General features: G+C 59.3%; 49 protein-coding genes (2 of these 49 only partly in view). 21 read left to right on the forward strand and 28 right to left on the reverse strand.

The features are described 5' to 3' along the window. The 5 genes from IB245_RS02020 to IB245_RS02040 all read right to left on the reverse strand — a co-directional run. On the reverse strand, window positions 1-667 hold the beginning of the coding sequence (locus tag IB245_RS02020) for a heavy metal translocating P-type ATPase (protein ID WP_192226263.1). It extends 1,784 nt beyond the left edge of the window; the window shows 667 of its 2,451 coding nt (coding positions 1-667); its start codon is at window positions 665-667; the stop codon falls past the left edge of the window. Window positions 668-778: 111 nt separating this feature from the next. Continuing rightward, window positions 779-1,318, reverse strand: coding sequence for a FixH family protein (locus IB245_RS02025; protein WP_008028539.1), 540 nt, complete (start codon window positions 1,316-1,318; stop codon window positions 779-781). An 11-nt stretch (window positions 1,319-1,329) separates the two neighbouring features. Then, window positions 1,330-2,745: a cytochrome c oxidase accessory protein CcoG gene (gene ccoG, locus IB245_RS02030; RefSeq protein WP_008028537.1), complete on the reverse strand. Its 1,416-nt coding sequence runs from the start codon at window positions 2,743-2,745 to the stop codon at window positions 1,330-1,332. 207 nt (window positions 2,746-2,952) lie between these two features. Further along, window positions 2,953-3,363, reverse strand: coding sequence for a type II toxin-antitoxin system VapC family toxin (locus tag IB245_RS02035; protein WP_192226265.1), 411 nt, complete (start codon window positions 3,361-3,363; stop codon window positions 2,953-2,955). Continuing rightward, the gene (locus IB245_RS02040; protein WP_192226576.1) at window positions 3,363-3,617 is read right to left on the reverse strand and encodes a type II toxin-antitoxin system Phd/YefM family antitoxin; all 255 of its coding nucleotides are present in this window, start codon (window positions 3,615-3,617) and stop codon (window positions 3,363-3,365) included. Before IB245_RS02040 ends, IB245_RS02035 begins: the two co-directional genes overlap by 1 nt. Before the next feature lie 450 nt (window positions 3,618-4,067). Here IB245_RS02040 and IB245_RS02045 point away from each other — a divergent pair, with 450 nt between their 5' ends. After that, the gene (locus IB245_RS02045) at window positions 4,068-5,054 is read left to right on the forward strand and encodes a metallophosphoesterase family protein (protein WP_192226267.1); all 987 of its coding nucleotides are present in this window, start codon (window positions 4,068-4,070) and stop codon (window positions 5,052-5,054) included. Window positions 5,055-5,130: 76 nt separating this feature from the next. On the opposite strand, the gene ccoP (IB245_RS02050) is transcribed toward IB245_RS02045, so the two are convergent. The 8 genes from ccoP (IB245_RS02050) to ccoN (IB245_RS02085) all read right to left on the reverse strand — a co-directional run bounded on the left by ccoP (IB245_RS02050) (window position 5,131) and on the right by ccoN (IB245_RS02085) (window position 12,043). Further along, complete coding sequence (ccoP, locus tag IB245_RS02050; RefSeq protein ID WP_008037742.1) at window positions 5,131-6,114, reverse strand: cytochrome-c oxidase, cbb3-type subunit III; 984 nt, start codon at window positions 6,112-6,114, stop codon at window positions 5,131-5,133. Beyond that, a complete protein-coding gene (locus tag IB245_RS02055) occupies window positions 6,111-6,296 on the reverse strand; it encodes a CcoQ/FixQ family Cbb3-type cytochrome c oxidase assembly chaperone (protein ID WP_003175465.1) in 186 nt (61 codons plus the stop codon). Before IB245_RS02055 ends, ccoP (IB245_RS02050) begins: the two co-directional genes overlap by 4 nt. Window positions 6,297-6,301: 5 nt before the next feature. After that, window positions 6,302-6,910, reverse strand: a complete 609-nt coding sequence (ccoO, locus tag IB245_RS02060; protein ID WP_008028530.1) for a cytochrome-c oxidase, cbb3-type subunit II — start codon at window positions 6,908-6,910, stop codon at window positions 6,302-6,304. Then, on the reverse strand, window positions 6,910-8,352 hold the full coding sequence (ccoN, locus tag IB245_RS02065) for a cytochrome-c oxidase, cbb3-type subunit I (RefSeq protein WP_008028528.1): 1,443 nt from the start codon (window positions 8,350-8,352) through the stop codon (window positions 6,910-6,912). The genes ccoO (IB245_RS02060) and ccoN (IB245_RS02065) overlap by 1 nt, the downstream gene beginning before the upstream one ends. A gap of 484 nt (window positions 8,353-8,836) precedes the next feature. Next, window positions 8,837-9,790 (reverse strand): cytochrome-c oxidase, cbb3-type subunit III, encoded by a 954-nt coding sequence (ccoP, locus tag IB245_RS02070; protein ID WP_192226269.1) that lies wholly within the window; start codon window positions 9,788-9,790, stop codon window positions 8,837-8,839. After that, window positions 9,787-9,996, reverse strand: a complete 210-nt coding sequence (locus IB245_RS02075) for a cbb3-type cytochrome oxidase subunit 3 (protein ID WP_008028524.1) — start codon at window positions 9,994-9,996, stop codon at window positions 9,787-9,789. The genes ccoP (IB245_RS02070) and IB245_RS02075 overlap by 4 nt, the downstream gene beginning before the upstream one ends. 3 nt (window positions 9,997-9,999) lie before the next feature. Next, entirely contained in the window at window positions 10,000-10,608 is a 609-nt protein-coding gene (gene ccoO, locus IB245_RS02080) for a cytochrome-c oxidase, cbb3-type subunit II (protein WP_008028522.1), read from the reverse strand. 10 nt (window positions 10,609-10,618) lie between these two features. After that, window positions 10,619-12,043: a cytochrome-c oxidase, cbb3-type subunit I gene (ccoN, locus tag IB245_RS02085; RefSeq protein ID WP_008028521.1), complete on the reverse strand. Its 1,425-nt coding sequence runs from the start codon at window positions 12,041-12,043 to the stop codon at window positions 10,619-10,621. Between the two features lie 93 nt (window positions 12,044-12,136). On the opposite strand from ccoN (IB245_RS02085), the gene IB245_RS02090 reads away from it, so the two are divergent. Beyond that, window positions 12,137-12,844, forward strand: coding sequence for an alpha/beta family hydrolase (locus IB245_RS02090; RefSeq protein ID WP_192226271.1), 708 nt, complete (start codon window positions 12,137-12,139; stop codon window positions 12,842-12,844). 140 nt (window positions 12,845-12,984) lie between these two features. On the opposite strand, the gene IB245_RS02095 is transcribed toward IB245_RS02090, so the two are convergent. From IB245_RS02095 to acnA, 4 genes are all read right to left on the reverse strand, one after another. Next, a complete protein-coding gene (locus IB245_RS02095) occupies window positions 12,985-13,446 on the reverse strand; it encodes a hypothetical protein (protein ID WP_192226273.1) in 462 nt (153 codons plus the stop codon). A gap of 234 nt (window positions 13,447-13,680) precedes the next feature. Further along, the gene (locus IB245_RS02100) at window positions 13,681-15,246 is read right to left on the reverse strand and encodes a methyl-accepting chemotaxis protein (RefSeq protein WP_008028517.1); all 1,566 of its coding nucleotides are present in this window, start codon (window positions 15,244-15,246) and stop codon (window positions 13,681-13,683) included. 105 nt (window positions 15,247-15,351) lie between these two features. Beyond that, entirely contained in the window at window positions 15,352-16,143 is a 792-nt protein-coding gene (locus tag IB245_RS02105; protein ID WP_192226275.1) for a CPBP family intramembrane glutamic endopeptidase, read from the reverse strand. 229 nt (window positions 16,144-16,372) lie between these two features. Next, window positions 16,373-19,114 (reverse strand): aconitate hydratase AcnA, encoded by a 2,742-nt coding sequence (gene acnA, locus IB245_RS02110; RefSeq protein WP_192226277.1) that lies wholly within the window; start codon window positions 19,112-19,114, stop codon window positions 16,373-16,375. 222 nt (window positions 19,115-19,336) lie between these two features. Here acnA and rlmM point away from each other — a divergent pair, with 222 nt between their 5' ends. Then, on the forward strand, window positions 19,337-20,410 hold the full coding sequence (rlmM, locus tag IB245_RS02115) for a 23S rRNA (cytidine(2498)-2'-O)-methyltransferase RlmM (protein WP_192226279.1): 1,074 nt from the start codon (window positions 19,337-19,339) through the stop codon (window positions 20,408-20,410). A gap of 166 nt (window positions 20,411-20,576) precedes the next feature. After that, window positions 20,577-20,828, forward strand: coding sequence for a sulfurtransferase TusA (tusA, locus tag IB245_RS02120; RefSeq protein WP_008037724.1), 252 nt, complete (start codon window positions 20,577-20,579; stop codon window positions 20,826-20,828). Window positions 20,829-20,873: 45 nt separating this feature from the next. On the opposite strand, the gene IB245_RS02125 is transcribed toward tusA, so the two are convergent. Next, a complete protein-coding gene (locus IB245_RS02125; RefSeq protein WP_008037723.1) occupies window positions 20,874-22,283 on the reverse strand; it encodes an MATE family efflux transporter in 1,410 nt (469 codons plus the stop codon). 285 nt (window positions 22,284-22,568) lie between these two features. Between IB245_RS02125 and pdxB the strand changes: the two genes are divergently transcribed. Beyond that, complete coding sequence (gene pdxB, locus IB245_RS02130; protein WP_192226281.1) at window positions 22,569-23,711, forward strand: 4-phosphoerythronate dehydrogenase PdxB; 1,143 nt, start codon at window positions 22,569-22,571, stop codon at window positions 23,709-23,711. Window positions 23,712-23,886: 175 nt separating this feature from the next. Here pdxB and IB245_RS02135 read toward each other — a convergent pair whose 3' ends face one another. After that, window positions 23,887-24,066, reverse strand: coding sequence for a PA1571 family protein (locus IB245_RS02135; protein WP_008037721.1), 180 nt, complete (start codon window positions 24,064-24,066; stop codon window positions 23,887-23,889). A 246-nt stretch (window positions 24,067-24,312) separates the two neighbouring features. Between IB245_RS02135 and IB245_RS02140 the strand changes: the two genes are divergently transcribed. After that, window positions 24,313-26,088 (forward strand): ABC transporter transmembrane domain-containing protein, encoded by a 1,776-nt coding sequence (locus IB245_RS02140; RefSeq protein WP_412548034.1) that lies wholly within the window; start codon window positions 24,313-24,315, stop codon window positions 26,086-26,088. A 67-nt stretch (window positions 26,089-26,155) separates the two neighbouring features. Further along, complete coding sequence (locus tag IB245_RS02145; RefSeq protein ID WP_192226283.1) at window positions 26,156-27,190, forward strand: Fic family protein; 1,035 nt, start codon at window positions 26,156-26,158, stop codon at window positions 27,188-27,190. A 63-nt stretch (window positions 27,191-27,253) separates the two neighbouring features. On the opposite strand, the gene IB245_RS02150 is transcribed toward IB245_RS02145, so the two are convergent. Continuing rightward, the gene (locus IB245_RS02150; protein ID WP_192226285.1) at window positions 27,254-29,182 is read right to left on the reverse strand and encodes a transglycosylase SLT domain-containing protein; all 1,929 of its coding nucleotides are present in this window, start codon (window positions 29,180-29,182) and stop codon (window positions 27,254-27,256) included. A gap of 213 nt (window positions 29,183-29,395) precedes the next feature. Between IB245_RS02150 and IB245_RS02155 the strand changes: the two genes are divergently transcribed. Next, a complete protein-coding gene (locus tag IB245_RS02155; RefSeq protein ID WP_008028498.1) occupies window positions 29,396-31,315 on the forward strand; it encodes an ATP-binding cassette domain-containing protein in 1,920 nt (639 codons plus the stop codon). Between the two features lie 166 nt (window positions 31,316-31,481). Here the strand turns inward: IB245_RS02155 and IB245_RS02160 are convergent, their stop codons facing one another. Then, on the reverse strand, window positions 31,482-31,922 hold the full coding sequence (locus IB245_RS02160) for a universal stress protein (protein ID WP_008028495.1): 441 nt from the start codon (window positions 31,920-31,922) through the stop codon (window positions 31,482-31,484). Window positions 31,923-32,026: 104 nt separating this feature from the next. On the opposite strand from IB245_RS02160, the gene IB245_RS02165 reads away from it, so the two are divergent. From IB245_RS02165 to IB245_RS02195, 7 genes are all read left to right on the forward strand, one after another. Further along, window positions 32,027-32,464, forward strand: coding sequence for a hypothetical protein (locus tag IB245_RS02165; protein ID WP_008028493.1), 438 nt, complete (start codon window positions 32,027-32,029; stop codon window positions 32,462-32,464). Window positions 32,465-33,066: 602 nt separating this feature from the next. Next, window positions 33,067-35,214: a fatty acid oxidation complex subunit alpha FadB gene (gene fadB, locus IB245_RS02170; protein WP_008037714.1), complete on the forward strand. Its 2,148-nt coding sequence runs from the start codon at window positions 33,067-33,069 to the stop codon at window positions 35,212-35,214. Between the two features lie 32 nt (window positions 35,215-35,246). Next, on the forward strand, window positions 35,247-36,422 hold the full coding sequence (gene fadA / locus IB245_RS02175) for an acetyl-CoA C-acyltransferase FadA (protein ID WP_008028488.1): 1,176 nt from the start codon (window positions 35,247-35,249) through the stop codon (window positions 36,420-36,422). Between the two features lie 98 nt (window positions 36,423-36,520). Then, a complete protein-coding gene (locus tag IB245_RS02180) occupies window positions 36,521-36,757 on the forward strand; it encodes a DUF1653 domain-containing protein (protein ID WP_008028485.1) in 237 nt (78 codons plus the stop codon). A 114-nt stretch (window positions 36,758-36,871) separates the two neighbouring features. Then, window positions 36,872-39,499: a type I DNA topoisomerase gene (topA, locus tag IB245_RS02185; protein ID WP_008037710.1), complete on the forward strand. Its 2,628-nt coding sequence runs from the start codon at window positions 36,872-36,874 to the stop codon at window positions 39,497-39,499. A 141-nt stretch (window positions 39,500-39,640) separates the two neighbouring features. Continuing rightward, complete coding sequence (locus tag IB245_RS02190) at window positions 39,641-40,165, forward strand: DUF6586 family protein (RefSeq protein ID WP_008028481.1); 525 nt, start codon at window positions 39,641-39,643, stop codon at window positions 40,163-40,165. Window positions 40,166-40,319: 154 nt separating this feature from the next. Further along, window positions 40,320-40,553, forward strand: coding sequence for a hypothetical protein (locus IB245_RS02195; protein ID WP_008028479.1), 234 nt, complete (start codon window positions 40,320-40,322; stop codon window positions 40,551-40,553). Between the two features lie 86 nt (window positions 40,554-40,639). Here IB245_RS02195 and sulA read toward each other — a convergent pair whose 3' ends face one another. Beyond that, on the reverse strand, window positions 40,640-41,113 hold the full coding sequence (gene sulA / locus IB245_RS02200; RefSeq protein WP_192226287.1) for an SOS-induced cell division inhibitor SulA: 474 nt from the start codon (window positions 41,111-41,113) through the stop codon (window positions 40,640-40,642). Window positions 41,114-41,123: 10 nt separating this feature from the next. After that, window positions 41,124-41,732, reverse strand: coding sequence for a transcriptional repressor LexA (gene lexA / locus IB245_RS02205; protein ID WP_007944149.1), 609 nt, complete (start codon window positions 41,730-41,732; stop codon window positions 41,124-41,126). A 229-nt stretch (window positions 41,733-41,961) separates the two neighbouring features. Between lexA and IB245_RS02210 the strand changes: the two genes are divergently transcribed. The 3 genes from IB245_RS02210 to IB245_RS02220 all read left to right on the forward strand — a co-directional run bounded on the left by IB245_RS02210 (window position 41,962) and on the right by IB245_RS02220 (window position 44,588). Continuing rightward, on the forward strand, window positions 41,962-42,669 hold the full coding sequence (locus IB245_RS02210) for a TetR/AcrR family transcriptional regulator (RefSeq protein WP_192226289.1): 708 nt from the start codon (window positions 41,962-41,964) through the stop codon (window positions 42,667-42,669). Between the two features lie 158 nt (window positions 42,670-42,827). After that, the gene (gene nagZ / locus IB245_RS02215) at window positions 42,828-43,838 is read left to right on the forward strand and encodes a beta-N-acetylhexosaminidase (protein ID WP_008028471.1); all 1,011 of its coding nucleotides are present in this window, start codon (window positions 42,828-42,830) and stop codon (window positions 43,836-43,838) included. A 12-nt stretch (window positions 43,839-43,850) separates the two neighbouring features. Beyond that, window positions 43,851-44,588 carry an S-methyl-5'-thioinosine phosphorylase gene (locus IB245_RS02220; RefSeq protein ID WP_192226291.1) on the forward strand — a complete coding sequence of 246 codons (738 nt, stop codon included), beginning with the start codon at window positions 43,851-43,853 and terminating at the stop codon, window positions 44,586-44,588. Window positions 44,589-44,714: 126 nt separating this feature from the next. On the opposite strand, the gene IB245_RS02225 is transcribed toward IB245_RS02220, so the two are convergent. The 3 genes from IB245_RS02225 to mfd are packed head-to-tail and all read right to left on the reverse strand — an operon-like array spanning window position 44,715 to window position 51,443. Further along, window positions 44,715-47,405 carry a DEAD/DEAH box helicase gene (locus IB245_RS02225; RefSeq protein WP_192226293.1) on the reverse strand — a complete coding sequence of 897 codons (2,691 nt, stop codon included), beginning with the start codon at window positions 47,403-47,405 and terminating at the stop codon, window positions 44,715-44,717. Between the two features lie 11 nt (window positions 47,406-47,416). Then, window positions 47,417-47,983, reverse strand: coding sequence for a CsiV family protein (locus tag IB245_RS02230; protein ID WP_008028464.1), 567 nt, complete (start codon window positions 47,981-47,983; stop codon window positions 47,417-47,419). A gap of 10 nt (window positions 47,984-47,993) precedes the next feature. After that, window positions 47,994-51,443: a transcription-repair coupling factor gene (gene mfd / locus IB245_RS02235; RefSeq protein ID WP_192226295.1), complete on the reverse strand. Its 3,450-nt coding sequence runs from the start codon at window positions 51,441-51,443 to the stop codon at window positions 47,994-47,996. Window positions 51,444-51,806: 363 nt separating this feature from the next. Between mfd and IB245_RS02240 the strand changes: the two genes are divergently transcribed. After that, window positions 51,807-53,270, forward strand: coding sequence for a glyceraldehyde-3-phosphate dehydrogenase (locus IB245_RS02240; protein WP_008028461.1), 1,464 nt, complete (start codon window positions 51,807-51,809; stop codon window positions 53,268-53,270). Between the two features lie 173 nt (window positions 53,271-53,443). Here the strand turns inward: IB245_RS02240 and IB245_RS02245 are convergent, their stop codons facing one another. After that, a complete protein-coding gene (locus tag IB245_RS02245) occupies window positions 53,444-54,742 on the reverse strand; it encodes an MFS transporter (protein WP_192226297.1) in 1,299 nt (432 codons plus the stop codon). Window positions 54,743-54,797: 55 nt separating this feature from the next. Between IB245_RS02245 and IB245_RS02250 the strand changes: the two genes are divergently transcribed. Together IB245_RS02250 and sthA are read left to right on the forward strand one after the other, a co-directional pair. Next, window positions 54,798-55,847, forward strand: a complete 1,050-nt coding sequence (locus IB245_RS02250; RefSeq protein ID WP_192226579.1) for an FAD:protein FMN transferase — start codon at window positions 54,798-54,800, stop codon at window positions 55,845-55,847. 207 nt (window positions 55,848-56,054) lie between these two features. Continuing rightward, on the forward strand, window positions 56,055-57,449 hold the full coding sequence (gene sthA / locus IB245_RS02255; protein WP_008028455.1) for a Si-specific NAD(P)(+) transhydrogenase: 1,395 nt from the start codon (window positions 56,055-56,057) through the stop codon (window positions 57,447-57,449). Between the two features lie 42 nt (window positions 57,450-57,491). Here sthA and IB245_RS02260 read toward each other — a convergent pair whose 3' ends face one another. Next, window positions 57,492-57,671 carry the 3' end of a glycerophosphodiester phosphodiesterase gene (locus IB245_RS02260; protein ID WP_008028453.1) on the reverse strand. 543 nt of this gene lie beyond the right edge of the window, so only the last 180 of its 723 coding nucleotides appear in the window; its start codon lies off the right edge, out of view — the gene reads right to left on this strand; its stop codon occupies window positions 57,492-57,494.

Raw genomic sequence — 57,671 nt, forward strand, 5'->3', positions numbered from 1 at the left:
TGGTGAGGAACAGCGCGACCCAGCGCAGGATGGTGTGCAGCTCGGGGCTGAGGTCGATGTTGAATTCCGGCCAGGTGGCCATGGTCGCCATCATCGCCTGGAACCACAGCAGCCCGGCAACCCCGAGTTGGCGCAGGGCCAGGCGGTTTTCGCTGGCCAGTTGTTCGCTGGCGCGGTCGGCTTGATAGGGATGGGCGGCGTAACCGATGTGGCGTAACTCGCTGAGCACCTGGCTCAGCGGCAATTGCGCATCGGCCCAGCGTACGTGCAGGCGATGATTGGACAGGTTGAGGCGCGCTTCGGCCACCGCCGGCAAGCCGCGCAGGTGTTTCTCGATCAGCCAGCCACAGGCCGCGCAACTGATGCCTTCCATCAGCAGCGTGGTCTCGGCGAGTTCGCCTTCGTGGCGTACGAAGGGTTTTTGCACGTCGGCGCGATCGTACAGCGCCAGTTCATCCACCAACTGCACCGGCAACGCTTCGGGGTTGGCCGAGGCTTCGCTGCGGTGCTGGTAATAGCTTTCCAGCCCACCGGCGACAATCGCTTCGGCCACCGCCTGACAACCCGGGCAGCAGAACTCGCGGGTTTCACCGAGGACGGCCGCGGTGAAGCGGCTGCCGGCCGGGACGGGCAGGGCGCAGTGGTAGCAGGGGGTTGGGGTGGTCATGATTTTGGATCTATGTCGTCTGGAAGGGCCTCATCGCTGGCAAGCCAGCTCCTACAGGGGTTCGCACGATCCTGTAGGAGCCGGCTTGCCGGCGATGCGCGAAGCGCGACTTTACTTTTTCAGGTCTTCGGCGCCCTGCAGCGGTTCGTCACCCAGCAGCAGATCCTTGTCATGGCTGACCAGCTCTTCTTCGAACATACGCCAGATGTGGTCGTCCTGAGTACCCAGCAATTCGACAAAACGACGACCTTCCACCTTGTCGCTCAACTGGCCGATGTAGCGGCCCTGTTCGGTTTCGCTTTGGGCGAGGGTGATCTTGCGATCCTTCTCCGGCTGGGTCGGCGAGATCAGGTTCAGTTCGAGGGTTTTCGGTTGGCTGTTGCCGCTCAGGCGCAGGTCGACTTCGCCGGTCACGTCATCCAGGTGCACGCTGGCGCGCAGGAGCAGGGTTTGCGCCAGCAACTCACGGTCGAGGGAGCGGTTGATGCCTTTGCCGGCCTCGTAGTAGTTGTCGTTGACCAGGTTGTCCGGGTTGTTCACCGCGATGGTCACCATGGACAAGGTCAAAGTCACCGAACAGGCGAGGATGGCAATGATGATCCACGGCCAAAGATGCTTGTACCAGGGACTTGCGGCGTTTGCTGCGGGCATGATCACTTCTCTTAACGAATTTGTGGGCCGATGAACCGGCTCTTGGCTTCAACGTGGATGCTCTCGTCATCGGCATCCTTGAGGATGAATTTCACCTCGTTGGTGCTCGATGGCAGTTTTTCCGGCGCGATGGACAGTTCCACCGGCTGGCTGAAAATTTCGCCGGCGGCGACCTTGATCTCGCGTTTGCCTTGCAGCTTGAGATCCGGCAGGCCGGCGGCTTCCAGCACGTAGGTGTGGTCGCGCTGATCCTTGTTCATGATCTTCAGGCTGTAGACGTTTTCAATCCGGCCTTCGGCGTTCTCGCGGTACAGCACGCGGTCTTTACTGACGTCGAAACCGACCAGCGAACGCATGAAGAACGCGGTCGCCAGCAACGCCATCATCGCCAGCAATACAGCGGCGTAGCCGATCAGGCGCGGGCGCAGTTTATGGGTTTTTTGCCCGGACAGGTTGTGCTCGGTGGTGTAGCTGATCAGGCCGCGCGGGTAATCCATCTTGTCCATGATGCTGTCGCAGGCATCGATGCACGCAGCGCAACCGATGCATTCGATTTGCAGGCCGTCGCGGATGTCGATGCCGGTCGGGCAGACCTGGACGCACATGGTGCAGTCGATGCAATCGCCCAGGCCCTGAGCCTTGTAGTCGATGCCTTTCTTGCGCGGGCCGCGGCTTTCACCGCGACGTGGATCGTAGGAAACGATCAGCGTGTCCTTGTCGAACATCACGCTCTGGAAGCGTGCATACGGACACATGTAAATGCACACCTGCTCGCGCAACCAGCCGGCGTTGCCGTAAGTGGCGAGGGTGAAGAACCCGACCCAGAAATACGACCAGCCATCCGCTTCGCCAGTGAAGAATTCTATGGTTAGTTCGCGGATCGGCGAGAAGTAACCGACGAAGGTCATGCCGGTTGCGAAGCCGATCAGCAGCCACATCGAGTGCTTGCTGAATTTACGCAGGAACTTGTTGGCGCTCATCGGCGCCTTGTCGAGCTTGATGCGCTGGTTGCGGTCGCCTTCGGTGACCTTCTCGCACCACATGAAAATCCACGTCCAGACGCTCTGCGGGCAGGTATAACCGCACCAGACACGACCGGCGTACACGGTAATGAAGAACAGGCCGAACGCACTGACAATCAGAATACCCGAGAGCAGGATGAAATCCTGCGGCCAGAACGTTGCGCCAAAAATAAAGAACTTACGCTCCGGCAGGTTCCACCAGACGGCTTGATGACCGGCCCAGTTCAGCCAGACCGTGCCGAAATACAACAGAAACAAAAACGCGCCGCCCATCATCCGCAGGTTACGGAACAGGCCAGTGAAGGCGCGGGTGTAGATCTTTTCTCGAGAGGCGTAGAGGTCGACGCTGTTGTTCGCGTTCTTGGCAGGCGGGGTAACGTCGTGTACCGGAATCTGGTTGCTCATCAGTTGCATCCCACGGCAGTGGAAAAATGCCTCGGTCAGTACATGCCGACCGCGGTCAAAAAGGGGTGTTGCAGTGGCGCAATGATACGCCTGTAGCTCTAGATCAAGGGTGCGACCTTTGGTCACGTTGGTGGAAACCAACTGACGGTGTAATGACTTGAATCAATTGACTGGTGAAATTATGGACGGTTTTACGGGTGTCGACGTTCAATCGGCCCATGGATTGATCAGTGCCACGCCGCTGGATTGAAAGTCGCCGATATTGCGAGTGACCACCGTCAGACCATGCACCAGGGCAGTCGCTGCAATCAGCGCGTCGCTTTCGTTGGTGCTGTCTGGAACATGCAAGCCGGCACAGCGTAGGGCCACGGCGGCGTCGACGGGCAAGATTCTGGCATCAAAGGCTGGCATGACATGTCGCTTAAGCCAGGTACGCAATACCTTCCCCTGCGCGGGGTCACGACGCTCCATTCGCAGAACCCCGGTCTCCAGCTCCTTTAGGGTAATGGCCGAAATAAACATTCGTGGGGCGATGACGCTTTTGGCCCAGGCGACGACGTTTGCATCCGCCCGGGGTTTGCGCAATTCAGAAATCACATTGGTGTCGAGCAGAAACATCAGGACAGGTCCACGGGTCGATGAATGATCACGGCGCGCTCGGTTTCGAACTCGATGTCTGCCGCTTCCGGCATCACCAATAGATCGACAATGCTGGCGTTGCTGCCGGTGAGATTTTGGTAGTCCTCAATGCTTAGCAGTACATGGGCCGGCTTGCCACGGTCGGTGATGATAACCGGTCCCTGGCGCGTGGCTTTTTTGGCACTACTTGTGTCCTGATTGAATTCGCGGCTCGAGATAGTGGTGATGGCCATCATGGTTGGCCTCCTGAAATCGGTAATGTAGAAACGTTACTACTTGACCCTCTGCTTCGGCAACCTGAATCCATGAAGAAGGTTGTACCGTTCGTCGTTGCAGTGACGAAGGTCGGCTGCCAGCGCCGAGGTCACTCAGTTTGTTCTCAATGTGGCTGGTATTGCGTAGATGTTCAAAGAGATTAATTTTTATTGAAGGTAGTGGTTGTATTGAAAGTTTGATGGGGTTTAGGGTGAGTGATCTGTTGTGTGAGTTAGTTGGTTGAATTGGTTGAATTGGTTGAATTGGTTGAATTGGTTGAATTGGTTGTGTGGTTGATATTTCACAATTCTAAATGTGTTGTTTGTTGAGGTCTGAGTAAGTGTTGTTGTAGTTTTATTTTTGCAGGTGAGTTTTAAATGGATTTTGTGTGAGTGCACTCACTATTAAATATTAGGGAAAAGGACAAGATGGAATTAAGCAAAGGATGGCAGTTGTTGGTGTTACTGGTAGGTGTGTGGGTAGTTCCTGTTGTGTCGTCGGCGCAAACGCCACGGCATATCGTGTTCGCTTCGGACCCGCAGTTTCCCTGGACCGATAACACTGACGCCCGGTTGCCGGAGTCCGATTCGCAGCGGCTGGAGCGTTCCCGGTGGCTGATCGAAACGCAATACGACAGCATTGCCGACTTCAGGCGGCAACAGGGTGGGAGCGCGGCGGTTCCCGTGATGATCAATGGCGATATGACCGCCTTCGGTCATGCGAGTGAACGTTCCTATATCCAGCAGACGCTGGATGCGAAACTTCAAGGGGATTATGACTACGGGCTGGGTAATCATGACTATCAAAATAACGTGAATGATTGTTTTCTGAATAATTGCGCCGCTGGAAGCATTGAGGATCTGAAGGAACGCTATTGGGGAAAGGTCGGTAATATGGATCTGGCGGCGCGGGCTTCAGGGTCGAGCACCATTTATTACGGCAGCCTCGCGTACTCCAGGGATTATGGCGATGTGCACCTGGTGCAGTTACATAATGAGCCGACTTACTCGGTGACCTTCTCTTCAGGCACTATTTTCAGTTCGAAGGATTTTGAAATTACCCCGGCACTCGATTGGCTTGAGCGTGATCTTCAGCAGGCACGCGCACAGGGGAAAATCATTCTGCTGAACATGCATAAACCCAATGATTTTATGGGTGACTGGAGTCAGGAAAAACGGTTCAGGGACATGATCGATAAGTATGAAGTGACTGCAATATTCGCCGGTCATCTCCATGGGAGTAGCGGCTCCATGTGGTACACGAGCAGTGTGCCCGGCTTCATCAGCGGCAGTGCATCCCAGCAGACCTATCTGATCGCCAGTTTTTCCGAGGATCGCAAAAGCCTGCACGTCTATGCGGTCGACAACAACCGGTGGCAAAAACGTGAGCTGATAGCGACAGTGCCGGTGATATGAATTCAGGCTCGTCGCCCATAAAAAAGGCCCCGCCAGATCACTGGCGGGGCCGTTTTTTTTGCATCAGGCGTTTGCCTTACTGGGCATCCGCCGCCGGAGCTTTCTCACCGTGAGACAAGCTGTAGACGTAAGCGGCCAGCAGGTGAACCTTGTCGTTGCCTTGCAGCTGTTCTTGCGCAGGCATCTGGCCCTGACGGCCGTAACGGATGGTCTGCTGCAGTTGAGCGAAGCTCGAACCGTAGATGAACGCGCCCGGGTGGGTCAGGTCAGGTGCGCCCATCGCTGGCGTCCCTTTGCCGGCCGGACCGTGGCACGCCACGCAGTTGGCGGCGAACAGTTTCTGCCCGGCAGCCGGGTCAGCCTTGGTGCCTTCCGGCAGCTTGCGGCCATCGAGGCTGGTCAGGACGAACGCAGCAACGTCCGCAACACCTTGCTCGCCGATCACTTCAGCCCACGCCGGCATGACCGCGTGGCGGCCGCCCATGATGGTTGCCTTGATGGTTTGCGCTTCACCGCCCCAGCGCCAGTCGGCGTCGGTCAGGTTCGGGAAGCCATAAGCGCCTTTGGCGTCGGAGCCGTGGCAAACCGAGCAGTTGGAGGCGAACAAACGGCCACCCATCTTCAGGGCTTGCGGGTCCTTGGCGACTTCTTCGATTGGCATGGAAGCGAATTTGGCGAAGATCGGGCCGAACTTGGCGTCCGACTTGGCCATTTCCTTTTCCCACTCGTGAACGCCGGTCCAGCCGCTCTGGCCGTTGGCGAACGCGGTCTGCTTCTCGTTATCCAGGTAGTTGTAACCCGGCAGCAGGCCTTTCCAGTTGCCCAGGCCCGGGTACAGCACCAGGTAACCCAGGGCGAAAATGATGGTGCCCACGAACAGCATGAACCACCATTTTGGCAGCGGGTTGTCGTACTCCTCGATCCCGTCGAAGGAGTGGCCAACCGTTTCTTCGGTGGCTTCGCTGCGCTGGCCCTTGCGGGTGGACAGCAACAGCCAGGTCAGGGCGAAGATGGTGCCGAGACTGAGGACTGTGACGTACAGACTCCAGAACGTAGTCATTCTTTGTTACTCCTAGAAGCTTGCTCGACGTGCTTGATGGCTTCGGGATCATCCGCGAAAGGCAGCAAGGTCGCGTCTTCAAACTCCGACTTGCGCTTGGGGCTGAACACCCACAGCGCCAGACCGATGAAGGCCACCATCACAACAACGGTGCCCAGGCCACGAATCATCCCGATATCCATCTAAATCACCGTTTGCTTTTGATGATGGTGCCCAGGCCTTGCAGATAGGCCACCAGCGCGTCCATTTCGGTTTTGCCCTTCACAGCATCCTTGGCGCCGGCGATGTCTTCGTCGGTGTAAGGGACGCCGAGCGTGCGCAAGACTTCCATTTTCTTGGCGGTGTCTTTGCCGTCGAGCTTGTTTTCCACGAGGAACGGGTAGGCCGGCATTTTCGACTCGGGCACTACGTTGCGCGGGTTGTACAAATGCGCACGTTGCCAGTCATCGGAGTAACGACCGCCGACACGGGCCAGGTCTGGACCGGTACGCTTGGAACCCCACAGGAACGGGTGGTCCCAGACGCTTTCACCGGCAACCGAGTAGTGGCCGTAGCGTTCGGTTTCAGCACGGAACGGGCGGATCATCTGCGAGTGGCAGCTGACACAACCGTTGGCGATGTAGATGTCGCGGCCTTCCAGTTCAAGGGCGGTACGAGGCTTCATGCCTTCGACCGGCTTGTTGGTGACGTCCTGGAAAAACAGCGGAACGATCTGGGTCAGGCCGCCGATGCTGACGGCGATGACCATGAAGAAGGCCAGCAGGCCAATATTCTTCTCGACTGCTTCATGCTTCATCAGTGAGCTCCAACTACAGCAATCTGTTCGGCGGCTTCAGCTTCTGCCGGGTTCGAGGCACGTACGGTACGCCATACGTTGTAGGCCATGAGCAGCATGCCGGTGGCGAAGAATGCGCCGCCCAATGCGCGAACGATGAAGCCCGGGTGGCTGGCTTGCAGCGCTTCGACGAACGAGTAGGTGAGGGTGCCGTCGTCGTTGATTGCACGCCACATCAGACCCTGGGTGATGCCGTTGACCCACATCGAAGCGATGTACAGCACGGTACCGATGGTCGCGAGCCAGAAGTGTGCGTTGATCAGGCCGATGCTGTGCATCTGCGCGCGACCGAACAGTTTCGGGATCATGTGGTAGATCGCGCCGATCGAGATCATTGCTACCCAGCCAAGAGCGCCGGCGTGTACGTGGCCGATGGTCCAGTCGGTGTAGTGCGACAGCGAGTTGACGGTCTTGATCGCCATCATCGGACCTTCGAAGGTCGACATGCCGTAGAACGCCAGGGAGACCACGAGGAAGCGCAGGATCGGGTCGGTGCGCAGCTTATGCCAGGCGCCCGACAGGGTCATCATGCCGTTGATCATGCCGCCCCAGCTTGGTGCCAGCAGGATGATCGACATGGCCATGCCCAGCGACTGCGCCCAATCCGGCAGCGCGGTGTAGTGCAGGTGGTGCGGACCGGCCCAGATGTACAGGGTGATCAGCGCCCAGAAGTGCACGATGGACAGGCGATAGGAGTAGATCGGACGCTCGGCCTGCTTCGGAACGAAGTAGTACATCATCCCGAGGAAGCCGGTGGTCAGGAAGAAACCTACGGCGTTGTGGCCGTACCACCACTGGATCATCGCATCCGTCGCACCGGCGTAGGCCGAGTAGGACTTGAAGAAACTGACCGGCAGCGAGGCGTGGTTGACGATGTGCAGCATCGCCGTCACGACGATGAAGGCACCGTAGAACCAGTTGCCCACATAGATGTGCTTGGTCTTGCGCTTGGTGATGGTGCCGAAGAACACCAGACCGTAGGTGACCCAGACGATGGCCAGCAGAATAGCCAGGGGCCATTCCAGCTCAGCGTATTCCTTGGTGGTGGTGTAACCCAGCGGCAAGGTAACGATGGCGCCGACGATCACCGCTTGCCAACCCCAGAAGGTGAAGGCCGCGAGGCTGTCGGAAATCAGTCGCGTTTGGCAGGTTCGCTGCACGACGTAATAAGAAGTGGCAAACAGTGCACAACCACCAAAGGCGAAAATCACCAGGTTAGTGTGCAACGGGCGCAGGCGTCCAAAGCTCGTCCACGGCAGACCGAAGTTCAACTCCGGCCAGACCAGTTGCGAGGCGATGAAGACACCGAGCCCCATGCCAAGGATCCCCCAGACCACCGTCATGATGGCGAACTGGCGGACTACCTTATAGTTATAAGCAGTCGGACTGATTGCTGTGCTCATTCTAAGGTTCCACGGTTTGGGTGTTTTATTAGGAGTAAAAATCGGCCGCAAGTATGGAGAAAGCAGGGGGTCATTGCAACGCGCCATGACCTGGGTCAATGCTTTCAAAAGCTGATTCTGCGGCCTTTCCATGCGCCGCGTAAGGACAAAATCGCCCTCGGACAAAATGTCGCAGCGAACGAAAATGATGAGAGGGTCAGGTCAGTTGTAACGGGGTGTGTTCAAACGCAACGATCGAGTGACCGATGGCAATTGGCACGACAGCCGGTATCTACCAGCCTTTGCGGCTTGTCATCGAGCTGATTCGTCGAACACATCGGGTCGGGTCGACCTGGAACCGGCTCAAGCCAGTCCGCATCGGGGCAAGCTTAGACCCGAATCTGGTGAACCGAAAGGCGGACTAACGGAGGGGTGCGACAATGGGTCGCAAAGGGGCAGGGAACTGCCGCATCCCAGAAGAATGCGGCAGCAGAGCGGTCAAGAATTATTCGCTTTTGCCTTCGGCCTGCAAACGCTCTGTATTCAGACCGTGGGACAGGCTGTACACATAAGCGGCCAGCAGTTGCACTTTGTCGTTGCCGAGCAGTTCGTTCTGCGCCGGCATATGGCCCTGGCGGCCATGGCGGATCGTTTGTTGCAGTTGCGCCAGGCTTGTACCGTAGATAAAACCGGCCGGTTGCGTCAGGTTCGGCGCACCCATGGCTTCAGTGCCCTGGCCGTTTGCCCCGTGACAGGCTACGCAGGTGGTGCTGAATGCTTGCTGTCCGGCGTGCAGGTCGGCGGTGTCGCCAGCCGGCAATGGCAGGCCGGCCAGTTCATGACGCACATACGCGGCAACGTTTTTCACGCCGGCTTCACCGAGGATTTCACCCCAGGCCGGCATCGCCGCCATGCGTCCACCCATGATCGTGGTCTTGATCATCTCGGCGTCGCCGCCCCAGCGCCAGTTGCTGTCGGCCAGGTTCGGGAAGCCGAAAGCACCCTTGGCATCCGAGCCGTGGCACACCGAGCAGTTCGAGGCGAACAGGCGACCGCCCATTTTCAGCGCTTGCGGGTCCTTGGCCACTTCTTCCACCGGCATGGCGGCGAATTTGGCGAAGATCGGTCCGAACTTCGCGTCGGCCTTGTTCATCTCCTTTTCCCATTCGTGAACGCCGGTCCAGCCGTTCTCGTAACCCGGCAGGATGCCTTTCCAGTTGCCCAGGCCCGGGTAAAGAATCAGGTAGCCCACGGCGAACACCAGCGTGCCGGCGAACAGCATGAACCACCACTGCGGCAGCGGATTGTCATATTCCTCGATGCCGTCGAAGCTGTGGCCCATGGTCTGGTCGACGCTGCCCTTGGTTTCGCCCTTGCGGGTGCCGATCAGCAGCCAGGTCAGGCCGATCAGGCTGCCGATGGTCAGTACGCAGATCCACGTACTCCAGAAAGTGGTCATGACCGGGTACTCCTTGCTTCAGGTTCTTGGGTGCTATCGGCTTGTGGCTCATCGGCGAACGGCAGTAAACGTGCTTCGGCGAACTCCGGATTGCGCTTGCTGTTGAACACCCACAACGTCAGGCCGACGAAGGCCACGAACACCACGACCGTGCCCAGGCCGCGAATCAATCCACTGCTCATTACGCTCATTATTTCAAAGGGCATGGCTCACCTCTTGCTCTTGATGGCAGTGCCGAGCACTTGCAGGTAGGCGACCAGTGCGTCCATTTCGGTCTTGCCCTTGAGCGATTCGACCGAGCCTGCGATGTCGGCATCGGTGTACGGCACGCCGAGGGTGCGCATCGCCTTGATCTTGGTTTCGGTGTGGCTGCTGTCGAGCTGATTGGCCACCAGCCATGGATAGGCCGGCATCTTCGATTCCGGCACCACGTTGCGCGGGTTGTACAAGTGCGCGCGGTGCCAGTCTTCGGAGTAGCGGCCGCCGACACGGGCCAGGTCCGGACCGGTACGCTTGGAACCCCACAGGAACGGGTGGTCCCAGACGCTTTCCCCGGCCACCGAGTAGTGACCGTAGCGCTCGGTCTCGGCACGGAACGGCCGGATCATCTGCGAGTGGCAACCGACACAGCCTTCGCGGATGTAAATGTCGCGACCTTCCAGTTGCAGCGCGGTATAGGGCTTCATGCCTTCCACCGGTTTATTGGTCACGTCCTGGAAGAACAGCGGGACGATCTGCGTCAGACCGCCGATGCTCACGGCCAGGACCATCAGCAGCATCAGCAGGCCGACGTTTTTTTCGATTGTTTCGTGTTTCATCTCGGACTCCTCAGGCCATCTGCGCGGCAGCGGCGACTTCGGCAGGCTGCGAGGCCCGCACGGTGCGCCAGGTGTTGTAAGCCATCAGGAACATGCCGCTGAGGAAGATCGCACCGCCCACCAGTCGCACGATGAAGCCTGGGTGGCTGGCCACCAGGGTTTCGACGAAGGAGTAGGTCAGCGTGCCGTCTTCGTTGACTGCGCGCCACATCAGGCCCTGGGCGATGCCGTTGACCCACATCGAGGCGATGTACAGCACGGTGCCGATAGTGGCCAGCCAGAAGTGCGCGTTGATCAGGCCGATGCTGTGCATCTGCGGGCGACCGAAGATTTTCGGGATCATGTGGTACAGCGCGCCGATGGAAATCATCGCCACCCAGCCGAGTGCGCCGGCGTGTACGTGGCCGATGGTCCAGTCGGTGTAGTGGGAGAGGGCGTTCACGGTCTTGATCGCCATCATCGGTCCTTCGAAGGTCGACATGCCGTAGAACGCCAGGGAGACCACGAGGAAGCGCAGGATCGGGTCGCTGCGCAACTTATGCCAGGCGCCCGAGAGCGTCATCATGCCGTTGATCATGCCGCCCCAGCTTGGCGCCAGCAGGATCAGCGACATCACCATGCCCAGCGACTGCGCCCAGTCCGGCAGCGCGGTGTAGTGCAAGTGGTGCGGACCGGCCCAGATGTACAGGGTGATCAGCGCCCAGAAGTGCACGATCGACAGGCGATAGGAATACACCGGACGCTCGGCCTGTTTCGGCACGAAGTAGTACATCATCCCGAGGAAACCGGCGGTGAGGAAAAAGCCTACGGCGTTGTGGCCGTACCACCACTGCACCATGGCATCGGTCGCACCGGCGTACAGCGAGTAGGACTTGGTGAAACTCACCGGCAGCTCAAGGTTGTTGACGATGTGCAAAATCGCCACGGTGATGATGAAACCACCGAAGAACCAGTTGCCCACATAGATGTGCTTGGTCTTGCGCTTGGCCAGCGTGCCGAAAAACACGATGGCGTAGGCGACCCAGACGATGGTGATCAGGATGTCGATCGGCCATTCCAGCTCGGCGTATTCCTTGGAGCTGGTGTAACCCAGCGGCAGGCTGATCGCCGCCAGCAGGATCACCAGTTGCCAGCCCCAGAAGCAGAACGCGGCGATTTTCGGTGCAAACAGTTGCGTCTGGCAGGTGCGTTGCACCGAATAGAACGAACTGGCGAACAGGGCGCAGCCGCCGAACGCGAAGATCACCGCGTTGGTGTGCAGCGGGCGCAAGCGGCCGAAACTGGTCCACGGCAAATTGAAGTTGAGTTCGGGCCAGACCAATTGAGCCGCGAGAAAAACCCCGAGCCCCATGCCGACGATGCCCCACACCACCGTCATAATGGCGAATTGGCGGACCACCTTGTAGTTGTAGGCGGTACTGATAGAAGTGTTCATGGTTCCCCATCCACGGTTCAGCCGAAAGGGCGTTCGCGCAAGGCAGACGCTCCCTTCGCCTGGAGTTATAGGCAGACTAAAAGCGAGGCAAGCATGGACAAAGAGCACAAGGCCAGTATTGACGGGGATCAATGGGCGCAGTGTGTGCGGGAGCATGGATGGCTGTGGAATGAAGCCGCTTCAACGGTTTCGGTTGAGCCTGTGACGCTGATTGTTGCGCATGGCGCCGGGGCACCGATGGACAGCGCCTGGATGAACGACATGGCCGCGCGCCTTGCTGCGCAGGGCGTCAACGTGCTGCGCTTCGAGTTCCCCTACATGGCGCAACGACGTGTCGATGGCGGCAAGCGTCCCCCGAACCCGGCGCCGAAACTGCTGGAGTGCTGGCGTGAGGTGTATGCCGTGGTGCGACGCCATGTCACTGGCCGCCTGGCCATTGGCGGCAAGTCCATGGGCGGGCGGATGGCCAGTCTATTGGCCGATGAGCTCATAGCCGATGCGTTGGTGTGCCTCGGCTATCCGTTTTATGCCGTAGGCAAACCGGAGAAGCCACGGGTCGAGCATCTGGCTGCGCTGAAGACCCGGACGCTGATTGTCCAGGGCGAGCGCGATGCGTTGGGGAATCGTGAGGCGGTAGAGGCCTATGCGTTGGCGCCGAGTATCGAGGTGTTCTGGCTGGTGGCGGGGGATCATGATTTGAAGCCGTTGAAGGCTTCGGGGTTTACGCATGAGCAGCATTTGACGGCTGCGGTGGGGAGGGTGGCTGAGCTTCTTCAGCGAGGTCATTCCTTACAAAAATGACCTCATCGCGAGCAGGTGCTCCGAAGTTTTGCCACGCACACACATGTGCGCTCAACAAAAACGTGCGAGGAGCCTGATCACGAAGAGGTCATGAGAGCCATCGTTCTTGGATCGGCACTTTTGCCTTCCTGCTTCATGTGTTATTGGTCGGCTCTTTTCAAATCGAATGTGCCTATCGGATTCATTCGATAGCCCTCTCTATCAAAATTTGCATTGAAATCGCCATGCACTGTCCCCTTGACTGGATCGAGCCTGATAGTAAGTTCCGCCTTGTCTGCCAGGATGGATGTGAAGTTAGGTGCGGGGGGAACTGAATGGAAATGGAATACGGTAAGCTGCTGCCCATCCCCAATCTTGTAGGTTTTCTCTAGCAGGTCATCACCCTCATAAGGCACTAAGAATTGAAGCGCGAAGAACGTACCGTGATCAGTCGAGCCGGTAGAGCCGTAGAAAACCCAATTGTCGATACCAGTCCCGCCAAGAAACGCCCTAAATAAAGTAAATTCAGCGTAGATCGGTGCCCCTGTGAATCTCCAGTGAAAATCGTCACCAGCTGCCTGACTTTTATGGTCGTCCGGGAAAAAAATTGGAAAAGCACTCATCGAAAATATCCTTTTCTGTTTAAAGTCGAAGGAAGTAAATGCCGGGTGTAACGGCATTTAAATGCTACCCCACCGTACTGGCGTGTCTACTGTCATAACTGACAGTTGGGTGCGTACTTTCAGCTGAATTTCGCGCAGTGGCGGCCAAATGCGCGCTGTCGATTTTTGACTTTCATCAGGCAATAAAAAACCCGGAGGCTTTCACCGTCCGGGTTTTTGTATTTCCAGCATCAATCAGCGGTTAAACCGCTCCACCAACGAATACTGGGTATTCGCCGTTTTCGTCAGCTCTTCACTCAACAACGCCGAGTGCTGCGCCTGTTCCGACGTCTGGTCGGCCAGTTGCGAGATGTTGCTGATGTTGCGGCTGATTTCTTCGGCCACCGAGCTTTGCTCTTCGGTCGCGGCCGCAATCTGGGTGGTCATGTCGGTGATGTGTGCCACCGCTTCGCTGATCCCGACCAGTGCCTGATCCGCTTCGAGCACCCGTGCCACACCTTCTTCAGCCTGGCGATGCCCGGATTCCATGGTTTGCACGGCGGTGCTGGCGGTTTGCTGGAGCTTGGCGATCAGGGCGTGAATCTGCCCGGTGGATTCGCTGGTGCGCTGCGCCAATTGGCGAACTTCGTCAGCAACCACCGCAAAGCCGCGACCCATCTCGCCGGCACGCGCCGCTTCGATGGCGGCGTTCAACGCCAGCAGGTTGGTCTGGTCGGCGATGCCTTTGATCACGTCGACCACGCCGCCGATTTCATCGCTGTCCTTGGCCAGTTGCGTCACGGTCAGGCCGGTTTCGCCGACCACCTCGGACAGGCGCTGAATGGCTTCGCGGGTTTCCCCGGCGATGTCACGGCCGCGCCCGGTCAGGCGATTGGCTTCTTGAGTCGCGTCCGCCGTGCGTTGCACGTGGCTGGCGACTTCCTGTGTGGTGGCGGCCATCTGGTTGACGGCGGTGGCCACTTGTTCGGTTTCGACGCGCTGACGTTCCAGGCCGGTGGAGCTGCTGTGAGCCAGGGTGTCGGACTGTTTCGCCTGGTCGCTCAGGTGCTCGGCGGTGTCCTGCAGACGGGTCAGGCAGGTTTTCAGGCGGGCTTCCTGGCTGAGGATCGACATCTCCAGACGCGCCTGGGCACCACGGCTGTCGGTGTACATCTGCGCGATCAGCGGGTCGGAGGTGGTCTGCTCGGCCAAGCGCAGCAAGCGCTTGAGGCCGCGCTGTTGCCAGCTCAACCCCAGCAGGCCCAATGGCACCGAAAGACCGGCGGCCAGGGCAAAACCCCATTGGGAGTTGAGCGTGGCACCGATCATGAAGCTCAGCTGGCTGACCAGAATGAACGGCAACCAGTCCTGCAGGACCGGCAGCCATTTATCGGTGGAAGGAATCGCTGACTTGCCCTGGTTGATGCGTTGGTAGAGCGCTTCGGCACGCTGGATCTGCTCGGCGGTGGGTTTGACCCGCACCGACTCGTAACCGATCACCTGGTTGCCATCGAACACCGGTGTGACGTAGGCGTTAACCCAGTAGTGGTCACCGGTCTTGCAGCGATTCTTGACAATGCCCATCCATGGCAAGCCTTGTTTCAATGTGCCCCACATGTGCGCGAACACCGCGGCCGGTACGTCGGGGTGACGAACCAGGTTATGCGGTGCACGGATCAGTTCCTCGCGGGAATACCCACTGATTTCGACGAAAGCGTCGTTGCAGTAGGTGATCACGCCCTTGGCATCGGTGGTGGAGATCAACCGTTGCTGAGCCGGGAAGGTCCGTTCGCGTTGTGTAATGGGCTGGTTGTTACGCATGGCTTTTTTCAATCCGCAAGGCTTTGAGAGGTTGTCGGCACCGTCAGGGATTTATTGAAGAATATTTTTCAATAATCAGCGGCGCGTCGCAAAACGACCGTTGCGTCAGTCCGCCAGCATCGGATAGGTGAACAGGCTGAAATGCAGCAGGTTCAAACCGAAATGCGTGGCAATGGCCGCACCTAACCCGCCGAAACGGTAGGCCAGACCATAGCCGACACCTGCCAGACTCGCCAGCAACACCCATTGCCAGCCAGCGCCCGCATGCACCAGGCCAAACAACAGCGAGGCGAGCAGCAGCGCCAGGTTTTCACCATAAGGCAGGTGTTTAAAGTGCCGGCTGAGGCCGCCCTGAAGGTAGCCGCGAAACAGCGCCTCTTCCACCAGCGTCACCAGCAACAGGTTGTTGAACAGCCACAGCCAGGCCTGATCAGGCCATTTGGGGGCCCAACTGATCACACCCAACAACAGCGCGCCACCCAATGCCAGCACGCTGCTCAGTGTCAGCCCCAGCAGCGCGGCGGGAATGGAAAGCCGCAGCGAATGCCGGCCGACAATCCACGGGCAGACCAGCAACAGCCAGAAACCAATCAGCGGTTTGTCCAGATTCAGGTACAGCGCAAACGGTACGGCATCGTCGGTAATACGATGCGGATTGATGCCTCGACCGTTGTAGAAGCCGGGGAGCCAGTGCATCGCCAATGCCAGCGCCATGAAAATGAACAGGCCGTGACCGAGGTAATGACCGACCCGGACCTGTTGCTGACGCACGGCGAAACCGGCGATCAACAGCAATGCGACCGAGATAAGCGCCAGCCAGCCGAGATGGCCGTAGGACAGCGCCATGGCATAACCGAGGGAGAGCAGGGCCAGGAAGGTCCATGGCAAAGCAAACATCTGAAGTCCTTGTGTTCGAAATTCTGCGGGTCGCCTCGGTCCACTGTAGGAGCAAGCTTGCTCGCGATGGCGGAGTGTCAGGCGGCACTGATATTGGATGTTACGGCCCCATCGCGAGCAGGCTCGCTCCCACAGTGGTCTTGTGTGGGGCTATAAAAGCGCGGCGATTATAGAGGCGTGTCCACAAACAAAAACACCGCCCGAAGGCGGTGTCTTTTTCTGCAAATACTTACGACGCAATCAACTGCCGCAACACGTAATGCAAAATCCCCCCAGACTTGAAGTACTCGACTTCATTCAGCGTATCGATCCGGCACAACACCTCGATCTTCTCGCGGCTGCCGTTTTCACGGGTGATGATCAGCGTCAGGTTCATTCGCGGCGTCAGCTCGACACCGCTCAGGCCCTGAATGTCCAGGGTCTCTTTGCCAGTCAGATTGAGGCTCTTGCGGTTCTGATCCAGCTTGAACTGCAGGGGCAGCACGCCCATGCCGACCAGATTGGAGCGGTGAATCCGCTCGAAGCTTTCAGCGATGACCGCTTTCACGCCCAACAGATTGGTGCCCTTGGCCGCCCAGTCGCGGCTCGAACCTGTGCCGTATTCTTGCCCGGCAATCACCACCAGCGGCGTGCCCGAGGCTTGGTAACGCATGGCCGCGTCGTAGATCGCCAGTTTTTCCCCGGTAGGAATGTAAATCGTATTGCCGCCTTCCTCGCCGCCGAGCATCTCGTTGCGAATGCGGATGTTGGCAAAGGTGCCGCGCATCATCACTTCATGGTTGCCGCGACGGGAGCCGTAGGAGTTGAAGTCCCGTGGCTCCACACCTTTCTCGCGCAGGTAATGGCCGGCGGGGCTCTCGGTCTTGATGTTGCCGGCGGGGGAGATGTGGTCGGTGGTCACCGAGTCGCCGAGCAGCGCAAGGACCCGTGCGCCCGCGACGTCCTTGACCACGGGCGGCGGTCCGCCGATGTCGTCGAAAAACGGTGGGTGCTGGATGTAAGTCGAATCTTCCTGCCAGACATAGGTCGCCGCTTGAGGCACTTCAATCGCCTGCCATTGCTCATCGCCGGCAAACACTTCGGCGTATTCCTTGTGGAACATCGCGGTGTTGACCTGATTCACCGCGTCGGCGATTTCTTGGGTGCTTGGCCAGATGTCCCGCAAGTAAACCGGGTTGCCGTCCTTGTCGTCACCCAATGGCTCACTGCTGATATCAATGCGCACCGTGCCGGCCAGCGCAAACGCGACGACCAGCGGCGGCGAGGCCAGCCAGTTGGTTTTCACCAGCGGATGCACGCGGCCTTCGAAGTTGCGGTTGCCCGACAGCACCGAAGCGACGGTCAGGTCGGCTTTCTGGATGGCTTTTTCGATCGGCTCCGGCAGCGGTCCGGAGTTGCCGATGCAGGTGGTGCAGCCATAACCGACCAGGTCGAAACCGAGTTGATCCAGGTATTGCGTCAGCCCGGCGGCCTTGTAGTAGTCGGTCACCACTTTGGAACCGGGAGCGAGCGAGCTTTTCACCCACGGTTTGCGCTTGAGGCCTTTTTCCACGGCTTTTTTTGCCACCAGTCCGGCGGCCATCATTACGCTCGGGTTGGAAGTGTTGGTGCAGGAGGTGATTGCGGCGATGACCACCGCGCCGTTTTTCAAGCGATAGGTTTGACCTTCATAGTCGTAGTCGGCTTCACCGGCCAAGTCGGCATTGCCCACCGCAACGCCACCGCCGCCTTCACTTTCGAGGCGACCTTCTTCCTTGCTGGCAGGTTTGAATTGCAGGTCGGTGAAGTCACTGAATGCTTGCGCAACATTCGGCAACGACACCCTGTCCTGTGGGCGTTTCGGCCCGGCGAGGCTGGCTTCGACGCTGCGCATGTCCAGCGCCAGGCTGTCGGTGAACACCGGCTCCTTGCCCGGCTGGCGCCACAGGCCTTGCGCCTTGCTGTAGGCCTCGACCAGTTTCACGGTTTCAAGTGGACGACCGGACAGGCGCAGATAATCCAGAGTGATGTCATCCACCGGGAAAAAGCCGCACGTAGCGCCGTATTCCGGGGCCATGTTGGCGATGGTCGCGCGGTCGGCCAGCGGCAGGTCGGCGAGACCGTCGCCGTAGAACTCGACGAATTTGCCGACCACACCTTTCTTGCGCAGCATCTGGGTCACGGTCAGCACCAGGTCGGTGGCGGTGATGCCTTCCTTCAATTTGCCGGTGAGTTTGAAGCCGATCACTTCCGGAATCAGCATCGACACCGGTTGGCCGAGCATCGCCGCTTCCGCTTCGATCCCGCCGACACCCCAGCCGAGCACGCCGAGGCCGTTGATCATGGTGGTGTGGGAATCGGTGCCGACCAGGGTGTCGGGGAACGCGTAGGTGCGGCCGTCTTCATCCTTGGTCCAGACCGTGCGGCCGAGGTATTCGAGGTTCACCTGATGGCAGATTCCGGTGCCCGGCGGCACCACGCTGAAGTTGTCGAAGGCGCTCTGGCCCCAGCGCAGAAAGGCGTAACGCTCGCCGTTGCGCTGCATTTCAATGTCGACGTTCTGTTCGAAGGCGCTGGCGCTGCCGAACTTGTCGACCATCACCGAGTGGTCGATCACCAGGTCCACCGGCGACAGTGGATTGATCCGCTGCGGGTCGCCTCCGGCCTTGGCCATGGCGGCGCGCATGGCGGCCAGGTCGACCACGGCGGGAACGCCGGTAAAGTCTTGCATCAAGACGCGGGCGGGGCGGTACTGGATTTCGCGGTCGGAGCGGCGCTCCTTGAGCCACGCGGCAATCGCTCGCAGGTCGGCGCCGGTGACGGTTTTTTCGTCTTCCCAGCGCAGCAGGTTTTCCAGCAGCACTTTCAACGACATCGGTAGCTTGTCGAGATCACCGAGGCTTTTGGCGGCATCGGGCAGACTGAAGTAATGGTAGGTCTTGTCGTCGACTTGCAGGGTTTTAAGGGTTTTCAGGCTATCGAGGGACGGCATTACGATCACTCCTTAAAGTCCGCACGGCTACGGACTGAGGGGACGGACAGAGCTTTCAACCTAGCCCCGTTTGAACGTTAAAGCTAATAACCGGACTCTATGGGCAAGTCCGAGGTTCCGAACTCGGCTATCATGCGCCGGTTTTCGTGACAGGCTTTGCTTCAACGCAAGTCTGGGCATCGCGCAGTGGCTGAATTCTTCGCCAACTGCCCAGGAGTAAGAATGAACACCCTCTTTATGCATTGCCGGCCGGGCTTCGAAGGCGAAGTCTGTTCCGAGATTTCCGAACACGCCGCACGGCTGAACGTGGCCGGTTATGCCAAGGCAAAAACCGCCAGCGCCTGCGCCGAATTCATCTGCACCGAAGAAGACGGCGCCGAGCGCCTGATGCGCGGTCAGCGTTTCGCCGAGCTGATCTTCCCGCGCCAATGGGCGCGGGGGATTTTCATCGACCTGCCGGAAACCGACCGTATCAGCGTGATTCTTGCGCACATGGCCGACTTCCCGCTGTGCGGCAGCCTGTGGCTGGAAATGGTCGACACCAACGACGGCAAAGAGTTGTCGAACTTCTGCAAGAAATTCGAAGTGCACCTGCGCAAGGCGCTGATGGCGGCCGGCAAACTGGTGGAAGATGCGAACAAGCCGCGTTTGCTGCTGACGTTCAAGAGTGGTCGCGAAGTGTTCATGGGCCTGGCCGAGTCGAACAACTCGGCCATGTGGCCGATGGGCATTCCACGCCTGAAGTTTCCGCGCGAGGCGCCGAGCCGTTCGACGTTGAAGTTGGAAGAGGCGTGGCACCATTTCATCCCGCGCGATCAGTGGGACGAGCGTCTGCACAGCGACATGACCGGCGTCGACCTCGGTGCGGCGCCGGGTGGCTGGACCTGGCAACTGGTCAATCGTGGCATGCTGGTGACCGCCATCGACAACGGCCCGATGGCTGAAAGCCTGATGGACACTGGTCTGGTGCAGCATTTGATGGCCGACGGTTTCACCTTCAAGCCACGGCAGCCGGTGGACTGGATGGTCTGCGACATCGTCGAGAAACCGGCACGCAACGCGGCGATGCTGGAAGAGTGGATTGGCGAAGGGCATTGCCGCGAAGCGGTGGTCAACCTCAAGCTGCCGATGAAGCAGCGTTACGCTGAAGTGAAACGCTTGCTGGAGCGCATTGCCGACGGTTTCAAGGAGCGCGGGATTCGCGTCGAGATCGGCTGCAAGCAGCTGTATCACGACCGCGAAGAAGTGACGTGCCACCTGCGCCGCCTGGACGTGAAGAAACCCAAGTCCCGTTGAATCACGCCGCAACCCCTGTAGGAGCGAGGCTTGCCCGCGAAGGGGATTTTGAAGACGCTAAAAGCTTCGCGGGCAAGCCTTGCTCCTACAGGGGCGGGGCGATAGACGACAGATGACCGAACACCCGGCAATGCGCGACAATGCCGGCCAGTTTCAGGAGTGAATCATGAGTGAAATGCTTGATACGCCGGTAGACGGCACCCTCGACGCCACCGGCCTCAACTGCCCGGAACCGGTGATGATGCTGCACCAGCACATCCGTGACCTGGCGCCCGGCGGCCTGCTCAAGGTGATCGCCACCGACCCGTCGACCCGTCGCGACATTCCCAAGTTCTGCGTGTTCCTCGACCACGAGCTGATCGCGCAGCATGAAGAGGCCGGCACTTACCTGTACTGGATTCGCAAGAAATCGGATTAATCGATTCGAAAAAAAGGCCTGCATTTGCAGGCCTTTTTTGTGCGGTCAACCCATCGAATGGCTCATGCGGATCCGCTTGCGTGCACTGCGCGTCAGGCGAATCGACAGCATCAGGGCGGCGCAGCTCAGGCCGACGATCAAACCCTGCCACAGCCCGCTCGGGCCACGGGGTTCGCCGAACCAGTCGGTCAGGCCGAGGGCGTAACCCACCGGCAAACCGATGCCCCAATAGGCGAACAGGGTGAGGATCATCGTCACCCGAGTGTCCTGAAAACCGCGCAGGGCGCCGGCCGCTGTCACCTGGATGGCGTCGGAAAACTGGAACAGCGCCGAGTACACAATCAGCATCGCCGCGATATGGATCACCGTCGGGTCTGCGGTGTAGATCGCAGCGATGTGCTCGCGCATCAGCAACATCATGCTCGCCGACAGGCAGGCGTAGGCCAGCGCGGTGCCCATGCCGACACCCGCCGCAAAACGCGCTTCGCGCGGCTCTTCACGTCCCAGTGCCTGACCGACGCGTACGGTCACGGCCATGCCCAGGGAGTAAGGGATCATGAACACCAGCGAGCTGACATTCAGGGCAATCTGATGCCCGGCCACCACCGTGGCGCCGAGGCTGCCGATCAGCAGGGCAATCACCGCGAAGATGCTCGATTCGGCAAACACCGCGATGCCGATCGGCAAGCCGATGCTCAGCAGGCGTTTGATCACCGCCCATTGTGGCCAGTCGAAACGGCTGAACAATTGGCTCGACTGATACGCCGGCGCCCAGCGTTCCCAGCCGGCCATGCCCAGCGCCATCACCCACATCACAATCGCCGTGGCCCAGCCACAACCGACGCCGCCCATGGCGGGTACACCGAAGTGGCCATAAATGAAGACATAGTTCAGCGGAATGTTCAGCGCGAGCCCGCACAAACCCAGGACCATCGCCGGGCGCGTGCGTCCCAGGCCGTCACTGAAACAGCGCAACACATGGTAGAGCGCGACGGCGGGCAGCCCGCTGGCGATGCCGTGCAGGTATTGCATGCACGGGCCGATCAGCTCGGGATCGACCTTCATCAGGTGCAAAATCGGTTCGGCGCTGAACAGCATGCCGGTCGCCATCACGCCCACCACCAGCGCCAGCCACAACGCCTGGCGCACGATCGGGCCGATCTCGCTGTGGGTGCCGGCACCAAAGCGCTGGGCGACTTTTGGCGTGGTGGCCAGCAGCGTACCGGTCATCAACAGAAACACAGGGACCCAGATCGAGTTGCCCAACGCCACCGCCGCCAGATCCCGTGGCCCGACGCGACCGGCCATGACCGCATCGACGAAGCCCATCGCCGTGGTGGCCAGTTGCGCGATCATGATCGGCAACGCCAGGCCGAGCAGGTTCTTCAGCTCGAGGCGAACCCGGGCGGGGCGATTGAGGGAAATGGCGGCGGGGCGGTCAGTCACGGAATTCAAGGGCAAAACGTCCAAAAGGTTTTGATGCGCGAGGCGGCGCATTCTACGCGTTGACGCAACGGTCAGGAAAAGTCCTGTGTTACCCATTTGTAAGCGTGACCGAAGGTGCAGGTAAACCTGTGGGAGCGGGCTTGCTCGCGAAAGCGGTGTGTCAGGCAATGCTGTACTGATTGACACACCGCTTTCGCGAGCAAGCCCGCTCCCACACAGTGATTTGTGAACAAAGCTCGCTGGCTCATTGTGACTATCTGCGCCTACACTGCCGATCCGCCAAAGGAGCCTGCCATGCTGATTGTTGCCGACGAAAATATTCCGCTGCTCGATGCCTTCTTCGAAGGTTTCGGCGAAATCCGCCGGGTGCCGGGACGTTCAATCGACCGCGCCACCGTCGAGCAGGCCGATGTGCTACTGGTGCGCTCGGTGACCAACGTCAATCGCGGGTTGCTCGAAGGCAGCAAGGTGCGCTTCGTCGGTACCTGCACCATCGGCACCGATCACCTCGACCTCGATTACTTTCAGCAGGCCGGCATCACCTGGTCCAGCGCTCCCGGCTGCAATGCCCGTGGCGTGGTCGACTACGTGCTGGGCAGTTTGCTGACCCTCGCCGAAATCGAAGGCACCGATCTCACCCGGCGCACGTATGGGGTGGTCGGTGCCGGCGAAGTGGGCGGGCGGTTGGTCAAGGTTCTGCAAGGGCTGGGCTGGAACGTGCTGGTCTGCGATCCGCCACGGCAAGCCACTGAAGGAGGCGATTTCGTCAGCCTTGAGCAGATCATCGAGCAGTGCGATGTCATCAGCCTGCACACACCGCTGAAAAAACACGGGGCCGGTTCGACTTGGCATTTGTTCGACCAAAACCGTTTGAACCAGCTCAAGCCCGGTGCCTGGCTGATCAATGCCAGCCGTGGCCCGGTGGTGGACAACGCCGCCCTGTGCGAGGTGCTGCTGCAACGCGAAGACCTGCAAGCGGTGCTGGATGTCTGGGAGGGCGAGCCTGAGGTCGATGTGGCACTGGCCGAGCTCTGCGTGCTGGCCACGCCGCACATTGCCGGTTACAGCCTCGACGGCAAGCAACGCGGGACGGCGCAGATCTACCAGGCGTACTGCGATTTTCTCGAGCAACCGGCGCAGGTCCGCTTGAGCGATTTGCTGCCGGCACCGTGGTTGTCGCAGGTGACCTTGAACGCTGAGAGCGATCCTGCCTGGGCGCTGGCGATGTTGTGCCGTGGCGTGTACGACCCGCGCCGCGACGACGCGGATTTCCGCCGCAGTCTTGTGGGCAGTGTGAGTGAGCAGCGCGCGGCGTTTGATGCGCTGCGCAAGAATTATCCATCGCGGCGCGAGATTGACGGGTTGCAGGTGCGGATTGAGGGGGATTCGCCTGAGTTGCTGAAGATTGTGGCGGCTTTGGGGGCATCGGCTGTCTGAAAACCGACTTGGCCCATTCGCGGGCAAGCCTCGCTCCTACAGGATCGGCGCCATTTTCGACATTACGCGGACCCTGTAGGAGCGAGGCTTGCCCGCGAATGGTCACACCACAATTCCGGATCAATACCCACAAAAAACCCGGCCATCAGGGCCGGGTCAAGAAGACGGGGCTATATCAATCTTGTTTGGCAGGCTTGACCAATCGCTTTTCCAGTTCGCGGCAAGCGTCCTGGATCATGCCCTCAGTGATCGGTACTTCGCGGCCTTTTTCGTCAATGATTGAGCAACCCAGAGACTGATCTGGCTGTGTGCGGATCACTTGAATCTTGTCATCGCTGCTATTTTGCAAGGACATGGCCTGTCTCCTCTTCAGGTGTGTGCTTACTGTAGAACCGTCAGGTGACCGGGCTATGACAACTCCCTGCGATCTTTCCAGAGCGGCAACACCAGTCCACCAGAAATACCCAGACGTTGCCACCCGGACTTTAGACCAATAGCGTCTAGGAACTGGTCATCGCGGTCATAATTAACCTGACTCATTGTGATTTACAGCGTTCAACCCCATTGAGCCGTCATGCTGGCCCTATCAATGCGTAACTGGATGAACCCGATGCTCTCTGCCCGTCACCGCCGCGCGATTCGCCTGACCAGCCTTTTTCTCGCGCCCTATCGTTGGCAGGCCTTCGGCGCCTTGCTCGCACTGGTCGTCACGGCCGGCATTACCTTGTCCATGGGGCAGGGGATTCGCCTGCTTGTGGACCAGGGGTTCATGACCCAGTCCCCGCACCTGCTCAACCAGACGATTGGTTTGTTCATGTTGCTGGTGATAGGCCTGGCGATTGGCACCTTCGCGCGTTTCTACCTGGTGTCGTGGATCGGTGAGCGTGTGGTCGCCGACATCCGCCGTCAGGTGTTCAATCATCTGGTTTATCTGCATCCCGGGTTTTATGAAGACAACCGCAGCTCCGAAATCCAGTCGCGGTTGACCGCCGATACCACGCTGCTGCAATCGGTGATCGGTTCATCGCTGTCCCTGTTCCTGCGCAATCTGCTGATGGTGATCGGCGGGATTGTGTTGCTGTTTATCACCAATCCGAAACTCACCAGCATCGTCGTTGTGGCTTTGCCGCTGGTGATTGCTCCGATCCTGATTTTCGGTCGCCGGGTGCGCAGCCTGTCGCGCCTGAGTCAGGACCGGATTGCCGATATCGGCAGTTATGTTTCCGAAACCCTGGGCCAGATCAAAACCGTGCAGGCCTACAACCACCAGACCCAGGACGAACAGCGTTTTGCCGTGACCGTGGAAGAGGCGTTCAACACGGCACGCAAACGGATTTTTCAGCGGGCCTGGCTGATCACCCTGGTGATCGTGCTGGTGTTGGGGGCGGTCGGAGTGATGCTCTGGGTGGGCGGCATGGACGTGATGGCCGGGCGGATTTCAGCGGGGGAACTGGCGGCGTTCGTCTTCTACAGCCTGATTGTCGGCAGTGCATTTGGCACGTTGAGTGAAGTCATTGGTGAGTTGCAGCGCGCCGCCGGGGCCGCCGAGCGGATTGCCGAATTGCTGCGCTCGGAAAACATCATCCAGCCACCGGCGGCCGGCCTGGTGACGTTGCCCGAGCGGGTGACGGGCAATCTCGTTCTGCAGGACGTGCGTTTTTCCTACCCGTCGCGCCCGGAAAGCTACGCCGTCGATGGCTTGAATCTGACCATCAAGGCGGGCGAAACCCTCGCGCTGGTCGGGCCGTCCGGTGCTGGCAAATCGACGGTGTACGACCTGCTGCTACGTTTTTACGATCCCGCCGAAGGGCGCATCCTGCTCGACGGCGTGCCACTGACCCAACTCGATCCATTGGACTTGCGCCGTTGCTTCGCGCTGGTTTCACAAAGCCCGGCGCTGTTCTTCGGCAGCATTGAAGAGAACATCCGCTACGGTAACCCGACAGCGACGCTGGAACAGGTTCAGGAAGCGGCGAAAATCGCCTACGCCCATGACTTTATCGAGGCCATGCCCCACGGTTATCAGACTCATTTGGGTGATGCAGGCCTCGGTTTGTCCGGCGGCCAGCGCCAACGCCTGGCCATCGCCCGAGCACTGCTGGTGGACGCACCCATCCTGCTGCTCGACGAAGCCACCAGCGCCCTCGACGCCCAAAGCGAACACCTGATCCAGCAAGCCCTGCCCAGCCTGATGAAAAACCGCACCACCCTGGTCATCGCTCATCGTCTGGCCACGGTTAAAAACGCCGACCGGATTGCGGTAATGGATCAGGGGAAACTGGTGGCGGTGGGCACGCACCAAGAGCTGATTGCGAGCAATGCGCTGTATGCGCGGTTGGCGGCGTTGCAGTTCAACGACGGGCATGAAGCGGCATGAATGAACGCTGCTGAATACTGCCGGGTTCGGGCATTATGTCGAGCTCAGTGCGAGCATGGATGAGGATATGAGCCGTTATCAACCACCGTTGACCCTGACCACTAAGATGCTCACGTTGATTGCCGAAATCAGTGAGCGGATCGGTCAGCTTTCGGCTGTGGATGATCGACGGCAGGCGCCTCAACTGCGGCGGGGTAATCGGATTCGCACGATTCAGGCTTCATTGGCGATCGAGAACAATACCCTGAGCATCGAGCAGGTGACTGCTGTTCTGGCAGGGCAGCGAGTGCTGGGATTGCCTCGGGAAATCCAGGAGGTGCGTAATGCCTTCACGGCTTACGAAGCCATGCCGGATTGGCAGCCGAGTAGTCGTGTTGATCTGCTTCGGGCGCATGAGTTACTGATGGGCGGCTTGATTGACGACTGTGGGCAGTTTCGCCGAGCCGGTGTGGGCATTTACCGTGGCGAGAAATTGGTTCATATGGCACCGCCACCGAGCCGCATTACGCATTTGATGGATGATTTGCTGGCGTGGCTCGGCGATTCTGATTGGCATCCGTTGATTATCAGTTGTGTCTTCCACTATGAATTCGAGTTCATCCATCCCTTCGCCGACGGCAATGGACGTATGGGTCGTCTTTGGCAGACATTGATTCTCAGTCGGTGGCGCCCGGTGTTGGCTTATCTGCCGGTCGAAGCGGTGATTCGAGAGCAGCAGGATGCTTATTACGCGGCGTTATCGGCAGCCGACCAAATGGCCGAATCGACGCCTTTTGTCGAGTTCATGCTGCAAGCGTTGAGCATTGCGCTTGATGAGGCGGTTAGAACCGAGCCGGTAACCGACCAAGTAGCCGACCAAGTAACCGACCAAGTAGCGAAACTGCTTCGTGCTCTTTGCGGAAGCGCTCCTGTGAAGGTTAACGATCTGATGGCCGAGCTCGGATTGGCTCACAAGGCGACATTTCGGGCCAACTACCTCAAGCCTGCATTGGTAGAAGGCTTGATTGAGATGACTGATCCTGATTCCCCCCGTAGCCCGGTGCAACGCTACCGCTTGACCGCGCAGGGCGAGCTTGTTGCTGCACGGTGCAGATCCAGGTAGATGCGCCATAAAAAATGCCCGCATTTCTCAATGCGGGCATTTTCGTTTTCGCCTCAGACAGGCTTATTGATCATCAAAATACCGCTCATGCCAATCCACCAACGGCTGTGGCGAGTTGAGCTTCTGGCCGTAGATCACCGAGTACGACAGCACGTTTTGCACGTACTGGCGGGTTTCATCGAACGGGATGCTTTCCACCCAGACGTCGAAGCTCAGGTGATCCGCACCGCGCAGCCACTGACGCACGCGCCCCGGGCCGGCGTTGTAGGCGGCGGAGGCGAGGACGCGGTTGCCGTTGAACTGGCTGTGCACCTGGCTGAGGTACGCGGCGCCGAGCTGGATGTTCTTGTCCGGATCGAACACCTGCTGTGGCGAGGCCAATGGGATGCTGAACTTGCGTGCGGTTTCCTTGGCGGTGCCCGGCATCAGTTGCATCAGGCCGCTGGCGCCTACGCCTGAGCGGGCGTCGGCCATGAACGCGCTTTCCTGGCGGGTAATGGCGAATACCCAGCTCGAATGCAGGCCGCGAACCTTGGCTTCACGCACGAGGGTTTCGCGGTGGGCCATCGGGAAGCGGATGTCCAGATCGTCCCAATACTGCGCCTGACTGATGGTGCGGATCGCCGGGAAATACCATTTCAGGTCGTAGGCCAGTTTGGCCTGGGCGACCATTTCGTCACGGTTGAAGTGGCGGCTGACGTGATACCACTCGCGACGCCCATCGACGATCTGCCCGCGCGCATGGAATTCCAGGGCGCGACGCACGCCCGGCGTGTTGCGAACCTTGTTGATCAGCGCCTGGCTCAATACCAGCGGCTTGTTGTTCAGCGAGTAAGGCAACTGCGAACGGTCGGCAGCGAGGAAACCGTAGAAGTCACGTTCGCGAGCGAGGCCTTTGTACAGCGTCTGCGCCTCCGGATTTTGCGGTTGCGCCAGTTCCAGGCTGCGGGCCTGCCAGTAACGCCAGCGGTTGGTGGTCGCCAGGTCCTGGGGCAAACGGCGGGTCAACTGATAGGCATCGTCCCAGCGGGCCAGGCGCAGCAGCAGGCGCAAGCGCCACTCGGACACGGTGTTGTCACGCAATTCCGGGTCGTACTTGGTCATCACGTCCAGCGCGCGACTGTCGAAACGGCGAGCGAGGGTCAGGCCGATTTCCCGGGCGATCGCGACTTTTTCGTCACGGGAGAAATGCATGCTGCTGGCGTAACCGTCGAGCAACGCCATGGCCTTGTCCGGGTCTTGCTTGGCCAGGCGGCGCAGGCCGAGGCTGACAATGTCGGACATCGGTTCGTCGGCCGGTGTGAAGCGCGACGGCTGGTTGAGCAGTTCGGGTTTCTGCGCCACGTCCACCAGCAAACGGCCGCGAGGGGCGAGGGTGGTCAGGCCGTTGACCAGGCTGTTGGCCAGCGGATAGTTGCGCGCTTGGGCGGCAAGCTTGGTACGTTCCCAGCGTTTCTGTTCGGTCAGTTGGCCTTCGGCAGCCCAGACTCCGAACAAGCCGTCGCACGCCGCAGGCAGGGATTTGCCGGTCAGCCAGAGCTTGTTGGCGTTGGCGTAGCCTTCGGATTTCAGGTTGTGCCCGATCTGGTACTGCGCGTTCAGGCAGTCCAGCTCGGTGAAATTCAGCTTGGGATCGTAGTACTTGACGAAAGTCGCCCATTCGCCGCGATCGGCCAGCCAGCGCAACCAGCGCAATTTCATCCAGTTGGCTTGCGGCAAGTCACCGTGTTCGGCGAGGAATTTTTCGATCTCGGCGTTGCTCGCCGTTTTCAGGCGTGCGGTCAGTTCGTCATAGGCCAGGTACGGCTCCAACGGGTAGTCGCTGAGCGCCTTGCTATAACGGAAGTACGGGCCGGTATCACCCTTGGCCAGGGCGCGCTTGGCTTCATCGTAATACTGGCGTTGGGTGGACAGGTCCACCGCCTGGGCAGTTTGAACGGCAGCGGCAGAGAGAAGAAAGCAGGATAAAAAACTGAAAAGGCGACTGCGCATGAGACGTCCGGGCAGAGAAATCATGACAAGTGCGAGGCATGCCCGCACTGAATAATCTGTAGCTTAGCCTTTTGCCAGCAACCGGCGAAAGCTTTGCGGGCCTGTCAGCATCAGTTCGCAACATTTGTCATGCAGAGTGCCCCGAAGGTGAAATTGCCGGCCTTCTGAAGCCTCAAGTCAGGTAGAATGCGCGCCCGGTTTTTGGAGAAGCTCATGACCCTGCTCAAATTCAGCGATGTGTCCCTTGCTTTCGGCGCTATGCCGTTGTTGGACAAGGTGTCCTGGCAGATCGCCCGTGGTGAGCGGGTGTGCATCATCGGCCGCAACGGCACTGGCAAGTCCAGCATGATGAAGCTCGTCAAGGGCGACCAGAAGCCTGACGACGGCTCCGTGTGGCGCGCACCCGGCCTCAAGATTGGCGAATTGCCGCAAGAATTGCCGGTAGCCGACGAGCGGACCGTGTTCGACGTAGTGGCTGAAGGCCTGGACGGTGTCGGTGCGCTGCTTGCCGAGTATCACCACCTGAGCCAGAACATCGTCACCGACGCCGACCTGGACAAGCTGATGCACGTCCAGCACGACCTTGAAGCCCGCGACGGCTGGCGTTTGCAAACCCTGGTCGACAGCACCCTCAGCCGCCTGCAACTGCCGGCCGACAAGACCCTCGCCGAATTGTCCGGCGGCTGGCGTCGTCGCGTCCTGCTGGCGCAGGCGCTGGTGTCCGAGCCCGATCTGCTGCTGCTCGACGAACCAACCAACCACCTGGACATCGGTGCGATTGCCTGGCTCGAAGAAGCGCTGAAGGATTTCCAGGGCGCCGTGCTGTTCATCACGCACGACCGTTCCTTCCTGCAAAACCTCGCGACCCGCATTCTTGAACTGGATCGCGGCGGCCTGATCGACTGGAATGGCGACTACGCCAGTTTCCTCGTGCACAAAGAAGCCGAACTGGCCGCCGAGGCCACCGCCAACGCGTTGTTCGACAAGAAACTGGCCCAGGAAGAAGTCTGGATCCGCCAGGGCATCAAGGCCCGTCGCACCCGTAATGAAGGCCGCGTCCGCGCCCTGAAAGCATTGCGCGTTGAACGTAGCGAGCGTCGTGAACGCACCGGCAAGGCCAACATTCAGCTGGATACCGCTGACAAGTCCGGCAAGCAGGTGATGGTCCTCGAGAACGTGAGTTTCGCGCATCCGGGCGGCCCGTTCCTGATCAAGGATTTCTCGATGGTCCTGACGCGCGGCGACCGTATCGGCCTGCTCGGCGCCAACGGTACCGGCAAGACCACGCTGCTGAAGCTGATGCTCAGCGGTCTGCAACCGACCAGCGGTAAAGTGGAAGAGGGCACGCGCATCGACGTGGCGTACTTCGACCAGTTGCGCCATCAGCTGGACCTGGAAAAGACCGTGATCGACAACGTGGCCGAAGGTCGCGACTTCATCGACATCGATGGTCAGAGCCGTCACGTGCTGAGTTATCTCGGCGACTTCCTGTTCAGCCCGCAGCGTGCCCGCACGCCGGTCAAGGCGCTGTCAGGTGGTGAGCGTGCGCGTCTGTTGCTGGCGAAACTGTTCAGCAAACCGGCCAACCTGCTGGTCCTCGACGAACCGACCAACGACCTCGACGTGGAAACTCTCGAACTGCTGGAAGAGGTCCTGCTGACCTTCAATGGCACCGTGCTGATGGTCAGTCACGACCGGGCATTCCTCGACAACGTGGTCACCAGCACGCTGGTCTTCGAAGGTGAAGGCAAGGTTCGCGAATACGTCGGTGGTTATCAGGACTGGCTGCGTCAGGGCGGTTCGCCGCGCCTGCTGGGCGTGACCGAGAGCAAGTCCGGCAAGGCTGACCTGACGTCGGCGGTCGTGACGGCTGAGCCTGCACCGGTTGCGGCGGCGGTCGAAGCGCCGGTGGCCAAGAAGAAACTCAGCTACAAGTTGCAGCGTGAGCTGGAAATGTTGCCGAGCCAGATCGAAGCCATGGAGCAGCAGATCGCCGTCGTTGAGGCCCAGATGGCCGATGCTGGCTTCTATCAGCGTCCTGCTGCCGAGACGGCCGCGGTGATCGCTCAGTTGGAGCAGTTGCAGGCTGAGCTCGACGTGATGGTCGAGCGTTGGGCCGAGCTGGATGCCTGATTGATCCTGCAATAAAAAAGCCCGGCGCTCAGTGATGAACGCCGGGCTTTTCATATGCGATCCCTTGTAGGAGCCGGCTTGCTGGCGATCGCGGTTTGTCAGCTGGCATTGATGTCGACTGATGCGCCGTGATCGCCAGCAAGCCGGCTCCTACAAGGATCGGTTATCAGCTTTTGTTTTGCAGGCGCACGGCAAGTACGTCGCAAGGTGCGCCGTGCAGTACGTCATTGGCGGTGGAGCCCAGCAGCAATGCCAGGCCATGCCGGCCATGGCTGCCCACCACGATCAGGTCGCAGGTCTGCTCTTTGGCCAGGTGATGAATCTCCTGGCGTGGCTGGCCGTAGGTCAGGTGGCTGTACTCTTTGGAGAGTTCCGGGTACTTCACGATCAACCGGTCAAGACGTTCCTTGGCCTGATCGAACTGTTGCTGCTGCAACTGGGAAAGGTCCATCGGCACGTCGCCGCCAAAGGCCATGGCCATCGGTTCGACAATGTGCACCAGGGACAGTTTCGCGCCGTTGCTCACCGACAGTTCGCGAGCTCGGTGGATGACAGGGTCGCACTCTTCGGTCAGGTCTACAGCGACCAGAATGTGGTTGTAGGGCATGAGGTGCTCCTCCTGAGGATTGCAATATTGGTAAGTATGGCTGGTTTCAAGCGCAGTGTTTTCAAAGTGACTCAAAGCGCTCATCAAGAATCGGGAGTACAGATATGACGGTCTGGATAGTGGTGTCAATCCTGTTGGTGGTTCTCAGTCCGCTGGCGTGGTTGCGTCCGTCCCGTGGGCAGAGCGGGCGCATGGCCCTGCGCATGGAGGCGCGGCGTATCGGGCTGGCCATGCAGCTGGCGCCTCAGGAGTGGCCGCACTGGCTGAGCCAGGAACCGCCGAGCCCTTGCGCGCAGTACCATCGACCGCGTCGCGGCAATCAGCCTGCGTGCTGGAGTTACTGGCAAAAGTCGCCGGGCGTTTGGGTGAATCAGTGGCAGGAGGTCTGCGAGGATCCGGCGTTGTTGATTCATTTCGAAAAGTTGCCGGCCAACGTCTACAAGGTCGAAGCGGACAAGCAGATGATCACGTTGTACTGGGGCGAGAAGGGCGAAGCGACAGTTTTGCAACAAATCGATGCAACCCTCAAAGCCCTCGCCTGACTCTCGATCCCCTGTAGGAGCGAGCGGTGTGGCGATCCGACTTGCCCGCGAAGGCGTCCAACCTGACACACCGCTTTCGCGGGCAAGCCTCGCTCCTACGATTGTCCAGGCAATAAAAAGCCCGACATTCAACATCGGGCTGGAGTTGGCCAGGCAGGCCGGTAATTCGCTGTGCGCTGATCTTACGCCGGGCATTCGCCGACGCGTTCATATTTTTTCCTCAACCTCCCGCCCAGCGTAGCCCGTTAAACAAAGGCTGCCGTGAATTAGGGCGACTTTTCTAACTATTGATTCTATGAATGGCCTCACATGCAGCCGGGTGTTGCAGGTCTTCGTGTTACGGAAATGACCGGAAAGTCGCGTTTCAACCCGTGTTTTGGGCGATTGACAATTGTCGGAAATTCCGTGAAGGTGACGTACCCAAATCAAACGGGCGTATGAATTGAGCGTTTGTATTTCAGATCGCTCCTACAGAATCCCGACTATCGCGTTGGCGGGTGTGCCGGGTGGATTGGCGTAGCATCGACGATAAACGTCACTGCCAAGCCATTCGCCTGCTTCCGACGTGTACTGTTCAGCTTCCATATCGTGGAGATCAGTTGATGATTTACGAAGGTAAAGCCATCACGGTTAAGGCTCTTGAAAGTGGCATCGTCGAATTGAAATTCGACCTCAAGGGTGAGTCCGTCAACAAGTTCAACCGTCTAACCCTGAACGAGCTGCGTCAGGCCGTAGACACCATCAAGGCAGATGCTTCGATCAAGGGTGTGATCGTCAGCAGCGGCAAGGACGTGTTCATCGTCGGCGCCGACATCACCGAATTTGTCGAGAACTTCAAGCTGCCGGATGCAGAGCTTGTCGCTGGCAACCTCGAAGCCAACAAGATTTTCAGCGATTTCGAAGACCTCAACGTCCCGACTGTCGCCGCGATCAACGGCATCGCCCTGGGTGGCGGTCTGGAAATGTGCCTGGCGGCGGACTACCGCGTCATGTCCGTCACGGCCAAGATCGGTCTGCCGGAAGTCAAACTGGGCATCTACCCAGGTTTTGGCGGCACTGTACGCCTGCCGCGCCTGATCGGTGCCGACAACGCCATCGAGTGGATTGCCGCCGGTAAGGAAAACCGTGCTGAAGACGCGCTGAAAGTCGGCGCAGTCGATGCAGTGGTTGAGCCAGGGAAACTGCAGGAAGCCGCTCTGGAACTGATCAAACGCGCCATCTCCGGCGAGTTCGACTACAAGGCCAAGCGTCAGCCGAAGCTGGAAAAGCTGAAGCTGAACGCCATCGAACAAATGATGGCTTTCGAAACCGCCAAAGGTTTCGTGGCAGGCCAGGCTGGCCCGAACTACCCGGCACCGGTCGAAGCGATCAAGACCATCCAGAAAGCCGCGAACTTCGGTCGCGACAAAGCGCTGGAAGTCGAAGCCGCCGGTTTCGTCAAACTGGCCAAGACCTCTGCCGCGCAGAGCTTGATCGGTCTGTTCCTGAACGACCAGGAACTGAAGAAAAAGGCCAAGGCCTACGACGAAATCGCCAAAGACGTGAAGCAGGCTGCCGTATTGGGCGCCGGCATCATGGGTGGCGGTATCGCTTATCAGTCGGCCTCCAAAGGCACGCCGATCCTGATGAAAGACATCAACGAACACGGCATCGAGCAAGGCCTGGCTGAAGCCGCCAAGCTGCTGGTCGGTCGCGTTGATAAAGGTCGCATGACCGCGGCGAAAATGGCCGAAGTGCTCAACGGCATTCGCCCGACCCTGTCCTACGGCGACTTCGGTCACGTTGACCTGGTGGTTGAAGCGGTCGTCGAGAACCCTAAGGTCAAGCAGGCTGTGCTGGCTGAAGTGGAAGACAAGGTCAAAGAGGACACCATCCTCGCGTCCAACACCTCGACCATTTCCATCACCTTGCTGGCCAAAGCCCTCAAGCGTCCGGAAAACTTCGTCGGCATGCACTTCTTCAACCCGGTGCACATGATGCCGCTGGTTGAAGTGATTCGTGGCGAGAAGTCCAGCGAGCTGGCCGTTGCCACTACCGTTGCCTACGCCAAGAAAATGGGCAAGAACCCGATCGTCGTCAACGACTGCCCGGGCTTCCTGGTCAACCGCGTCCTGTTCCCGTACTTCGGCGGCTTCGCCAAACTGGTCAGCGCCGGTGTGGACTTCGTCCGTATCGACAAGGTCATGGAAAAATTCGGCTGGCCGATGGGCCCGGCGTACCTGATGGACGTGGTCGGCATCGACACCGGCCACCACGGTCGCGACGTTATGGCTGAAGGCTTCCCGGACCGCATGAAAGACGACCGCCGTTCGGCTGTCGACGTGCTCTACGAAGCCAAGCGCCTGGGCCAGAAGAATGGCAAGGGCTTCTACGCCTACGAGACCGACAAGAAGGGCAAGCAGAAGAAAGTCGCCGACCCGTCGGTACTGGAAGTGCTCAAGCCAATCGTCTTTGAACAGCGCGAAGTGACTGACGAAGACATCATCAACTGGATGATGATCCCGCTGTGCCTGGAAACCGTGCGTTGCCTGGAAGACGGCATCGTCGAAACCGCTGCCGAAGCCGACATGGGTCTGGTCTACGGTATTGGTTTCCCTCCATTCCGTGGCGGTGCGCTGCGCTACATCGATTCGATCGGTGTTGCCGAGTTCGTTGCCCTGGCTGACCAGTACGCTGATTTGGGCGCGCTGTACCACCCGACCGCAAAACTGCGTGAAATGGCCAAAACCGGCCAACGGTTCTTCGGTTAAGCGTCCCAACTTTTGAGCGAGAGTGAAATTTTATGAGCTTGAATCCAAGAGACGTCGTGATTGTCGACTTCGGTCGTACTCCGATGGGCCGCTCCAAGGGCGGCATGCACCGCAACACCCGTGCTGAAGATATGTCGGCACACCTGATCAGCAAATTGCTGGAACGCAACGTCAAGGTCGACCCGAACGAAGTCGAAGACGTGATCTGGGGCTGTGTGAACCAGACCCTGGAGCAGGGCTGGAACATCGCTCGCATGGCGTCGCTGATGACTCAGATCCCGCACACCGCTGCCGGCCAGACCGTCAGCCGCCTGTGCGGCTCGTCGATGAGCGCTCTGCACACTGCTGCGCAAGCGATCATGACCGGCAACGGTGACGTATTCGTCGTCGGCGGCGTCGAGCATATGGGCCACGTGAGCATGATGCACGGTGTCGATCCGAACCCGCACATGTCGCTGTACGCGGCGAAAGCCTCGGGCATGATGGGCCTGACCGCTGAAATGCTGGGCAAAATGCACGGCATCACTCGCGAACAGCAGGACGCTTTCGGCGTGCGCTCCCACCAGCTCGCCCACAAGGCGACTGTGGAAGGCAAGTTCAAAGACGAAATCATCCCGATGCAGGGCTACGACGAGAACGGTTTCCTGAAACTGTTCGACTACGACGAAACCATTCGTCCGGAAACTACCCTGGAAAGCCTGGCTGCGTTGAAGCCAGCGTTTAACCCGAAGGGTGGCACCGTGACAGCCGGTACTTCGTCGCAAATCACCGATGGTGCTTCGTGCATGATCGTGATGTCGGCGCAGCGTGCACAGGATCTGGGTATCCAGCCTCTGGCGGTGATTCGTTCGATGGCAGTGGCAGGTGTGGATCCGGCAATCATGGGCTATGGTCCAGTACCGGCAACACAGAAAGCACTGAAGCGCGCGGGCCTTGGCATCAACGATATCGACTTCTTCGAGCTCAACGAAGCTTTCGCCGCACAGGCCCTGCCAGTGCTGAAAGATCTGAAAGTGCTCGACAAGATGAACGAGAAGGTTAACCTGCACGGCGGCGCGATCGCCCTGGGTCACCCGTTCGGTTGCTCCGGTGCGCGTATCTCCGGCACTTTGCTGAACGTGATGAAGCAAAATGGCGGCACCTTCGGGGTAGCCACCATGTGCATTGGTCTCGGCCAAGGCATCTCCACCGTCTTCGAACGCGTTTAAGCGTTCCGTTGACGGAAGCCGGGGCCAAGTGCCCCGGTTTTTGTTTTTCCGGATTTATTTTGTTTTTATTTTGAAAAAATTTGAGTGAGGGCCAAACCATGCCGATACAACCTGGGCTCTACCAACATTACAAAGGTCCGCAGTACCGCGTATTCAGTATTGCGCGGCATTCGGAAACGGAAGAAGAAGTGGTCTTCTACCAAGCCCTGTATGGCGATTACGGCTTTTGGGTGCGCCCCTTGAGCATGTTCCTGGAGTCGGTCGAGGTTGACGGTGAACAGGTGCCACGCTTTGCTTTGGTGCAAGCCGAACCGAGCCTTTTTACCAAGCCATAAGCTGAGAGCGCGCAGAACCCTGCGCTTGACCTCACCTTGTAGCCACTATATATAGCGGTGCCGCGTCAGGCGCCAACCGCCTTTCACTTCTAGAATTCAGGAATTTTCTGATCCATGGGCAAATCGCTGGTCATTGTGGAATCCCCGGCTAAGGCCAAGACCATCAACAAGTATCTGGGTAACCAATACGTGGTGAAGTCGAGTATCGGCCATATCCGAGACCTGCCCACCAGCGGTTCGGCTAGCGCCAGCAAAGAGCCAGCCGCCAAGCGTGGCAAGGCCGCTGCGGGTGAAGGTCCGGTGCTCTCGCCTAAAGAGAAAGCGCGCAAGCAGCTGGTCTCGCGCATGGGTGTCGATCCCGATCATGGCTGGAAAGCCAAGTACGAGATCCTCCCGGGCAAGGAAAAGGTTATCGAAGAGCTGCGCCGGCTCGCCAAGGATGCTGACACCATCTATCTCGCAACCGACTTGGATCGCGAGGGGGAAGCCATTGCCTGGCACCTGCGCGAAGCCATCGGTGGTGACGACAGCCGCTACAAGCGCGTGGTGTTCAACGAAATCACCAAGAAAGCGATTCAGGAAGCCTTCTCCAAACCAGGCGAGCTGGACATCGATCGTGTCAACGCCCAGCAGGCGCGTCGTTTCCTCGACCGCGTGGTGGGTTACATGGTTTCGCCGCTACTGTGGGCCAAGATCGCCCGTGGCCTGTCCGCCGGTCGCGTGCAATCGGTTGCCGTAAAGCTGGTGGTGGAGCGTGAGCGTGAAATCCGCGCGTTCATCCCGGAAGAGTACTGGGAAGTCCACGCTGACCTCGGCACCGCCAAGGGCGCTACCGTGCGTTTCGACGTCGCTCGCGAGAAGGGCGAAGCGTTCAAGCCGCTGAACGAAGCCCAGGCCATGGCTGCGCTGGAGAAGCTCAAGGCTTCCAGCTACAGCATCGTCAAGCGCGAAGACAAACCGACCAGCAGCAAGCCGTCGGCACCGTTCATCACGTCCACCCTGCAGCAGGCTGCGAGCAACCGCCTGGGCTTCGGCGTGAAGAAAACCATGATGATGGCCCAGCGCTTGTACGAAGCCGGCTACATCACTTATATGCGTACCGACTCCACCAACCTCTCGGCCGATGCCGTGACGATGGCGCGTACGTATATTGAAGGCGAATTCGGCAAGAAGTACCTGCCGGAAACCCCGAACGTCTACAGCAGCAAGGAAGGCGCACAAGAGGCTCACGAAGCGATTCGTCCGTCTGACGCCAACACCGAGCCAAGCAAGCTGTCGGGCATGGAGCGTGATGCAGAGCGGCTTTACGAGCTGATCTGGCGCCAGTTCCTCGCCTGCCAGATGCTGCCGGCGCAATACCTGTCGACCACGGTCACTGTCGGTGCCGGCGATTTCGAGCTGCGCGCCAAGGGCCGTATCCTGAAGTTCGACGGTTACACCCGCGTCATGCCGCAAATTGCCAAGCCTGGCGATGACGACGTACTGCCGGACATGGCCCAGGGCGACGCGATGAAGCTGATCAAGCTTGATCCGACCCAGCACTTCACCAAGCCGCCGGCGCGTTACTCGGAAGCGAGCCTGGTGAAAGAAATGGAAAAACGCGGTATCGGTCGTCCTTCGACCTACGCGGCGATCATTTCGACCATCCAGGACCGCGGCTATGTAGCGCTGCACAACCGTCGTTTCTACTCGGAAAAGATGGGTGACATCGTCACCGAGCGCCTGTCCGAGAGCTTCTCCAATCTCATGGACTACGGCTTCACCGCCGGTATGGAAGAGAATCTCGATGATGTGGCCCAGGGCGAGCGAGACTGGAAAAACGTGCTGGACGAGTTCTACGGCGACTTCAAGAAGAAGCTCGAAGTGGCCGAAAGCCCGGAAAGCGGCATGCGTGCCAACCAGCCGGTGATGACCGACATTCCGTGCCTGACCTGTGGCCGTCCGATGCAGATCCGTACCGCATCGACCGGCGTGTTCCTCGGTTGCTCGGGTTACAGCCTGCCGCCGAAAGAGCGCTGCAAGGCCACCGTCAACCTGGTGCCGGGTGATGAAATCGCCGCGGACGACGAGGGTGAATCGGAATCGCTGGTGCTGCGTGGCAAGCATCGTTGCCCGATCTGCAGCACGGCGATGGACGCTTACCTGCTCGACGAGAAGCGCAAGCTGCACATCTGCGGCAACAACCCGGATTGCGACGGCTACGAAATCGAAGAGGGCACCTATCGCATCAAGGGCTACGAAGGTCCGAGCCTGGAATGCGACAAGTGTGGCAGCGAGATGCAGCTCAAGACTGGCCGTTTCGGCAAGTTCTTCGGTTGCACCAACGCAACGTGCAAGAACACCCGCAAACTGCTGAAAAGCGGCGATGCTGCACCGCCGAAGATGGATCCGGTGAAGATGCCTGAGCTGAAATGCGAAAAGGTCAACGACACCTACATCCTGCGCGACGGGGCTTCCGGCCTGTTCCTGGCCGCCAGCCAGTTCCCGAAAAACCGCGAGACCCGTGCGCCGCTGGTCATGGAAATCATCCCGCACAAGGATGAGATCGATCCGAAGTACCACTTCCTCTGTGAAGCGCCGAAAAAGGACCCGGACGGTCTCCCTGCCGTAATCCGTTACAGCCGCAAGACCAAAGAGCAGTACGTGCAGACGGAAGTCGACGGTAAACCGACTGGCTGGAAAGCGTATTACGACGGCGGCAAGTGGACGGTTGAAGACAAGCGCCCGGCAGCCAAAGCTTAAACGGCGCTGTACATAAAAGGCCGCATGACAACCCTCGGGTTTTCATGCGGCCTTTTTGTTTGGGGCTTGCGGTGTGCTTGGGTGATCCACGACACTGTCTGACCTGCGTGAAGCAATTATTTCGTTGTGGAGGCTGCCGTCATGGCCCACGAACTCTATACCCGTACCAATCAGAAGATTTATTTCGCCGGCCTGTCGCTGGAAGCGCTTGCCAAGGCAGAAGAGGGGCGGGCGATGAACTCCCTGGCGCTGATTCAGGCCGGGCGCGAATCGGCGTTGTTTCACTTGTACGGTGCGTTGCTGGGGCTGTGCCATGAAATTGCCGGTTTCTATCGCTTGCCTCAGGCGAATGCGCCTCGGGCGGAGATGTTGCTGACTCGGGAAGTGCTGGAAGCCATTGCCATTCCCGAAATGGCCGAGATGGTCGAGTTGGCGCAAAACCCGGAAACCTGGCTGGCCAAGCTGCTGTCGGCTCATGCTGCGTTGTTCCAGCCGCCGCGTGCACCGCACAAACCCAAGGGCGACGTGACGCAGCCGCTGATCCTGGCCGTTAATCTGGATGAAGAAGATTCGCCGGAAGAGCTGAGTCGGGAGGAGTTGGAGAGCTGGCGTCAGAATCTGAAAGGCCTGGCGATTCGTTTTCGCGAAGGGTTGAACGAGTGCTGAAGGATTGAGTGTTTAACGGAGGGTCCGACGGGCTGTCCGTTTCAGGGATGAGTGCTGTGAGAAATGTCTCTTCGTAATGGCATCTGGTCAAGATCCTGAGCGAAGCCTGTCCGATGCCTATATAATCGCCGCCTTTCGTGGAGAACAGACCTTTATGCCAACGTCCTTTCTAGAAATTGTCGAGTTACCAGACGGCCGAATCGAGCTGCGCAGGGCTGAGGACGAGGGTTCTCTGGTTACTTTGGATTTCTCTGAGGATGCCAAAGCGTTCCTGCAGGGCCAACACGTGGAAGTCGCCAAGGCGATGTTGAGCGTCGGCGTTCAGATGGCTGGCCGCTTGGTTGAAGGTGATTTCAATACGGATGAGAGCTCACGGGTCCTTCATTGATCCCGTTCGTCGCTTTTTCCTGATACCGCTACAGACCGGCTTCTCTATCCTTGGAGAAGCCCCGCGCAGTTCAATGCGTGCTTCGTTTAACCCAGTCGAATGTTCAGGCTTTGTGCGTCCCCGGTCCGGGCGGCGCTGATCAACTGTTGCCGTGAAGTGGTGCTCAGTGGATTGAGCCAGCTGACGACCGTGTGGCTGCGACCCAGGCGCAACGCTTCGCAGGTCAGCTGTTGTGCACTCTGGGTGCCACGCGGTTGCAGCAACAGAATGCGTTCACGATTCAGGCCGGCGTCTCGAAGCCAGGTTTGTGTCAGGCTGGCCGGCGGGGCGATCAATGTCAGCCAGCGCGCGTCCTGATCCTCGCTCAGTTCCCTGAGGATCGGTGCCAGAAGGTTCAGGCAGTTCCCGGCCGCACCACGCAATGACAGCTCACTGAAAACTTCAGGTTCGGCGCTCCAGGGCGACTCGACCACATCCTTCAGAATCGGTGCCATCGGCTGCACCATGAACGCCTCGAACAACGGCAGTTGGGCTTGCTGTGATGTGTGTGGGAACTGCATAAAGCCTCCTTTAGCGGCGAATGACGCCGACACTCAAGCCTTCGATCACCAGTTCCTGATCTTTCAGGTTCACTTCGATAGGGGCGAATTCAGGGTTTTCTGCAATCAACCAGACTTTGCTGCCATCACGCTTGAAGCGTTTGACCGTTACTTCGTCGCCGATCCGCGCCACCACGATCTGGCCGTTGCGGGCCTCACGGGTGGTATGGACAGCCAGCAGGTCGCCGTCGAAAATGCCCACGTCCTTCATGCTCATGCCATGAACGCGCAGTAAATAGTCAGCGCGAGGATGGAAAAAGGCAGGGTTGATGTTGCAGGATTCTTCGATGTGCTGCTGGGCAAGGATCGGTGCACCGGCAGCCACTCGGCCAATGATGGGCAGGGTGGATTCGTCGGCCTTGGCTTCGAAACCAGGGATGCGGATGCCGCGGGATGCGCCCGGCGTCATCTCGATCGCACCCTTGCGAGCCAGCGCCTTGAGGTGTTCTTCCGCTGCGTTGGGCGACTTGAAACCCAGTTCCTGAGCGATTTCCGCGCGGGTCGGCGGGTAGCCGTTGTCTTCCAGGCAGCGTTTGATGAAGGCCAGAATCTCGGCTTGGCGTGGCGTCAGCTTTAGCATATTGATCGCTCTGTCTTTTTATACAGTGACTGGGATTATATACAGTGAAAGCGACTTGGCAATGCCCCTTTTTTTACCGGCCGCCAGACGGTCGATCAGCCGGCTGATTAAAGCGTCGTCGTTGTATGGTTAAATAGCTGACCGGCCATTCCCAAAACGAACCGCCAGACTTGACAAGGCCTGGACTGAAACGTATGTTTCAAACAAGTGTTTGTCAGGCGGAGTAGCCATGGCCCAGTCGGAAACCGTTGAACGCATTCTTGATGCTGCCGAGCAGTTGTTCGCGGAAAAAGGTTTCGCAGAAACCTCGTTGCGTCTGATCACCAGCAAGGCCGGTGTCAATCTGGCGGCGGTGAACTATCACTTCGGGTCGAAGAAGGCGCTGATTCAAGCCGTCTTCTCGCGTTTTCTCGGGCCGTTCTGTTTAAGCCTTGATAAAGAGCTGGAGCGGCGTCAGGCCAAGCCCGAGAACAAGCCGACACTTGAAGAACTGCTCGAAATCCTCGTCGAGCAAGCCCTGGTGGTACAGCCACGCAGCGGCAACGATCTCTCTATTTTCATGCGTTTGCTGGGGCTGGCGTTCAGTCAGAGCCAGGGTCACCTGCGTCGTTATCTGGAAGACATGTACGGCAAGGTATTCCGTCGCTACATGATGCTGGTCAACGAAGCCGCGCCACGCATTCCACCGATCGAGCTGTTCTGGCGCGTGCACTTCATGCTGGGTGCGGCAGCGTTCAGCATGTCCGGTATCAAGGCCTTGCGTGCGATTGCCGAGACCGATTTCGGCGTCAACACTTCCATTGAGCAAGTGATGCGCCTGATGGTGCCGTTCCTGGCTGCTGGCATGCGCGCCGAATCCGGCGTGACCGACTCGGCCATGGCCACTGCGCAATTGCGTCCGCGCAGCAAATCGACACAGGTTGCCGCCAAGGTTTAACCGCGCACGGGTGGGCGCGGCAGCTGACATCCGCTAAGCTAGCCGCCCATGCCGACTCTCGTTCTGAACCCGCTCCCCATAGATATCGCCGACCTGCCGGGTAAAGTCCGCAGCGGCGAACGCGTGCGAGCCGGGTTTATCGTTATCAAGGAATCTCTATGACTGCTGGCCTGCAAGGCTCGTTGATGGTGGACGTCGCCGGTACCTGGCTGACGGCTGAAGATCGCCAATTGTTACGCCAACCGGAAGTGGGCGGCCTGATCATTTTTGCCCGCAACATCGAACACCCGCGTCAGGTGCGCGAACTGAGCGCCGCCATCCGCGCCGTTCGACCTGATCTGCTGCTGGCAGTGGATCAGGAGGGCGGGCGGGTGCAGCGCCTGCGCCAGGGCTTCGTGCGACTGCCGGCCATGCGCGCCATTGCCGACAACCCGAATGCCGAATACCTGGCCGAGCAATGCGGCTGGATCATGGCGACTGAAGTGTTGGCCGTCGGCCTAGACCTGAGTTTTGCCCCGGTGCTGGATCTGGATTACCAGCGCAGCGCCGTGGTCGGTACCCGTTCGTTCGAAGGTGACCCGGAACGCGCCGCGCTGCTGGCAGGTGCATTTATCCGTGGCATGAACAGCGCCGGCATGGCCGCCACCGGTAAACACTTCCCCGGCCACGGCTGGGCGGAGGCCGATTCCCACGTCGCGATCCCGAATGACGAGCGCAGCCTCGACGAGATCCGCGCCAACGACCTGGTGCCGTTTGCCAAATTGAGCAAGCAACTGGCCGCCGTCATGCCGGCCCATGTCATTTATCCACAAGTCGATTCCCAGCCGGCCGGCTTCTCCCGCCGCTGGTTGCAGGACATCCTGCGCGGCGAGTTGCAGTTCGACGGCGTGATCTTCAGCGATGACCTGTCGATGGCCGGCGCTCACGTGGTCGGCGATGCTGCCAGCCGTATTGAAGCCGCGCTCAGCGCTGGTTGCGACATGGGCCTGGTGTGCAACGACCGCGCCGCTGCGGAGCTCGCGCTGAGTGCCGCCCAGCGTCTGAAGGTCAAGCCGTCCGAGCGCATTGCGCGGATGCGCGGCCAGTCGTATGCCAGCACTGAATACCGTCAAGACCCGCGCTGGCTGACGGCCATTGGTGCGCTCAAAGACGCTCAACTGATTGAATAAGGACTTTACGTTATGACGGTTTACGCGATTATCGGTGGCACCGGCCTGACTCAACTGGAAGGCCTGAGCATTCGTCAGTCACTGGCGGTGGACACCCCTTACGGCACGCCTTCGGCCGAGGTGCAGATCGGTGAGTACGCCGGCAAGGAAGTGCTGTTCCTCGCGCGTCACGGTCACCCGCACCGTTTCCCGCCGCATCAGGTGAACTACCGCGCCAACCTCTGGGCACTTAAGCAGGCCGGCGCCGAAGCGATTCTTGCGGTCAACGCAGTCGGTGGGATTCATGCCGCGATGGGCACCGGGCATTTCTGCGTGCCGCATCAACTGATCGATTACACCAGCGGTCGCGAACACACCTATTTTGCCGATGACCTGGAACAGGTCACCCACATCGACTTCAGCTATCCCTACAGCGAACCGCTGCGCGAGCAATTGATCGCGGCATTGGCAGCTGAAGGCGTTGGCTACAGCAGTCATGGCGTGTATGCCTGCACGCAGGGGCCGCGCCTGGAAACGGTGGCGGAAATTGCGCGTCTGGAGCGTGACGGTTGCGACATCGTCGGCATGACCGGCATGCCGGAAGCGGCATTGGCACGTGAGCTGGCGCTGGATTACGCGTGCCTGGCGCTGGTGGTGAACCCGGCGGCGGGCAAGTCGACGGCTGTCATTACCATGGCCGAGATCGAGCAGGCGTTGCATGACGGAATGGGTAAGGTGAAGTCGACGTTGGCGCGGGTGTTGAAGGGCTGAGATAGTCTTTAGGCCGAGTCGCTCCCTTCGCGGGCAAGTCGGGTCGCCGCACCGCTCGCTCCTACAGGTATCGAGTTATCCCTTGTAGGAGCTGGCTTGCCAGCGATAGCGATTCAACTGCCACCGCTACTTATCGATCTTCTCCGGCAGCGGCGCAAACAACGCCTCAATATCATCACTCTGCAACTTCCAGTCCCCAGCCTTGCGCCCATCCAGCACGCCTGCTGCCAAGTCGGATTTTTCCTTCTGCAGGTGCTGAATTTTCTCTTCCACCGTGCCCCGGGCAATCATCTTGTAAACGAACACCGGTTTCTCCTGGCCGATGCGATACGCGCGGTCAGTCGCCTGGTTTTCCGTCGCAGGGTTCCACCACGGGTCGTAGTGAATCACCGTATCCGCTTCGGTCAGGTTCAAGCCAACACCGCCTGCCTTCAAGCTGATCAGAAAGATCTGACGTTTGCCGCTCTGGAAGTCTTTCACCGGGGAACGTCGGTCGCGAGTCTGCCCGGTCAGCAACGCATACTCCACGCCGCGCTTCTTCAGTTCGACCTCGATTAACGCCAGCATCGAAGTGAACTGCGAAAACAGCAAAATCCGTCGGCCTTCCTCGAACAACTCCTCAAGCATTTCCATCAGGCTGTCGAGCTTGCCCGAGGTGCTTCCGCGCGTCGGCAGGGCTGCGTCGTTGACCAGGCGCAAGTCGCAGCAGACCTGACGCAGCTTCAGCAACGCCTCAAGGATGATGATCTGGCTGCGTGCCACGCCTTTGCGGGTGATTTCGTCGCGGACTTTCTTGTCCATCGCCAAACGCATGGTTTCGTACACATCCCGTTGGGCTTCGTTGAGTTCGACCCAATGGATGATTTCAGTTTTCGGCGGCAATTCCGTCGCCACCTGCTCTTTTGTCCTGCGCAGCAGGAACGGTTTGATCCTGCCGTTGAGGTGTTGAAGTCGTACTTCGCTGGCGCGCTTTTCAATCGGCACGCGGTAATCGCGGTTGAAGCTTTTCACGTCGCCGAGCCAGCCGGGCAGCAGGAAGTGAAACAGCGACCACAGCTCACCCAGGTGGTTTTCCAGTGGCGTACCGCTCAGGCACAAACGCTGGCGTGCATTCAGTTCGCGCGCGGCGTGGGCGGCTTTGCTGTTGGGGTTCTTGATGTATTGCGCTTCGTCCAGCACCAACACGTGCAGTGGCTGTGCGGCCAGGCGTTCGACGTCCTTGGGCAGCAGCGCGTAGGTGGTCAGGATCAGGTCGTAATCGGCCAGACTGTCGAAATGCTTTTTACGACTGGCGCCGTACAGTGCCAGTACTTTCAGTTGCGGCGTGAAGTGCGCCGCTTCGTCGAGCCAGTTGGGAATCAGGCTGGTGGGCATCACCACCATGCACGGACGATCGAGGCGCCCGGCGTTTTTCTCACTGAGAACATGCGCCAGGGTTTGTAGGGTTTTGCCCAGGCCCATGTCATCCGCGAGAATCCCGCCAACCTCCAGTTGCCGCAGCGACTGCATCCAGCTCAAGCCTTCCAGCTGATAGGGGCGCAAGGTCGCGTTCAAGCCTTCCGGTGCTGTCGCGGTGTAGTCCTTGATGTCCCGCAGACGCTGGGCAAAGCTGCGCATCTGTTCGCCACCTTCCCAGAGCAGCGGCAGGTCTTCCAGCGGATTCAGGCGCGTCGCGTCGGCCTTGCTCAGGCGCAGCGTGGTTTCGCCGGGCTCTTGCAGATAGAACTCGCCGAGGGTCGCCAGCACCGGTTTCAATCGGCCAAAGGGCAGAGCGACTTGCAACGGCCCATGCTCGGAGTTCGGGCGATGGGGGATGTTCACCAAAATCAATTCATCGTCGCGACGCCGTGCGAGGCGTTCCGGGTTGAGGATCTCGGTGTGGGAGCGCATCAGGTTCAACAGGATGGGCAGCAGACTCAACCGCTCGCCATTGACGATGATCCCCAGTTCCAGATCAAACCAGTCGCGCTCCGGCGCCTGTTCGACGGTGGCGTACCAGTCGTCCACGGCGGTCAGGTCGAAACCGAAATCCTCGTCGATCTGCAACTCCCAGCCTTGAGTGCGCAGCTTCGGCAACTCATTGAGCGTGAAGGTCAGCCAGGCACTGTCATTGACCATTTCATAGAGTTCGCCGGCACTTTCCGGCAAGGCTTTACTTTGGCGGGTGGCGATCTTGAAACCGAGGATTCGTAACTGTTCCCTGTAGGCCTGTTCGACTTCCGGGTGGCGTTTTATCCGTAATGTCTGTGCCTCCTGACGTATCAGGATGTCGGCGTTTTTCTGCCCGCAAACGTATTCATCCAGATAGCTGAAGGACAACGCAGCACGATGCTGGATGTAACGCTGCATCTTGCCGTTGCGCGGCTCGAAGGCGCTGAACTCAATGCTCGCCAGCCACAGGCGCGGCACCGGTTGCACGTTGTCCACCAGCACTTGCGGCGGTGCTTTCGGGCTGCGGTTTTCCAGTACGGCCTGGAGTTTTTCCAGCAATTCGGCGTCTTGAGCGGCGGCGGGGTAGGCGAGGGTTTCCTGCACCTTCAACAGCACGGCTGCGCAATGTTTGCAGTTGCTGCGGACCGGGCATGTACACGTGGCATCGACCATCAGCAGCGTGCTTTTGGCTGACTCGCGCAGGCGAATGGTCTGACGGTAAACGTTACCGCCAGAACCTTCGCACGCGGCAGTAATGGTTGCGTCGCCGACTTCCACGATCCTGACGCGGTTCTCCAGCGCATAGCGGCGGCCGCGCTCCAGGCTTTGTTCCTTGAATCGACTGACCCATGAAGGTGCCAGGGGTTTGCTCAGGGTCGCGGGCATAGGGACTTCAATCAGTCCGGAATTTGTTCGGGGACTGGCCGAGGCGCAGGGGCGGTGAGCGAGGTGATCTTGATCAGCAGGCCGAGGTGACCGTTGTCGAGGAAGTTCAACTGGCCGTTCTTGGTGTGGCTTTCTTGTTTGAGGCGTTCGCTGGCGGTCACCATGCCGTTGGCGTCGATCTGGTTGACCCAGAAGTCGGCGTCAACGTCGGTGAAGCGCCCCAGTTTCAGGTTCAGCGTGCCCTCGATCGGGAACTGGCCAAACTGTTCCTTGCCGTCGCTGACCGCAACTTTGCTGGCTTCTTCGCCGAGATTTTGCTGCCAGGCCTTGTGCAGCAACACCGTGTATTCATTGCTGGCGGTGAGTTTTTCCACTTCGCCATTCAGGCTCGGCGTACGCAGGCTCTCGGGGCGGATTTGCTGGGCGCCGGCGGCCCAGTCTTCCGGCGCGGCGCGGCTGACGATGGCGGGCACAGCGTTTTGCCGGACCAGAATCATTTCGATCTGATACAGGTCATCGGCAAACGCCGTTGGGGCGACCAGGGTGGTCAGCAAAGTCAGTAAACGAAACAGGCGCATGCGGCGTCCTTCAAGCAGTTTTCGGAATGAGGCATTCAAGCAATGCCTCTACAGTATTAAAGCGCTCTTCCGGGCGCTCCATCGGGACCATGAATTTAAACATCGTGGCCCCTTCGAATTTGTAGCGTTTAGGCTGGCCCTGAATCAGTTTGATCAGGGTCAGCGGATCGACCGGTGTCTGCGCCGCGAACTCGATCCGGCCGCCTTGCGGGCCGCCGTCGACTTTTTTGATGCCCAGCACTTCGGCTTGCAACTTCAGCCCCGTGATGCGCATCAGGTTCTTGGTCGGCTCCGGCAGCAGGCCGAAACGGTCGATCATCTCGACTTGCAGGTCCTTGAGACCATCCTCATCGGTGGCCGAGGCGATGCGTTTGTAGAGAATCAGCCGCGCGTGGACATCCGGCAGATAGTCTTCGGGAATCAGCGCCGGAACACGCAAATTGACTTCCGGGCCACCGCCCAAAGGCTGATCGAGATTCGGTTGTTCGCCCTTGCGGATCGACTTCACCGCACGCTCGAGCATCTCCATGTACAGGGTGAAGCCGACCGCCTGGATCTGTCCGCTCTGGCCGTCGCCCAGCAGTTCGCCGGCGCCACGGATTTCCAGGTCGTTGGTGGCGAGCACGAAGCCCGCGCCGAGGTCCTGGGTATTGGCGATCGCCTCCAGACGCTTTTCTGCGTCCGGGGTGATTTGCTGGCGCGGCGGTGTCAGCAGATAAGCATAGGCCTGGTGGTGACTGCGACCGACGCGGCCACGCAACTGGTGCAACTGCGCCAGGCCGAATTTGTCGGCGCGCTCGATGATGATGGTGTTGGCGCTCGGCACGTCGATGCCGGTCTCGATGATGGTCGAGGCGATCAGCACGTTGAAGCGCTTGTGGTAGAAGTCGCTCATCACCTGTTCGAGTTCGCGTTCGCGCATCTGCCCGTGGCCGATGCCGATCCGCGCTTCCGGCACCAGCTCGGCGAGGTCGGCGGCGCATTTCTCGATGGTCTTCACGTCGTTGTGCAGGTAGTAGACCTGGCCGCCACGCAGCAGCTCCCGCAGCAACGCCTCTTTGACCGTGCTCTTGTTCTGCTCCATGACGAACGTCCGCACCGACAGGCGACGGGCCGGCGGTGTCGCGATGATCGACAGGTCACGCATGCCGGACACTGCCATGTTCAGCGTGCGCGGAATCGGCGTGGCGGTCAGCGTGAGGATGTCGACTTCGCTGCGCAGTGCCTTGAGCTGTTCTTTCTGACGGACACCGAAACGGTGTTCTTCATCGATGATCACCAGCCCGAGGTTTTTGATTTTTACGTCGTCTTGCAGCAACTTGTGCGTGCCGATGACGATGTCGATCTTGCCTTCGGCAAGGTCGGCGACGGCGGCATTCACTTCCTTGGTCGACTTGAAGCGGCTCATCACTTCCACAGTCACCGGCCAGTCGGCAAAGCGGTCGCGGAAACTGTTGTAGTGCTGTTGGGCGAGCAGGGTGGTCGGCACCAGGATCGCCACCTGACGACCACCGTGCACCGCAATGAACGCTGCGCGCATCGCCACTTCGGTCTTGCCGAAACCGACATCGCCGCAGACCAGGCGGTCCATCGGTTTTGGCGCGAGCATGTCGGCGCGCACGGCTTCGATGGTGGTTTGCTGGTCCGGGGTTTCTTCGAACGGGAACCCGGCGCTGAAAGTGGCGTAATCGGCTTTCGGATCTTCGAAGGCATAACCTTCGCGAGCGGCGCGGCGGGCATAGATGTCGAGCAATTCCGCCGCCACATCGCGCACCTGTTCGGCGGCTTTGCGTTTGGCTTTCTGCCAGGTTTCCGAGCCGAGACGGTGCAATGGGGCCAGGGCGTCGTCGCTGCCGGTGTAGCGGGCGATCAGGTGCAGGTTGGCCACCGGCACGTACAGTTTGGCGCCTTCTGCGTATTGCAGGGTCAGGAACTCGGCGGCTTGATCGTCGATTTCCAGCGTCGCCAGGCCCAGATAGCGGCCAACGCCGTGATCGATGTGCACCACCGGCGCGCCTTCGCGCAGTTCGGTGAGGTTTTTGATCACGGCGTCGTTGTTGGCGTCGGCGCGTTTTTCACGGCGACGGCGCTGCATCACGCGCTGACCGAACAACGGACTTTCGGCGACCAGCGCCAGGGCCGGATCGTCGAGCACCAGGCCTTCGTCGAGCGGTGCGATGGTGATCGCCAGGCGCTCCTTGCTCGCGACAAAGTCGGGCCAGCTGTCGACGGTTTTCGGTCGCAGCTTCAGGCGTTCCAGCAGTTCCAGCAGCACTTCACGACGGCCCGCAGATTCGGCGGTGAACAGCACGCGACCCGGGAACTCGTCGAGGAAACCGGCCAGTGCGGCCAGCGGTTGAGTGGCTTTGGCTTCGATGGCCAGGTTCGGCAGTTCTCGCGCCGGGAAGCGCTCGCGGCCGACACCGGTTTCAACGTCCTGTTGACTGGCGACGACGCGCGGCCAGTTCTTCAGGCGTGCAAAACAGTCCTCCACCGGCAGGAACAATTCGGCTGGCGGTAATAAAGGACGGGACGGATCGACACGGCGCTCTTCATAACGATTGCGCACGTCGTTCCAGAAGTTTTCCGCCGCCTGCTCGATGCCTGGCAGGGAAAACACCTGGGTGTCCTGGGGCAGGTAATCGAACAGGGTCGAGGTTTCGTCGAAGAACAGCGGCAGGTAGTACTCGATACCCGCCGGTGTAATCCCGCTGCTCAGATCCTGAAAGATCGGGCAGCGGCGGAAATCGACATCGAAGCGCTCACGGAAGCGTGCCTTGAAACGGGTGACCGCATCTTTCTGCAGCGGGAATTCCCGTGCAGGTAGCAAGCGGACCGTGTCGACTTTATCGATGGAGCGCTGGTTTTCCGGATCGAAGGTACGCAGCGTTTCGATTTCGTCATCGAACAGGTCAATCCGGAAGGGCAGTTTGCTGCCCATCGGGAACAGATCGATCAGCGAGCCGCGGACAGTGAATTCGCCGTGCTCGTACACCGTGTCGACGTAGCGATAACCGCTGGCCTCAAGCCGGGTGCGCATTTGCTCGACGTCGAGCTTCTGGCCAACGTCCAGCACCAGGCTGCTGCCGAGCAGGAATTTGGTCGGCGCCAGGCGATGCAGGGCTGTGGTGATCGGCACCACCAGCACGCCATGGCTCAACTCCGGCAATCTATATAGAGCAGCGATGCGCTGGGAAATGATGTCCTGGTGTGGCGAAAACAGATCGTAGGGCAGGGTTTCCCAGTCCGGGAAATGCAGCACCGGCAAATCCGGGGCGAAGAAACCCAGCTCCTGCTCCAGCCGCTCGGCACTTTGGCTGTCGGCGGTCAGTAGCAGGGTAAAGCGCTTGGCAGCGCTGGCAGCCTCGGCAATGGCCAGGCTCAGGGCGGCACCGGGCAGGTTGCCCCAGTGCTGTTTACCTGCCGCGGCAGGGAGAAGCGGTAGACGCAGAACGGGCACGGAAGGTTGAGCTCCAAGCGTTGCGACAAAGTCGGTAATTGTAGCGGCCCCGGGTGCCGCCTGTCAGTTGCTGACTGTGTCTATTACGCAGGTTTGGCGAAATGTAGTGGTAAAGACAAAAAACGCCGGTTTTTTGCTGAAAATTACTGATTATGTAGTGGCAAAACGACTGAGTGTTACGGAGGGTTACGGATAAGACGGCGATGTCTCCAAAAAATTGACTTCGCTGAAAGCCGCGGTTTTACTGGGCTTCGGCGGTGCGTAATTTTTTTGAAGAAGAAATTGTTACGGATCGCACGACAGGCGCGCATTGCTACGAGAGACACTCGGCGGCATAATGTAGCCCCTTTTTTCTGCCCCTACATGTGGAAGGTTCCCGTGACTCAGAAGCCCGACCAGTGTCTTGGTGAATGGATCGACCGTGAAGCACTCGCAGAAGCGATGATTCCGCTTATCGGTCAGCTCTACCGCAATAACAACGTGGTGAGCTCGATCTATGGCCGCAGCCTGATCAACCAGTCTGTCATCGCGATTCTCAAAGCTCACCGCTTTGCTCGCCATCGTTCTTCCGACGATAGCGAACTCTCCGTCCACGAAACATTCCCTCTGCTGAAAGCCATGAGCGAGCTCAAGCTCGGCGCGGCTTCGGTAGATTTGGGCAAGTTGGCGTACAAATTCCGCGTCGAAGGCAATGGCCGTACTGCCGAGCAGTTCGTCCGTGAAGAAATGGCTGAAGTGGTTGGCCAGCAAAACGCCTCCGCTCGCAAAGGCACCGACGTTGTGCTGTACGGCTTCGGTCGTATCGGCCGTCTGCTGGCGCGCATCCTGATCGAAAAAACCGGTGGCGGCGACGGCCTGCGTCTGCGTGCCATCGTGGTGCGCAAGGGCGCCGAGAACGACCTGACCAAGCGCGCCAGCCTGCTGCGCCGCGATTCGGTACATGGTTCGTTCAACGGCACCATTACCATCGATGAAGAAAACAACACCATCACCGCCAACGGCAACCTGATCCAGGTTATCTACGCGAAGAACCCGACTGAAGTGGATTACACCCAGTACGGCATCAAAGACGCGCTGCTGGTGGACAACACCGGTGTATGGCGTGACGCCGATGGCCTGGGTCAGCACCTGGCGTGCCCGGGTATCGACCGCGTTGTTCTGACCGCGCCTGGCAAAGGCAAGCTGAAGAATATCGTTCACGGCATCAACCACGGCGAAATCACCGCTGACGACAAGATCGTTTCGGCTGCTTCCTGCACCACCAACGCCATCGTGCCGGTGCTGAAGGCTGTCAACGACAAGTTCGGCATCGTCAATGGTCACGTTGAAACGGTTCACTCGTACACCAACGACCAGAACCTGATCGACAACTTCCACAAGGGCGATCGCCGTGGCCGTAGCGCCGCGTTGAACATGGTAATCACCGAGACCGGTGCTGCCACCGCTGCTGCCAAGGCTTTGCCTGAGCTGGCTGGCAAGCTGACCGGTAACGCGATCCGTGTTCCGACGCCAAACGTGTCGATGGCCATTCTCAACCTGAACCTTGAGAAAGCCGCCACCCGTGAAGAGATGAACGAGTACCTGCGCTACATGGCGCTGCACTCCGATCTGCACAAGCAAATCGACTTCGTCAATTCGCAGGAAGTAGTTTCCACCGACTTCGTTGGCTCGCGCCACGCAGGCGTTGTGGACGCTGAAGCAACCATCACCCAAGACAACCGCGTTGTTCTGTACGTTTGGTACGACAACGAATTCGGTTACAGCTGCCAGGTGGTTCGCGTGATGGAAGACATGGCCGGTGTAAACCCGCCAGCATTCCCGCGCTAAGCCTTAGCTGCACATGAAAACGCCCCGACTTTGGTCGGGGCGTTTTTGTTTGTGGGGGCTTTTGAGCCGTCTCGCCAGGTCGGGCCTCATCGCTAGCAGGCTAGCTCCCACAGGGGGCTTGTGAGCGACACAGATCCAATGTAGGAGCGAGGCTTGCCCGCGAAAGCGGTCTGTCAGACGCCGCCAACCACCGCCGCCTGCGCCGTCCGCAACTCATGCCGGTTACCACGGAACAACACCAGCGTCGCAATCAACCCCAGCACTGCCGCGCCGCTGAGCCAGATCCCCGGCGCAGCCTTGTTATCCAGCACATGAATCAGGTACGTACAGGCTGCCGGCGTAAACCCGCCGAAGGTTGCCGTCGCCAGGCTGTAGGCCAGAGAGAAGCCGGTCGTACGAACTTCCACTGGCATGATCTCGGTCAGCGCCACGACCATGGCGCCGTTGTACGAGCCATACAGGAATGACAACCACAACTCGACGATCAGCAAATGGCTGAAGCTCGGGTTTGCCACCAGCCACGACAGGGCCGGGTAAGCGGTGAGAATCGCCAGAATGGTCGCCGCGAGAAGCAGGGGTTTTCGCCCGATCCTGTCGGACACAGCACCCATCACCGGCAGCCAGAAAAAGTTCGACAGGCCGATACAGACCGTCACCAGCAACGCATCCAGATCAGACAGGTGCAGTTCGGCCTTGCCGAAGGTCGGGGTGTAGGCGGTGATCAGGTAGAACGACACCGTGGTCATCACCACCAACGCCATGCCGGCGATGACAATGCCAAAGTTCTGACCGATCGAGTGGACGATTTCCCGCAGGGTAGGGCGGTGTTTTCGTGCCTGGAACTCAGGCGTTTCTTCCAGCGAACGGCGAATCACGAAGATCACCGGCACGATCATGCAGCCGATCAGGAACGGCACGCGCCACCCCCATTCACCCATTTCTTCCGGGCTGAGCCAGTGGTTCAAACCCACCCCCAGCAGGCCGGCAAACACCACCGCCGCTTGCTGACTGGCAGACTGCCAACTGACGAAGAACCCTTTGCGCCCCGGTGTGGAAATCTCCGCGAGATACACCGACACACCGCCCAGTTCCACGCCGGCAGAGAAGCCTTGCAGCAGTCGGCCGAACAGCACGATCAGCGGCGCGGCCACGCCCAGCGTGGCGTAACCCGGCACGCAGGCAATCAGCACCGTGCCGGCCGCCATCATCGCGAGGGTGATGATCAAGCCTTTGCGGCGGCCATGCCGGTCGATGTAGGCGCCGAGGAAAATCGCCCCCAACGGGCGCATCAGGAAACCGGCACCGAAGGTGGCCAGCGACAGCATCAGAGAAGCGAAAGCGCTGTCGGTGGGGAAGAAGGTTTTGGCGATGGCTGTGGCGTAAAAGCCGTAGACCATGAAATCGAACATCTCGAGAAAGTTGCCGCTGACAACGCGAAAAATCGCTTTGCCTTTGCCGGTCGTGGAGGACATGTCTGGATACTCACTTTTTAAATCTTGTAAGAAAGCGTTTCGCGTGTGTCCCATAATGGCTGGCGTGCTTTTACTGGGAGATGAAGATTTGTTAACTGGACGTTGGAAGGTGGTTGTGATGCTGGCTGGTGTTTTGGCTGGCTGCGGCAATGGCGATTCCATGGAAAGCGTCGGCGGCCCGACTATGGGCAGCACTTATTCAATCAAATACGTGCGCCATGCCAATCTGCCTGCGCCCGCACAGGTGCGCAGCGAAGTGGAGAAGATCCTCGCCGAGGTCGACAAGCAAATGTCTACCTATCGCAGCGATTCGGACATCGAACGCTTCAACGATCTGCCCGCCAATCGCTGTCAGAAAATGCCCGCGTCCATCCTCAAATTGATCCGCGTTGGTGAACAACTGTCAGAGCAAAGCGAAGGATCCTACGACCTGACCGTGGAGCCACTGCTCAATCTCTGGGGATTCGGCCCCCGGGCGCGTGAAGAAAAAGTGCCCAATGCCCAAGCGCTTGCCGAGGTGCGGCAGCGAGTCGGCTATCAGCATCTGCGTATCGAAGGCGATCAGTTGTGCAAGGACGCCGCCGTCGAAGTCGACTTCAATAGCATCGCCGCCGGCTACGCCGTCGATACGATTGCCGCAAAACTCGACGCGATGGGCATCCACGACTACCTCGCCGAAGCCACCGGCGAACTCAAGGCTGCCGGCAAGAAACTTGATGGCTCGCCGTGGCGCATCGCGCTTGAACAACCCCGAGACGATCAGCAAGTTGCCGAACGCATCATCGCGGTCGACGGCTACGGCGTTTCCACTTCCGGCGACTATCGCAACTATTTTCTGCAGGACGGGCGGCGTTATTCCCACACCTTCGATGCTCACACCGGTACGCCGGTCTCACACACCCTGGCGTCAGTCACGGTCATTCATCCTTCAGCGTTGATGGCCGATGGCCTATCGACGCTGTTGCTGATTCTTGGTCCTGAACGGGGTTGGGACTATGCCGAAACCCACAACATAGGTGCATTCTTTGTGATTCGTGCCGATACAGGTTTCGTCATACGTACCAATCAGGCTTTTGAGCGTCTCAGTGGCGGTAAAACCGAATGATTACGGTGATGCACGCATTGAAAACTGGCGTTGTAGTGCAGGCAAAAGTAGCCTACGACGCGACCAAGGGTTAATGTGCGCGGCGTTGACGCTTCTATAGACTGTGTCCGGGTTCTGCACTGGCCCCAAATTGTTCCTTCACGCCGCAGATCGGCGTGATTTAGCCGCAGGTGCCGAGAGCGCCGCGGCCTGTTCTGAGGAGTATGCATGGCTGTCTACAACTACGACGTGGTGGTGCTGGGTTCCGGCCCGGCGGGAGAAGGCGCGGCAATGAACGCCGCCAAAGCAGGGCGCAAGGTGGCGATGGTCGATAGTCGTCGCCAGGTTGGCGGCAACTGCACCCACCTGGGCACCATCCCGTCCAAGGCACTGCGTCACTCCGTCCGGCAGATCATGCAGTTCAACACCAACCCGATGTTCCGGGCCATTGGTGAGCCGCGCTGGTTCTCGTTCCCGGACGTGCTGAAAAGCGCCGAGAAAGTCATTTCCAAACAAGTCGCTTCGCGCACCGGCTACTACGCCCGTAACCGCGTCGACGTGTTCTTCGGCACCGGCAGCTTCGCCGACGAGCAAACCATCGAAGTGGTCTGCGCCAACGGTGTAGTTGAAAAACTGGTGGCCAAGCACATCATCATCGCCACCGGCTCGCGTCCTTATCGTCCGGCGGACATCGATTTCCATCACCCGCGTATCTACGATAGCGACACCATCCTCAGCCTCGGCCACACCCCGCGCAAACTCATCGTTTACGGCGCTGGCGTGATCGGTTGCGAATACGCGTCGATCTTCAGTGGTCTGGGTGTACTGGTTGAGCTGGTAGACAACCGCGGTCAGTTGTTGAGCTTCCTCGACTCGGAAATCTCCCAGGCGCTGAGCTACCACTTCAGCAACAACAACATCACGGTTCGCCACAACGAAGACTACGACCGCGTCGAAGGCGTGGACAACGGCGTGATCCTGCACCTCAAGTCCGGCAAGAAGATCAAGGCCGACGCCTTGCTCTGGTGCAACGGTCGTACCGGCAACACCGATCAGTTGGGTCTGGAAAACATCGGCGTCAAGGTCAACAGCCGTGGCCAGATCGAAGTCGACGAAGCCTACCGCACCTGCGTGCCGAACATTTACGGCGCCGGTGACGTGATCGGCTGGCCGAGCCTGGCCAGTGCCGCGCACGACCAGGGCCGTTCGGCCGCTGGCAGCATCGTCGACAACGGCAGCTGGCGCTTCGTCAACGACGTACCGACCGGCATCTACACCATTCCGGAGATCAGCTCGATCGGTAAGAACGAGCAGGAGCTGACTCAGGCAAAAGTGCCGTACGAAGTGGGCAAGGCGTTCTTCAAGGGCATGGCGCGTGCGCAGATCGCCGGCGAGCCTCAGGGCATGCTGAAGATCCTGTTCCACCGCGAAACGCTGGAAGTGCTGGGCGTTCACTGCTTCGGTTATCAGGCGTCGGAGATCGTGCACATCGGTCAGGCGATCATGAACCAGCCGGGCGAACTGAATACGCTGAAGTACTTCGTCAACACCACGTTCAACTACCCGACCATGGCCGAAGCCTATCGGGTAGCGGCGTACGATGGCCTCAACCGGCTTTTTTGAGCGGCTCCGGCCGGTGGCCTGAGCCGGCCGGGGAGACCGATTTCAGCAATTCTCGAGCGTGGCGGTGGCCAAACCGGGAAAGTCTGTAATCAGGCTGTCAACGCCGAAGTCGGCGAGTCTGCGCATCAGCGCGGGCTCGTTGACTGTCCACACCGACACATGCAACCCCTGTCGCTGTGCCTTCTCCAGGCGCTCCGGCGTGCACAGGGTCCAGTTCAGCGC

Source organism: Pseudomonas sp. PDM02 (assembly GCF_014852285.1).
Classification (GTDB): Bacteria; Pseudomonadota; Gammaproteobacteria; order Pseudomonadales; family Pseudomonadaceae; genus Aquipseudomonas; species Aquipseudomonas migulae.

Bases quoted from the DNA above. Each gene is read 5' to 3' on its own strand.
- IB245_RS02025 (WP_008028539.1), bottom strand. From the start codon at position 1,318: ATGCCCGCAGCAAACGCCGCAAGTCCCTGGTACAAGCATCTTTGGCCG.
- ccoG (WP_008028537.1), bottom strand. From the start codon at position 2,745: ATGAGCAACCAGATTCCGGTACACGACGTTACCCCGCCTGCCAAGAAC.
- IB245_RS02035 (WP_192226265.1), bottom strand. From the start codon at position 3,363: ATGTTTCTGCTCGACACCAATGTGATTTCTGAATTGCGCAAACCCCGG.
- IB245_RS02040 (WP_192226576.1), bottom strand. From the start codon at position 3,617: ATGGCCATCACCACTATCTCGAGCCGCGAATTCAATCAGGACACAAGT.
- IB245_RS02045 (WP_192226267.1), top strand. From the start codon at position 4,068: ATGGAATTAAGCAAAGGATGGCAGTTGTTGGTGTTACTGGTAGGTGTG.
- ccoP (WP_008037742.1), bottom strand. From the start codon at position 6,114: ATGACTACGTTCTGGAGTCTGTACGTCACAGTCCTCAGTCTCGGCACC.
- IB245_RS02055 (WP_003175465.1), bottom strand. From the start codon at position 6,296: ATGGATATCGGGATGATTCGTGGCCTGGGCACCGTTGTTGTGATGGTG.
- ccoO (WP_008028530.1), bottom strand. From the start codon at position 6,910: ATGAAGCATGAAGCAGTCGAGAAGAATATTGGCCTGCTGGCCTTCTTC.
- ccoN (WP_008028528.1), bottom strand. From the start codon at position 8,352: ATGAGCACAGCAATCAGTCCGACTGCTTATAACTATAAGGTAGTCCGC.
- ccoP (WP_192226269.1), bottom strand. From the start codon at position 9,790: ATGACCACTTTCTGGAGTACGTGGATCTGCGTACTGACCATCGGCAGC.
- IB245_RS02075 (WP_008028524.1), bottom strand. From the start codon at position 9,996: ATGCCCTTTGAAATAATGAGCGTAATGAGCAGTGGATTGATTCGCGGC.
- ccoO (WP_008028522.1), bottom strand. From the start codon at position 10,608: ATGAAACACGAAACAATCGAAAAAAACGTCGGCCTGCTGATGCTGCTG.
- ccoN (WP_008028521.1), bottom strand. From the start codon at position 12,043: ATGAACACTTCTATCAGTACCGCCTACAACTACAAGGTGGTCCGCCAA.
- IB245_RS02090 (WP_192226271.1), top strand. From the start codon at position 12,137: ATGGACAAAGAGCACAAGGCCAGTATTGACGGGGATCAATGGGCGCAG.
- IB245_RS02095 (WP_192226273.1), bottom strand. From the start codon at position 13,446: ATGAGTGCTTTTCCAATTTTTTTCCCGGACGACCATAAAAGTCAGGCA.
- IB245_RS02100 (WP_008028517.1), bottom strand. From the start codon at position 15,246: ATGCGTAACAACCAGCCCATTACACAACGCGAACGGACCTTCCCGGCT.
- IB245_RS02105 (WP_192226275.1), bottom strand. From the start codon at position 16,143: ATGTTTGCTTTGCCATGGACCTTCCTGGCCCTGCTCTCCCTCGGTTAT.
- acnA (WP_192226277.1), bottom strand. From the start codon at position 19,114: ATGCCGTCCCTCGATAGCCTGAAAACCCTTAAAACCCTGCAAGTCGAC.
- rlmM (WP_192226279.1), top strand. From the start codon at position 19,337: ATGAACACCCTCTTTATGCATTGCCGGCCGGGCTTCGAAGGCGAAGTC.
- tusA (WP_008037724.1), top strand. From the start codon at position 20,577: ATGAGTGAAATGCTTGATACGCCGGTAGACGGCACCCTCGACGCCACC.
- pdxB (WP_192226281.1), top strand. From the start codon at position 22,569: ATGCTGATTGTTGCCGACGAAAATATTCCGCTGCTCGATGCCTTCTTC.
- IB245_RS02135 (WP_008037721.1), bottom strand. From the start codon at position 24,066: ATGTCCTTGCAAAATAGCAGCGATGACAAGATTCAAGTGATCCGCACA.
- IB245_RS02140 (WP_412548034.1), top strand. From the start codon at position 24,313: ATGAACCCGATGCTCTCTGCCCGTCACCGCCGCGCGATTCGCCTGACC.
- IB245_RS02145 (WP_192226283.1), top strand. From the start codon at position 26,156: ATGAGCCGTTATCAACCACCGTTGACCCTGACCACTAAGATGCTCACG.
- IB245_RS02150 (WP_192226285.1), bottom strand. From the start codon at position 29,182: ATGCGCAGTCGCCTTTTCAGTTTTTTATCCTGCTTTCTTCTCTCTGCC.
- IB245_RS02155 (WP_008028498.1), top strand. From the start codon at position 29,396: ATGACCCTGCTCAAATTCAGCGATGTGTCCCTTGCTTTCGGCGCTATG.
- IB245_RS02160 (WP_008028495.1), bottom strand. From the start codon at position 31,922: ATGCCCTACAACCACATTCTGGTCGCTGTAGACCTGACCGAAGAGTGC.
- IB245_RS02165 (WP_008028493.1), top strand. From the start codon at position 32,027: ATGACGGTCTGGATAGTGGTGTCAATCCTGTTGGTGGTTCTCAGTCCG.
- fadB (WP_008037714.1), top strand. From the start codon at position 33,067: ATGATTTACGAAGGTAAAGCCATCACGGTTAAGGCTCTTGAAAGTGGC.
- fadA (WP_008028488.1), top strand. From the start codon at position 35,247: ATGAGCTTGAATCCAAGAGACGTCGTGATTGTCGACTTCGGTCGTACT.
- IB245_RS02180 (WP_008028485.1), top strand. From the start codon at position 36,521: ATGCCGATACAACCTGGGCTCTACCAACATTACAAAGGTCCGCAGTAC.
- topA (WP_008037710.1), top strand. From the start codon at position 36,872: ATGGGCAAATCGCTGGTCATTGTGGAATCCCCGGCTAAGGCCAAGACC.
- IB245_RS02190 (WP_008028481.1), top strand. From the start codon at position 39,641: ATGGCCCACGAACTCTATACCCGTACCAATCAGAAGATTTATTTCGCC.
- IB245_RS02195 (WP_008028479.1), top strand. From the start codon at position 40,320: ATGCCAACGTCCTTTCTAGAAATTGTCGAGTTACCAGACGGCCGAATC.
- sulA (WP_192226287.1), bottom strand. From the start codon at position 41,113: ATGCAGTTCCCACACACATCACAGCAAGCCCAACTGCCGTTGTTCGAG.
- lexA (WP_007944149.1), bottom strand. From the start codon at position 41,732: ATGCTAAAGCTGACGCCACGCCAAGCCGAGATTCTGGCCTTCATCAAA.
- IB245_RS02210 (WP_192226289.1), top strand. From the start codon at position 41,962: ATGGCCCAGTCGGAAACCGTTGAACGCATTCTTGATGCTGCCGAGCAG.
- nagZ (WP_008028471.1), top strand. From the start codon at position 42,828: ATGACTGCTGGCCTGCAAGGCTCGTTGATGGTGGACGTCGCCGGTACC.
- IB245_RS02220 (WP_192226291.1), top strand. From the start codon at position 43,851: ATGACGGTTTACGCGATTATCGGTGGCACCGGCCTGACTCAACTGGAA.
- IB245_RS02225 (WP_192226293.1), bottom strand. From the start codon at position 47,405: ATGCCCGCGACCCTGAGCAAACCCCTGGCACCTTCATGGGTCAGTCGA.
- IB245_RS02230 (WP_008028464.1), bottom strand. From the start codon at position 47,983: ATGCGCCTGTTTCGTTTACTGACTTTGCTGACCACCCTGGTCGCCCCA.
- IB245_RS02240 (WP_008028461.1), top strand. From the start codon at position 51,807: ATGTGGAAGGTTCCCGTGACTCAGAAGCCCGACCAGTGTCTTGGTGAA.
- IB245_RS02245 (WP_192226297.1), bottom strand. From the start codon at position 54,742: ATGTCCTCCACGACCGGCAAAGGCAAAGCGATTTTTCGCGTTGTCAGC.
- IB245_RS02250 (WP_192226579.1), top strand. From the start codon at position 54,798: ATGGCTGGCGTGCTTTTACTGGGAGATGAAGATTTGTTAACTGGACGT.
- sthA (WP_008028455.1), top strand. From the start codon at position 56,055: ATGGCTGTCTACAACTACGACGTGGTGGTGCTGGGTTCCGGCCCGGCG.